The sequence below is a fragment of the Pseudoalteromonas sp. OF7H-1 genome, from assembly GCF_022347825.1.
GTDB lineage: Bacteria > Pseudomonadota > Gammaproteobacteria > Enterobacterales > Alteromonadaceae > Pseudoalteromonas > Pseudoalteromonas maricaloris.
Window position 1 is genome coordinate 57,672 of record NZ_JAKRFX010000018.1, and the last position, 55,084, is coordinate 112,755.

Below are 55,084 nucleotides of genomic sequence, written 5' to 3' on the forward strand. Positions count from 1 at the left end.
ATGCCAACTAGCGCGCCATTAGAATTGACAACGGCACCACCTGAATTACCAACATTAATCGCGGCATCCATTTGCAGCAAATTATTGAACTGGCTTTCTGTGAGAGTCTGTTTGCCTGTAGCACTGATAATGCCTTGCGTAATGGTTTGTCCAATGTTCAATGGGTTACCAATTGCGAGCACCACATCCCCAACACGTGGTGAGTAGTCATGATCGATAGGAATGACAGGCAAATTCTCAGCTGGAATTTTTAATAAAGCTAAGTCCGTAATCGTGTCAAAGCCTATCAGTTGCGTATCGCTATACTGGCGGCCATCAGGAAGAAGCACAATGATTTGGTCGGCATTGTTCACCACATGATAGTTTGTCAGTATGTAGCCATCTCGGCTCATGATTACGCCAGAGCCAAGTTCTCTAACCGTGCTTTGGCGCTGATATCTTGGCTGATTGCTAAAGCCCTCGGAAAAAATCGTCACGACCGCTGGAGCTGTTTTTTCTACAGCATCAGCAAAACTCATATGATGGGCCTGAATATGTGGGGCCTCAAGTTTTGGCAAGTTATCCCTTAGCTCAGGATTAAACCAAATGATGATAAAAGCGATCCCAAGTCCGGCAAGCAGCGGTGGAAAAATGAATTTAATTAATTTGAACACAAGAGCTTATATTTATCGTTATCTAATACTGCTAATAATGACACAAAAAAAAACACAGCGACAAGTTTCGCTGTGTTTCATTTTTAATATTTGTCTATTTCGTTACTGAATGAGGTAGAAAACCGTCTCGCGATCGCGTTTAATCCCAAGTACGATATTACCTTTAATACCATTAATTAGTTTAGACATATCTTTAACACTAGTGACACGTTGGCGATTCACTTGCATGATCACATCGCCTTCTTCAAGGCCAACGCGTGCAGCTGGTGAGCGAGGTTCTACTGAGGTAATGACGACACCTTCATTGCCATTGCGCTCGCCACTCTCTAGTACCGCGCCTCGTAGGTTTGGATGTACATCCTCTGCATTCGCCTGTTCTTCTTGCTTACCACCAAGCTCTACGTCGATAAATTTGGTTTTGCCATCACGGTAAACACCAAGTCGTACCTCACGACCTTCACCCATCGTAGCCACTTTACCGTGGAGTTCATTAAAGCTTTCAATGTCGTCGCCGTTGAGGCTGACAATGACATCATTGGCTTTCAGACCCGCTTTGTCCGCTGCAGAATCTTCCACTACGCGCATGACATAAGCACCACGCTTAACATCAAAGCCTTGTGCTTTAGCAAGACCAGCATCTAAGGTACGACCCAATATACCCAATGAACCGCGACGAACTTCTCCGTACTCAACAATTTGATCCACTAGGTTTTTCATCATGTTTGATGGAATAGCAAAGCCGATCCCTACATTACCGCCAGACGCGCCTAAAATAGCAGTGTTGATACCAATGAGTTCGCCGTTTAAGTTAACTAGCGCACCACCTGAGTTACCTTGGTTGATTGCCGCATCTGTTTGGATGAAGTCTTCATAGCCTTCGATATTTAAGCCGCTACGGCCTAGTGCACTGATTATTCCTGAGGTGACGGTATGACTTAATCCAAATGGGTTACCAATAGCAACGGAAAAATCACCCACTCTCAACTTGTCTGAATTAGCGAGTTTTATTTCTGTTAGGTCTTCGCCGTCGATTTGTAGCAATGCGATATCAGATTCGGCGTCGCTACCGATTAATTTGGCCTCAAATTCTCTGCCATCCTTTAAAGTGACAAGCATTTCGTCTGCATCATCAATAACGTGATTGTTTGTAACGACATAGCCTTTATCTGCATCGATGATGACACCTGAGCCGAGGCCACTAAAAGGGCGCTTTTGGCTACGAGGCTGCGGTTGTCCAAAGAAAAAGTCGAAAGGGTCGACACGGCGACGCACTTCTTTAGCACCTTTTACTTGGATACTAACAACGCCCGGGGCGACCTTTTCGAGCATAGGTGCTAGCGTTGGTAGTTGTTGGCCGTCTACGGCAACAGGAAGTTTGGCCATGCTTTGCTGCGGTAACAGCAATAAGCTAGAAGAAAGTAAAGCGGCCGATAACAAAGATAGTTTAAATTTCATAGTCGTGAAGTACTCCGCTATTAGCGTTAATATAAGTCATAAGGGGCTGATAATTAGCCCCTTATGAGTAATCAATAACTTCTTTTAAAGACTATGGGGTCAACAAAAAGTTTCATCAAGAGGCTTTAATTTGCTCACTTTCTTTTTTTTGACCAGAAAATAACCCAGTTTCACCTTCGGCATAGTCACTCGGTGGTGCCTCAAAACTTGGATCTTGCTTACGTCTTCTCTCTGGGCGCGCTTGAAGAGAAGCTTGTAGTTGTTCTGTGGTTTCTTTCGAGAAAAAAGGATCCGCAGGATGAGATGGGCGATCCTGTGTCAGTAGTTGGTTGGTTTCTTCCACATGGGTAAGCAGTTGTTGATAACTATCCTGCATTTTATTTACTAGCTTTTTGGTGCTAGCTAGGTGATCTGATACGTCTTGACGATATTGCTCAAGGTCGTGTTTAGCTTGTTGTGCTTGCACTTCCAGCTCGTCGTGTTTGAACTGCTTTTTCGTTACAAAGCCACCTAAAAAGAATGCAGCAATGGCAACAATGATCAGTAATCCAAGCCAAGTAACGGTAGTCATAGGTTTCTCCCTGTGTGCCTCAACGGCAAATAAAATTAAAACTCTGTTAGAGTTAAATATACGCTGTGAATACAGTCGTGTTAATATAACCTACAAACAAATCGTAAAAAAATATTTAAGTCGATGACGCCTTGGGAAAAATATCAGCAAGATCTACAACGTGATGATTTTCAATATGACAGCGCGCAAGAAAATGCCGTAAAGCATTTACAGCGACTGTATGACGACCTTATCAATCAGCCCCCGGTCAAACAAAACTTCTTCTCGCGCTTGTTTGGTAAAGCTGAGCCGCCAAAAGTGAAAGGGTTGTACTTTTGGGGTGGAGTAGGGCGTGGTAAAACTTATCTGGTTGATACCTTTTACGATGCCTTGCCGACGGAGCGTAAAATGCGAGTGCATTTTCACCGCTTTATGCATCGTGTTCACGCAGAGCTGAAAAAGCTTAATGAAGTGAAAAACCCTCTGGAAAGCATCGCTGATACCTTCAAATCTGAAACTGACATTATCTGCTTCGATGAATTTTTCGTGCAAGACATCACCGATGCCATGTTACTGGGTGGATTAATGCAGGCGCTGTTTGCGCGCGGTATCGTGTTAGTGGCCACATCGAATATTGTGCCTGATGATTTGTATAAAAATGGCTTGCAGCGTGCGCGATTCTTACCAGCCATTGAGTTGGTAAAAGCCAATACTGAGGTAGTCAATGTGGACTCGGGTATTGACTATCGCTTGCGCACGTTGGAGCAAGCGGAAATTTTTCACAGCCCACTTGATAAACAAGCGGATGAAAACTTATTCGACTACTTTAACAAACTCTCTCCGGAGCCAGGTAAAGCCGGACAGGCGATTGAGATTGAAGGTCGGATGATCCAAACTCGGATGGTGTCTGATTGTATTGTTATGTTTGATTTCCCAGCGCTATGTGAAACCGCTCGCTCGCAAGTGGATTACATGGAGATCAGTCGCTTATATAACACCGTGATTCTATCTAATGTGAAGCAAATGGGTCAGCAAAACGATGACGCGGCAAGGCGCTTTATTGCGCTCGTCGATGAGTTTTATGAGCGCAATGTGACGCTTATCATCTCGGCTGCAGCGCCTATTACTGAACTTTATACCGAAGGTACATTGAGTTTTGAGTTCAAACGCTGCATTAGCCGCTTGCAAGAAATGCAATCCCATGAATATTTAGCAAGAGAGCATTTAGCCTAACGGCAATTACTTTTTTGTTAAGAGGACTTGTTCGGTGTGGGTGTTTGTAAATATCCTATTTGAACGAGTCCTTGTCACGCACACGTCGTCATTTCGTTGGATTTTTTGCCTTTTCTATTTTTTTCGAAATTCTTCCGATTTTCTTGTAGAAAAAAGCACCAAGCGCTGGTTTTCACCCAGAAGGCTTGCTATAATCCGCGGCCTGCCACGTTGCGTTCTATTGCCCTCGTCGGCTTAGCCACTGACTTGAGCGGCATAAAAGTCTTAAACTCGAAGGGGTTAAAGCAAATACAAGTAGAGCGGTAGTCCAAGGACTGCCTGTGGTTTTAAAATTGAAAACTTTGGATTTTTATAATGAAAACGTTTGTTGCTAAACCAGAAACTGTAAAACGTGACTGGTACGTAGTTGACGCTGAAGGTAAAACTTTAGGTCGCATCGCTACTGAAATCGCTCGTCGCCTTCGCGGTAAGCACAAAGCTGAGTATACTCCACACGTTGACACTGGTGATTACATCATCGTAATCAACGCTGAGAAAGTTACTGTAACTGGTAACAAAACTCAGGATAAAATGTACTATGCTCACTCTGGTTACCCAGGTGGCCTTAAGTCTATCAACTTTGAGAAACTTCAAGCTAAAAAGCCTGAAATGATCATCGAGAAAGCGGTTAAAGGCATGTTACCTCGCGGTCCTCTAGGTCGTGAAATGTTCCGTAAACTTAAAGTTTACGCTGGTAACGAGCACAACCACGCTGCACAGCAGCCTCAGGTTCTAGACATTTAAGGAGCACTATCATGGCAAATCAATACTACGGTACAGGTCGTCGTAAAAGTTCAAGTGCTCGCGTATTCCTACGCCCAGGCACTGGCAACATCGTAATCAATAAGCGCTCTTTAGAAGAGTTCTTCGGTCGTGAAACTTCTCGCATGGTTGTTCGTCAGCCTCTAGAGCTAGTTGAAATGACAGAAAAGTTTGACCTATACATCACTGTTGCAGGTGGTGGTACAACTGGTCAAGCGGGTGCTATCCGTCACGGTATCACACGTGCACTAATGGAGTTTGACGAGTCTCTACGTCCAGCTCTACGTAAAGCTGGCTTTGTTACTCGCGATGCTCGTAAAGTTGAGCGTAAGAAAGTTGGTCTTAAGAAAGCACGTAAGAAGACACAGTTCTCTAAGCGTTAATTTATTACGTTTCAAGAATTCAAAAACCCAGCTTATGCTGGGTTTTTTGTTTTTAGCATCTCCTATGCACATCCATCTCTCGAGTTAACGAGGCATCTCGTTCGTTTTATCCTGCTTATTTGCTCAAAAATATCGCGTCGAGTTAAAAAAGTTCAATAAATATAATAATTAGTGCAATTCGAGCGGTAACTTGGCGGTTTTTTTTGCTACAATTGGCGAAGCAAGTAGAAAGACCTGAGATCCAGTCACGCGATTTGGTGCGTATCCTTAGTCGGGGGGTTGATCTTAGTCAGTATATTGTTGTGTCAGATGCGATATCATAAATACTCGGTTTCATGCTCGAAGTAATCATAGATGATTTTCTGCGGGTTTATTCGGGCATGGATCTGGAATAACCTTGTTTTAATCAAGGTATTTATTTATGATCGCGTCTATTTTGTAATTTCTTAAATTAACCTGCTGTAACTGATGTTCTCAATATAGCAAGTGTTGGGAATCAAGTGGAGATAAGTGGATGAGCAATGCGCCTGTAGACAACAGCCGACGTCGCTTTTTAACTATCGCTACCTCTGTTGTAGGTGGCGTTGGTGCGGTTGGAGCTGCTGTTCCTTTTATTGCGTCCTGGAATCCAAGTGAGCGAGCTAAATCTGCAGGTGCGCCTGTAGAAGTAGATATCAGCAAGCTTGAGTCTGGACAACTTATTCGTGTTGAGTGGCGAGGCAAACCAGTTTGGATTGTTAATCGTACACCAAAAATGCTAGAACAAATGAAGCAACACGAAGACAAACTTCGTGATCCTAACTCTGAAGAGCCACAGCAGTTGGCATCAGCGCAGAACGGTTACCGTTCTAAGCGACCTGAGCTTTTCGTCGCGGTTGGGATTTGTACTCACTTAGGGTGTTCACCATCTTTCCTTAACGGAAGCTTTGGTGAAAAAGTAGAAGGCACTGATAGTGGTTTCTTCTGTCCTTGTCACGGTTCGAAGTTTGATATGGCGGGGCGCGTATTCCAAAACGTACCTGCACCTCTAAACTTAGAGATCCCTCCGTATACCTTTATTGACGACACTACCATTTTGGTAGGTGAAGAAGAAGGGGTTGCATAATGTCTGTTAATGTAGATAAAGCAGCAAATACGGGCGTTGTGGGTAAAGTTGTTGATTGGATTGATGCTCGTATTCCGATGACTCGCGTCTGGAATATGCACATTGCTCAATACCCAGCGCCAAAAAACTTTAACTTCTGGTATTTGTTTGGTTCACTCGCCATTCTAGTACTGGTAAACCAGATTGTAACGGGTATCTGGCTAACCATGAACTTTGTGCCTTCTGCTGAAGGTGCATTTGCATCAGTAGAATACATCATGCGTGATGTTGAATATGGTTGGTTATTGCGATACCTACACTCTACCGGCGCATCCGCATTCTTTATCGTGGTCTATCTTCACATGTTCCGCGGTATGATCTACGGTTCTTATCAAAAGCCACGTGAATTACTGTGGTTGTTCGGTATGTTTATCTTCCTAGCACTAATGGCTGAAGCTTTCATGGGCTACTTATTACCATGGGGTCAGATGTCTTTCTGGGGTGCTCAGGTAATCATTTCATTATTCGGTGCAATCCCTGTAATTGGTGATGACTTAACGCTTTGGATCCGTGGTGACTACGTTATTTCTGGTGCGACGCTCAACCGCTTCTTTGCACTACACGTTATTGCACTACCATTAGTACTGGTTATCTTAGTATTCCTTCACATTGTTGCACTGCACGAAGTAGGCTCGAACAACCCTGACGGTGTTGAGATCAAGCGCAAGAAAGGCTCTGTAGCTGAGGAAGACAAACCTAAGTTTAAATTCCATGAATACTACACTGATAAAAAAGATATTGTGGATGCAATTCCATTCCACCCTTACTACACAGTAAAAGATGTCTTAGGTGTTGCTGGCTTCTTAATTTTCTTCTGTGCCATTGTGTTCTTTGCACCGGAAATGAATGGTTTCTTCCTTGAAGCACCAAACTTTGAAGCGGCAAACCCGCTTAAAACACCAGAGCACATTTTCCCAGTTTGGTACTTTACGCCATTCTATGCGATCCTTCGTGCTATCCCTGATAAGTTGATTGGTGTAATTGCAATGGGCGCTTCAATCGTAGCATTGGCACTACTGCCTTGGATTGACCGTGGTTCGGTTCGTTCAATTCGCTACCGTTGTGGTTTCCATAAGTTGAACATTGCTCAGTTTGTTGTCACATTCGTTATCCTTGGCTGGATTGGTGCAACACCGCAAACTGACTTTAAAACGCTATTGTCGCAAATCACGACAGTAACTTATTTTATGTTCTTCGTGTTGCTATTCTTCTACAGTAAAAACGAGAAGACGAAGCCACTACCAACGAGGTTGACGAAATGATGAAAAAGCTAGTAATCGGTTTATTCGCATTGTTGCCAACGTTATCGATGGCAGCGGGCCCATCAGTGCCTTTGATGGAAGCAAACAATGATTTAACTGATAAAGCATCTCTACAGCGTGGCGCTAAGTTATTTATGAACTACTGCCTTGGCTGTCACCAAATGCAATATCAGCGTTATGAGCGTACTTTCCGTGACATCGGTATTCCAACTGAAATTGGTCAAGAAACGCTTATTTTCGATGGTTCAAAAGTAGGTAGCCATATTAAAAACTCTATGGCTAAAGATGATGCAGCAAAATGGTTTGGTGCTGCGCCACCGGACTTAACACTTATCTCTCGTGTTAAGTCTCCGGACTACATCTATACTTACTTGAAGTCATTCTATAAAGATGAGTCTCGCCCATTTGGTGTGAACAACGTTGTTTTCCCATTGGTGGGTATGCCTCACGTACTACAAGAGTTACAAGGCTTGCCAACACCGATCACTGAAGAAGTGGAAGAACACGGTCACACAGTGACTAAAGTTGTCGGCACTGAAACAGATGGTACCGGTGAGATGAGTGTTGATGAATATGACCAAGCAGCACGTGACCTGACAAACTTCTTAGCTTATGTAGGTGAGCCTTCTCGCCTAGAGTCAGAAGCTATTGGTATTAAGGTTATTGGTTTCTTAGTTATCTTCTTCATCCTGGCATTCTTCTTGAAGAAAGAATACTGGAGAGATGTTCATTAATTTGAATATTCAAAGGTAATTTTTGCAATAGGGGCGTTCGCCCCTTTTGCTGTTTAAAGTGATTTAATTACTTTTAGTTTTTTAATGGAGGTAGGCATGGCCGTTGCTGCCAATAAGCGCCCTGTAATGACACTTTTTTCTGGGTCAAACTGTATGTACAGTCACCAGGTACGTATTGTACTTGCTGAGAAAGGTGTAAGTGTTGATATTCATCAGGCTGAAAAGGACAACTTACCAGAAGCTCTACACGAGATTAACCCGTATGGCACTGTTCCTACGCTAATCGATCGTGAGCTTGGCTTGTACCAAGCGAATATCATTATGGAGTATCTAGACGAGCGCTTCCCGCATCCTCCTCTGATGCCTGTGTATCCAGTAATGCGTGGTCGTAGTCGTTTAATGATGCATCGCATTGAAACTGACTGGTACTCACTTGCTGAAAAGATCACTGCGGGTGGTGATGAAGCGGCTCAAGCTCGTAAAGAGTTAACTGAAGCGCTGCTAGCTGTAGCACCTATCTTCAATGAAGCACCTTACTTCATGAGTGAAGAGTTCAGCCTAGTTGATTGTTATTTAGCTCCACTACTTTGGCGTTTACCACAGCTTGGTATTGAGCTGAATGGCGCTGGTAGCAAAGAGCTAAAAGAATATATGCTGCGTTTATTTGAGCGTGACTCATTCCAAGCATCGCTAACGGATGCAGAGCGTGAGATCAGATCGTAATGACGTCTAATCGTCCTTACTTACTACGCGCATTTTACGAGTGGATTGTCGATAACGAATGTACACCGCATTTAGTGGTGAACGCAGACTTTCCCTCGGTACAGGTTCCAACACAATTTGTGCAAGAAGGGCAAATTGTGTTGAACGTAAGCCCGTCTGCTGTGACGAATTTCTCAATGGACAATCAAGCACTGAGCTTTAATGCCCGGTTTGGTGGCCAGCCGATGCAGGTATATGTGCCTAATGGTGCGGTATTGGCTATCTATGCAAGAGAAAATGGTGAAGGCACGGTATTTACACCTGAAGAAGAAATCTTTGAAGATGAAGAGTTTGATTTGGTAGAAGAGACGGAAATCTCACAATCTCCAGAGACTAAGCCAGAACCTGAAAAGAAAAAAGGTTCTCACCTTCGAGTGATAAAATAAAAAAACCTGCGAATGCAGGTTTTTTTATGGCTATACGTTATTGTTTATATGTACTCAAAGGCTTTAATCACACGTTTTACACCATTAATATTTCTGGCGATTTCTACCGCTGAGTTTGCTTCTTGCTTAGAGACTAAGCCCATCAAGAACACTTCGGCATTCTCGGTAACTACCTTAATATTTGCGCCATTGACTTCGTCGGCCGCCAGCAGTTTGGTTTTAACTTTGGAGGTCAGCCAAGTATCATGTGTTTGCGTCGTGATGCCGATGTTTGAGCTTATTCTCAACTGATTATGTACTTGCTTAATCCCTGCGACGTTCTGTAGCGCACGCTCAGCTTCCGTTTTCATTTCTTGATTAGTGACCTGACCAATCATTAATACTACGCCATTAACACTCACCAGCGTGATATTGGCATGATCAGCAAGGCGCTTAATCTCTTTGATGGCAAGCGTGCCTTTGATCTCGATATTGTTATCGTCAATTTGTGCACCGATAGTGCGTCTATCATTTGCTGCAGACACCGCACCGGCTGTACCAGCAACTACCGCAGCAGCACACCCTTGTAGTAACAAGATGGCGGCAAGTAAAGAGGCTATTCTCATCATCATACTTCGTCCTGAGGGAATAAAATTGCGTCGATTAGCTCACTTAAACAGTGAGTATTGAATAGTTGTGACTCGATTATCCGGCTTGGGCGTTTACTTGGGATCCGGATTTCTACATCCTGTGGGCCCAACAGGCCGGTAATTTCACCACCATCATCACCAACTAATGCGATGACTTTCATATCTCTAGTAAGGGCAGCTTCCACTGCGCCAATAACCGCCTTTTCTTGCCCGTTTATGGCATACGCCACCAGCAAATCTCCTTGCTGCGCAAATGCGCGTATTTGCTTGGCAAAGCGCTCTCTGGCTTTGCCATTTTCTGGTGACGCCAAATTATATTGCTCATTCGTTAGTGCAATCGCCGGCAGACACGGGCGTTCGGTTTCGTAAAAGTTGCTTAAGATGGTTGCGAAGTGGTGCGCCAACATATGATTACTTGGCGCGCCGCAGCAGATGATTTTATTGCCATTGATCAGGCTCTGAGCCATGGTCATCGCTGCGGTTTCTAGCGCTTTAGGCAATACTTCGCCCGCGGCTATCTGCGCTTGAATTGACTCTGTAAATATAGATTTTATAGATTCTTGCATGCTAAAAAATATTTCTAATCCAGTTTATTTCAGGGGGATCGGCCCCTTGAATGGCAACAAAGTCGACTCTAAGTTGCGTGTTATGCAAATTTTGCTGTGCTAAATAATTATAAATACTACGCTTTAATCTTTGAAGCTTAGTTTTTGATAGTGCGTTAATTGCGCCACCAAAGTGGCTGCTATCGCGATACTTTACTTCAATAAACACTAAGGTTTGCGACTCTCGCATAATGAGATCTATCTCTCCGTATTTACAGAGATAGTTTCTGGTGACGGGGGTTAATCCTTGTTTTACCAAGAATTGCTCCGCAATCACCTCAAAATGCTCGCCCTTACTCCGTGTGTTGCTAAATAATCCCTTAAACATCCAGATATCCTATCTGATCAAAGAGTCTCCCGCAGGTTTCTCTTGTTGCATAAATAATGGTAGCGGAGGCTGTTCATCTAAGCTCACCAAACGAATTTGTTTATTATGATACTGTGCCCAACTGAGCTTTCGCACAACATCACTGCCACCGCGTATGCTGAGTTGGCCGGTTAAGCCATCAAAACTTTTACCCGAGAGCCAAGCCAGTTGGCGCAACTCGGGGACTAAATTCGTGGCGTCATATGCCATTGCAAACAGGCGCTGTTCTAAATCGGCCTGCTCAGGCCATAAAGATTGATAGGCATCTCGAAGCGGTGCTTTTTCAACAGCACCCGGTAGCATCCAAGGCTGCTCGGTAAAATAAAGCCCTTCTAAATCGCCCTTATCAGTAACATCAATTTGTTTACTATAACTGCGAGAGCTTGCATATAAAGGGATCCTATCGGCGAATGTACTGACATTGACGTCTAAATAAGGTTTGAGCAGTCTAGTTTCCATTGCATCACCTAAAATATAGATGGCATCAATGTCGCGTCTAGAGCGTGTTTCACTTTTGACCTCTTTGCGAAATAGACTTTTGATGACGCTAGTGCGTGCTTTGGATGCATCGACCTCTAAAATATCCGTGATGACATCCGCCATATTGGTACTATTGGTATAATAACCCACTTCTGGTGCGGTCTCACTGTAGCGTTTCCAACCTTGATCAAAATACTCAATTAAACGCTTACCAGAGGCGTTCGCTGGAGCCAGTAACATGGGTTTTTTATAGCCTTTAGCAAGAAAGTGCTTCATTGCTTGCTCGACTTCATGCTCAGGGTTAAGCGCAAAAAAGTACTGTTCACTGCTGCTAGGCGTAAGCGTTTCGCGAGCATTTAAAAATAAGGTGGGGTACGCCGCAAAACCTTTATCTGCGAGTAGTTTTTCAACGTTGGATTTTAATAATGGACCAATGACAAAATCGACATTTGCCTCAGCAAGTTGCGTTACTATTTCAGACTCGGATGCCATTTCATCAATGAAGAAGACCTCTTCAATCGTCCCTTCGTCAGTAGCAGCCAAGAAACCATTTTTAAGCGCTGTACCGAGTCGCTCGCTCGCACCTGATTGTGGTAACAACACCGCAAGTCTTTTAACTTGGTAAGGTTCAAGCGCAACCGCGCCTTGTAAATCTTTAGGCAGCAAAGCAACCGCAGGGTGATTAGTAAAACGACGACGCCAATTATTCATGGCTTGGTCGAGCTGGACGCTCGAACCCAAATAAATTTGTTGATATTTAGCCAGTGTTACCCAACCACGTTGTAAAACCGAGCCAGAATCAAAGCGCTCTAGGGCGTAACTTGATAGCTGCTGTAGCGCGAGCCAAATCTCTTCGTTTAGCCCCGCCACCGCTAAGTTATGTTCATTGGCAATATCGGCCGCTTTAAAGTATTCAACCAATGCTTTTTTTGGTAGTTGCTGAGAGGCATAAATACTACCTAGTAAATACTCATACCAAGCTTGGTGTTCAGGGGTGTTGAGTCGGCCCTCTAGCGTATTTAGTATGGCTAACGCATTGGCATACTGCGACAATTCTTTGCGAGCAAGTGCGATGTATAATTTGTTTTGAATATGATCAACACTGGCTTTTGCTTCCATCGCTAAACCAATTTGCTCTAACATTTGCCAGTCTTTTTCTAAGATAGCAGCGTCTCTGGCTGCATATAGCAATTGGATTTTGGCAACGCCTTCTTTAGTCTGCGCCTTTGCAAATAACGACGCGGCGTTGTCATCCGATTGGCTAACGGCTTTAGTTGTTTTAGTTTCTTGGGCGGATTTGGTGACATTTGTGCTTGTACTACAAGCGGATAACCCCGACAATATGGCAACTAAAAGCGCTATCTTTTTAAACTGCACAGGCAAACCTTCTTTTTCACGACTGAGTGGATATCTTACTGACTGATATTGGAGAGCTCAATGGCTAATCTTCACAACGAAAACAAAATCGGCACCCTACATATTGTAGCGACACCAATAGGTAATTTAGATGACATCAGTGAACGTGCACTGAAAGTGTTAAGTCAGGTCGATTTAATCGCTGCCGAAGATACGCGCCACACCGGTAAATTATTGAGTCACTTTAGCATTAAAGCAAAAACTTTTGCACTGCATGATCACAACGAGAAGCAAAAAGCGCAGCAAATCTTAGATTGGTTAAACGAAGGTAAAGACATCGCGCTAGTATCTGATGCGGGTACGCCGCTTATCAGCGATCCGGGCTATGCTGTGGTAAACCTGTGCCGTGAAGCAGGTGCGACTGTGACTCCCGTTCCTGGCGCGTGTGCCGCCATTGCTGCGGTGAGTTGTTCAGGCTTACCGACAGATAAGTTCCAATTCGTGGGATTTTCACCAGCAAAAAGCCAAGCGCGTCAGCAATTTTTTAAAGATGCAGTCGCCTCTGGCATCACCAGTATCTTGTACGAAAGTACCCACCGCATTATGGCAAGTCTAGAAGATATGAAAATCGCGCTGGGCGAAACACAACACATTGTTTTTGCTAAAGAACTGACCAAAACCTATGAAACCTTTTTCAGTGGCACGGTTACCGAGCTCATTGAGTTTTTAACCGCAACGCCTGAAAAGCAAAAAGGTGAACTGGTGCTGATGCTACCCGGTGAACAAAGAGATGAGCAAGCATTAACGCCAGAAGCGAAAAAGCTGATTGAGTTACTAGAGCCAGAAATGCCATTGAAAAAGGCCTGCGGCGTGGCAGCTGAATATTTAGGGCTAAAAAAGAACGCCTTGTATAAGGCTATCATTGCTGAGCGAGAAGCGTAATACACGCAATTTATCGCGTGCGTTATTGCATTAAAGTGCGTATAATCGCCCGCCTGAGTCAGCCGGATAATCGCTGCCTGTGACGAAAATGATCAGGGGGAGGAAAGTCCGGGCTCCAATGGGCAGGGTGCCAGCTAACGGCTGGGGGGCGTGAGCCTACGACAAGTGCAGCAGAGAGAAGACCGCCTAAGTCCTTCGGGACCGGTAAGGGTGAAAGGGTGCGGTAAGAGCGCACCGGACCACTGGTAACAGTTGGTTGCAAGGTAAACTCCACCCGGAGCAAGACCAAATAGGGTTCCTTATGGTGTGGCCCGCATCGGAACCGGGTAGGTTGCTTGAGCCTAGGAGCGATCCTAGGCCTAGACGAATGATTATCGATCTCCTTCGGGAGTGAACAGAACCCGGCTTATAGGCTGACTCACACCTCAAGCGTAAACATCCCTACATTAGATGTTTACGCTTGAGACTCCCACTTTATCACCTCACGATTACCTTGTTAAAAACGCCATTTATTTGTATATCTCACCACTTTTCGTTAATTTATTTACCAGTGTTTTCTCGTTGAATTTATTTAAGTGACTGATAAAAAATAACTTTTATGGTTGGTACAATACTTGGAAAGATAGAGCCATCTCTCAAACGAAAATGAGTAATGGAACTATCATGTACAAGAACAACAAAGTCTTATTATCAACCATTTTATGGTTTGGCACGCTACTGTGGTCGGCATTATTTTCATCCTTGGTGAAGGCTGAGTCGGTAGACAAGCTGATCAAAACCCTCATGAAAGAAAGGCATATTCCCGGATTACAGTTAGCCGTGGTTAAAGACGATAAAATCATTAAGCAAGGAAGTTATGGTTTTGCAGACTTACAGCATCAAGTGCCTGTGACTGAGCAGACGTTATTCCCGATTAATTCGATGACAAAGGCGTTTACCGGTGTTGCGATTGTACAGTTAGCTGAGCAAGGTTATCTAAACATTGACGATGAAATTGGTAAACACTTACCTGATTTACCTAAAGCTTGGCTGCAACTCAAAATTAATCAATTAATGGGTCACACCACAGGTCTGCCGCCGATCCTGGCATCAAATTATGCCCTAGAAACCATTGTACCGAATGATGCGGAAGCCTCATGGCAAGCTGTGCAAAAGCAGCCTCTTCAATTTACACCTAACTCGCGTTTTAGTTATAACCAAACCGGCTATGTGATTTTGGGTAAAGTCATTGATAAATATGCACCTGAAGGGTTTCCTGCTTTTATAACTAAGATGCAGTTAGCACGTGCTAACATGCCGCAAACCGCGCAGGCAGGTTTTGATTATCTTGAACTTATGGTGCCAAATCAGGCTCGCCAATATATTCATTTAGGTGAGGGGAATTACAAAAACTTTTACGGCGAATTCCCTTATATGTTGAGAACCGCCGCGGGAATGAGTTCAACCGCAACGGAACTAGCTAACTATGTTGTATCACTACAACAAGGCGAGCTGGTTAAAGAGTTAGATATGCTATGGACGCCAGTTAAGCTGAACAACGGGCGTACAGAAGCCTTTAACACCAAGGAAAATGGCTATGCAATGGGCTGGCAAGTGATTCAGCGTAAATATCACCCAGCGATCAGCGCAAGCGGAGGAAACGCGACTACGGTGATCACCTACCCTGAAGACAAGGTTTCTGTGATTGTACTTACTAACCTGTTGGGTGGATTACCCATTGAGTTTGTTGATAATATTGCCGCTTACTATATTCCCAACTTTAACGACGCTAGTAAGCAAAAGGCCTACCAGCCGATGGCGTACTTAAAGCAGCTTACAGATAAACAAGGCTTTGCCGACTTTGCGGCTATGTTTGCAAAAGCGCAGCAAGATACCGGTGTAATGTATGATTTAGAGATCTTGGTGGAGTGGGGCAATAAGCTTGTTGAAGATGGTCAAGTTAATAATGGTATCGAAATCTTTAAATTTGCACTGACACAAAATAACGAGCAGCCATATTACCACAACAGCATCGCGCAAGCGTATGAGTTAAATAAGCAGTATGCACAAGCACTGGCGCACTATCGGCAGTTACTTGCGATAAACCCAAACAGTCAGTTCGCAAAAAATAAAGTAGCGGAAGTGAAGGAGTATCTTTAACTCACCATAAGACTGTGACGGCAACCTAAACAAATCGAAAGCTGCAAGTTCAATTACTTGCGGCTTTTTAGTATTTAACCTGAGGTTTGGATAAGAAATGAGCTAACTCATTGTTTTTAAAATTACATTAAATTATTTCCTTGTCTAGCCAGAGAGTTTTGGAGATAACTCCGCTCTCGCGTCCTGCTACCGCCCAGCTACCTACATCCTTGTAGGCAAGGCGAATTTATGCACCAATAGCTGGGCTATTGGAAGTGAATTCAACGCAGTTAGCGCAAAAACTGGCTGCTAGAAAGTCATAAATTATCCGAAGCTCAGGTTATTTACTATTGGCAATAAATTGCTGTCTATACTTAACGAAGTATTAGAAGCTGCGGTATACTACGCAATCACCTATTTGAGCTATGTACTGCTATAGATAGTTAGTACTGCTTGTTGATAGCAAATCTAATTGAGAAAGTCATACCATGAGCCGACAACCTACTCCACTCATTGAGCCACAAACACCGAACCACTGCGTTGATGCCTTTCGCCGCTTTAGCGTTGCACCCATGCTGGATTGGACGGATCGCCATTGCAGAACCTTTCACCGTAAGCTGACTAAACATGCGGTGCTTTATACTGAGATGATCACTACAGGTGCGATTATTTTTGGTAAAGGGGATTATTTGGCATTTGGTGCGCATGAGTTACCAGTGGCGTTGCAGTTGGGTGGCTCTGATCCTAAGGCGCTGGCAGAGTGCGCTAAGCGTGCTGAGCAATATGGCTACAGTGAGGTAAACCTAAATGTGGGTTGCCCGTCAGATCGCGTGCAAAATGGTCGCTTTGGGGCGTGTTTAATGGCTGAGCCTCAGCTCGTTGCTGATTGTGTGGCGGCGATGAAGGCAGAAGTGAATATTCCGGTAACGGTAAAAACGCGCATTGGTATTGATGAACAAGATTCCTATGAGTTTCTTACGGCGTTGATTGAAGCCTCGCAGGCGGTGGGCTGTGATGACTTTATCATTCATGCCCGTAAAGCATGGTTGCAAGGCTTAAGCCCGAAAGAAAACCGTGAGATCCCACCATTAGATTATCCTCGCGTATATCAATTAAAGAAAGACTATCCAGATCTGCATATCAGTATTAATGGTGGTGTTAAAACTCTTGAGGAATGTCAGCATCATTTGGCTCACCTTGACGGCGTAATGGTTGGCCGTGAGGCTTATAGCAACCCGTTTATGTTGTCGCAGGTTGATGAGCTGCTATATGGCGAAGCTGCATTTACGCAAACTCGCCATCAAGTCGTAAGAAGCATGTATGACTACTTTGAAAGTGAAATGTCGAATGGTGCAAACTTTTGGCATATTGCGCGTCACATGTTGGGTATTTTTCAAAATCAGCCCGGAGCGAGAGGATTCCGTCGTCACTTATCAGAAAATGGTCACAAAAAAGAGGCTGGCATAGAGGTGATGGAAAAGGCGCTGTCTTTTGTACCTGAAGCGTAAAATATATTGCTCCAATCCTGTGTGTGAAAAAGACGATTTTATCGTCTTTTTCACTATTTAATGTATCTCAATAAATTTATTTTTCTTTTCAAAAAACCTTAACTCAATGATTTAATTTTGTTTTTATTTTTGGCACGGCTCTTGGAATAGTCTAACTATATTATAAAAGGAGCCGAACAATGACCATCATCAACAGAATTGAAGATCTTATCAAAGCAGAACTTAACGCGTTACTAGACAAAGCCGAAGACCCACAAAAAATGGCAACTCAGTTAGTGCGTGATTTAGAAGAAGCGCTATCTGATTGTCGTGCAACGGCAGCAGAGCTTATTTGCCAACAAAAAGTAGCGCAGCGCCAAGTTGAGCAAGCAAATAAAGCTGCGACAACGTGGCAAAGTAAAGCCGAACATGCCCTTGAAAAAGATCGTGAAGATCTTGCCCGCTCAGCCCTTGAGCAAAAGCAGCGAGAAACCGAAAAAGCGCAAGAAGCACAGCAAAAAATTGATGATCTAACGCCTGCTCTTGAAAAACTCAGCGCAGATGCGGACAAGTTGCAAAGCAAAATTCAGCAATTAAAGGCAAAAGAAAAGGCCATGTTGCGCCGCTTGGAAGCTGGTAAGGCAAGGTTAACCATCAAACAAACGCTGAATAGTGACGATATGCACTCTGCAACGCGCAAGTTCGACGAGTTAGAACGTAAGGTGGCGCGCCTTGAAGCTGAAGTCGAATCCTATGACTTAGGGCAGCCCGATGTATGGCAGCGCTTTGAAGATGAGCAAAAGCAACAACAAATCGACGATGAATTAGCCCAACTGAAGCAAAAAATGGCGAGCTAGGCTCGCCCAAAGCAACGAACTGAGCAATCAAAGCGAAAGGGGATAAAGATGAAAAATAGATATAAATCAACACTGTCTCAAATGAATAGTTCAAAGAAAATTGGTGGCGTATGTGCGCAACTCGCACAACGTTTTGATATGCCAATTTGGTTAACGCGTTTACTAACGGTATTGCTGTTTTTTAAGTTTCCAATGTTGGTGTTATTGGCGTATGGCATCGCTTGGTTTGCAATGCCAAAAGCGCAATACGAAAACTAAGTACGGCGACGAGGTAGGCACTATGAAAGTCGTGGCCGGTATATTATTAGCGCTGGTATTTTTATTGGCGCTTTCTTGGGTGTCGCTGCCACTAATATGGTTAGACATCAGCGATCTGCAACTCGATATGGGATTTGACCTAGGTTGGTTTGGCTTTGAAATACTCACGTTGCTATTTGCAATTGTAGCGCTGGTGGTGCTAGGAGCACTCTTGAGCGCGGGTGTTTTAGGGTTGCTCCTTATTGTGTTCATTGGGCTAGTAATGACATTGCTATTTAATTCGCTGATAGTGCTATTTCCACTCATCTGTATTATTGCAATAGTGTGGTTAGTGGTAGACAAATCTGCTCAAGCAAAAGTTTGAGCAGTGGGTTTTTGTTGGCGGTAGGAGATAAAAAACACGCTAAATTGGGATCTGTGATATAGTTATTTGCAGTTATAAATCCAAGGAAAGCCAACATGAAATCAAGTGTAATCAAAACCTTAATTTTTGCTTTATCAACTTTTATCGGCTTTAACGCTTCAGCTCATCAAGGGCATGAGCATGGTGAACATCATCATGGTTCGGAGCAACTTTCTGTTCACAACGCAACCGTGCGTGCATTTTTACCGGCAGCACCTTCAACTGCAGGTTATCTCGTTATTGAAAACCCAACGCAGCAAAATAAAGTGCTGGTTAAGGCAGCGCTTGAAGGCGTTAAGCGTGTTGAAATTCACGAGCATGTTCATAAAGAAGACATGATGAAAATGCAACGTGTCGACGAGCTCGCGATCCCTGCGGGTAAATCAGTAACATTTCAGCCTGGTGGTTATCACTTAATGGTGTTTGAACCAGTAGAAACATTAAAAGTCGGTGAGAAGCGTAAGCTTACGCTATATTTTGCTGATGGCGATAGGATCTTCACCATGGCGGAAGTCGTCGCACTTGCAGACATGTTTGGTGGCAAAGAAAAATCAAACGCCGGACATCACTCTCATCACTAAAAACAGTGAGGTATTAAATGGGAAATCATACGGGAAAAATCATCTCTGGCATTATCGCTGTCATACTTCTGGGTTATGTTATAGCCGTATATTGGAGTGTGGAACCAGAGCAGTTTGACGTCGTCGCGGCTGCAAAAGCGGATGCGCAGAAAAATGGCAATACATTAGTCACTGGATATGTAACGACACATACCTTGATTAAAGTGACGGATACGCTTTTAAATAAGCCAGGTGGTTACTTGTCGAATGACATGATGCCACCAAGCGTAATGATGGATAACATGCCTGCTTGGGAATACGGCGTGCTTGAGATGACACGAGATCTTACACTTTCGATGCGTAAAGATTTTAGTCGTTCACAATCTCAATCGACTGAACACCCAAGTTTAAAGCTAGCCCAACCACAGTTTAATATCAGTTCAACAGCGTGGATGTGGCCAAGTGCTGAAGGTGAATATCAAAAAGGCAATGACTTACTGCGTCAGTATTTGACTCAAATCTCTGATAATAGTAACCGCGACAGTCAGTTTTATGCGCGTGCTGATAACTTGAGAGCTTGGCTAAAAGAGGCCGAAAAGCGCATGGGCAGCCTAAGCCAAAGATTAAGTGCAAGCGTAGGTCAAGACAGATTAAATACCGATTTAGCTGGGGATTCGGCAGCTGATCAAGCAACCATGACGCCAAGCCATAATATAGTGAAAACCTCTTGGTGGCAGATTGATGATGTATTTTATGAAGCCAGAGGTGCCACGTGGGCGTTACTGCACTATATGAAAGCAGTAGAGCATGACTTTAGACCTGTGCTTGAAAAGAAAAATGCACTTGTCAGCCTACAGCAGATCATCAGAGAGCTAGAGGCGACTCAAGAGACAGTGTGGAGCCCTATGGTATTAAATGGCAGTGGCTTTGGCTTGGTAGCGAACCATTCTCTGGTTATGGCAAATTATATTTCGCGAGCCAATGCGGCTCTCATCGAACTTAGTGAACTTTTAGCGCAAGGATAACATCATGAAAAAACACTTTTTAGCAGCGGCATTATCTCTCGCTTGCTTAGCACCTGCTGCACACGCAGACACGGTACTCGGGCTTTATGTCGGTGCAGAAGGGTGGGATACCGAAACCGAAGGTAGCTTTGCTGAAAAAGGCAATATGCAAACCTTTAACTTTGACGATGAAACTTTTACGAGTTTCTATGCTGCACTTGAGCACCCAGTACCGCTAGTACCAAATATCAAGTTACGCTATACCGAGCTTGAGTTAAATGGTCAAACGACGTTAACAGAGTCTTTTGACTTTGGTGGCCAAGTTTATACGGTAGGTACTGACGCGACAACAAACGCAGATCTAAACCACATCGACTACACATTGTATTACGAAGTGCTAGACAATGACTTGTTGACGTTAGACTTTGGTGTGAACTTTAAGCAGTTTGACGGTTCTATCATGGTAACTGGTACTGCAAATGGTCAAACACGCACAGAAGAAGTTGAATTCTCAGGCTTTGTTCCTCTAGGTTATTTGCGCGGTGAAGTGGGTTTACCACTTACAGGGCTAAGTGTTTTTGCCGAAGGCAGCATGCTTGCAATTGATGATAGCAAAATCCAAGATTATCAAATTGGTATCGCTTATGAGTTTATCGACAATATGGCTGTTGATGTTGCGGTAAAAGTGGGTTACCGCTCTATGGTACTTGAGCTAGATGATATCGATGATATCTACACTGACTTAGATGTCTCTGGTCCATTTGCAGGGATCCAACTACATTTCTAAGATAGTCTAGTTTACTCCTTTAGCGGCTTGGTACGAGTGTTCGACCAAGCCGTTTTGGTTTGTGTTGAGTAAATAGAACAACTTCCTTATCTATCTTCCCACTCGAGAGAAAATTCGCTTTCAAAGGCCTTTTCTACAAGTTGCTTGTATTGTTTATTGATTGGGCTTTGGAGTAATTTTTTTAGCTCGTCTCCGGTTTGCGTCAGCTTGTAATAGCTCAGTACCAAGTCATTGGATTTGGCTGTTAAAGTCATTTTTTTACGTAAATACACCAGCTGCATTGCCTGTCCTTTTTGTAGCGATGCGGACTCAATTTCTTGCCGATAAAGGATATTAATATCCATCAGTGTAAGTATATTTGGGAAGTTCAGCCCAGCTTGGCTTAAGTTGATGGATTCGGTGCTGCCTTTACGCAGCAAATCAAAAATAGACGGCTTTTTATAGTATCCATGAAGAATAAGGTAGCTGTCTTCTTTTTCTAAGTAGCCACACAATGGTGCACATCTTTGTAACGCGGTTGCTTCACGTTGGGTCATCATCTTTAGGGTTTGCAAACTTTTAATTGAAAAAGTGCCAGGCGTAATACTTTCACCCACTAATATCTTTGCCCACAACTTTTGCATAGAGTGATTGGCAATGTCTTCTGCAAGGGTGATGAAGTGCTCCAACCAATCGGGATCGGGGCGACCTCGGGCGGTAACCTCGGGGCATAAAGTCAGTGCCATGCCCATAATGGCCTCAAGGTTTTGCTGGCGCTGGATTTTGATTAATTGTTGGCGCTTTAGAGCACGTTTTAGCGTGCCGTGCTCAGTTCGCACCGTGTATTGGTTATCTTTATTTTTATCAGACTGATAACGGTCATTTTGAGTGACAAGCGGTGTGATCCGTTTCACCATAGGGTAGCCGAGCTTTTCTTCAATCGAAAGCGCTAAAGCTGACTTTACTTGTGCATTTTTGACTGCCATATCAAGCTCGTAGTTTATACAGTGTGTGCATATGATTGACCGCAGAATTGGTTACTTGCGGTAAATACTGCTGCATAAAAAGTGCGATAAAACTGCCAATAAACGGCGTATTAGCTCTTCCTTCAATCGTGATGGTCAGTTTTTTATCGGCCTGAACGGTCAACAAATTAAGGCTGATTTTGGCTAAATGTTCATCGTCCAAATGTAATGACAGCTCTAAACTCTGTTCGTTGATTTTGGTGATGGTCATTTCAGCTTCTCCCCAAGGATGCACTAACACAGCTGAGCCGCCCACTCGTTGCTTTTTTGGCAAAATACGAAAGTGGATGTCTTCGGTTGCTTGCCAATTAAATAATGCTGGCCAATGGGATAATACCAATGGAGAGAGTGTTGTGTTATTTGCAGAAATATCGGTGCTTTTTACCACTTTATAATGGTGTGGCATCGCTAAACCAGCAATCACAATGACAAGTGCCAAAATCATCAGCATTCTAATAGGAGTAGATAAACGTTTGATACAGAATCCTCTTTGGTAAAAAGTATGCTAAATCATCTATTTTGTTCTATGCTCGACTATAATATTTCATGTATGTTAATCAAACAGAACTGTAATAGTAAAAATGTACCATATTTTGTAAGATGGTAAACACTGGAGTGAATCAGTGCCTATAATTAAAGAGTAGTGCGGATTTAAAGGGTAAAACATGGCACCTGAGCAAGAAGATTATTTGTTTGCAGAGCACGAAGAAGTTACTCAAGAAGAAGAAACGACAAGTGCTTTTTGGGATGTCTTAGTCGTTGATGATGATCCAGAGATCCATTCTGTTACTAAACTTGCGCTGTCTAATTTAGAGTTTTGGGGCAAAAAGCTCAGGTTTTTTCACGCCTATTCTGGCAAAGAAGCCATTGAGATTTTAAAAGAACAAAATAATATCAGTATCCTTTTACTCGATGTGGTGATGGAAACCGACGATGCTGGTCTTAATGTCGTCCGTCGAGTGCGCGAAGAAATAAAAAATATGGCAGTACGTATTATTATGCGTACAGGACAACCGGGTTATGCACCGGAAGAGAAGATCATTCGTGAGTTCGACATTAACGATTATAAAATGAAGACAGAACTCACCCGCAGCAAACTGGTTACTTCTTTACTTACCGCTATCCGTTCTTATCAACAAATTTGTGAGCTCGAAGCGCAAAGCCATGCACTAGAGCAGATCCTTTCAGCTTCTCGTGCCATACTTGGTCATACCGATATGGGTTCCTTTGCAGCGGCGGTCGTTGCCCAATTGGCAAATATTTTAGATGCGTCAGGCGAAGGCTTAGTGAGTGGCTACCTAGATGATGATATGCATTTAAGGGTGTTTGGCGGTAGTGAGCAGTACCGTGAATTCTTTGGTCATGGTATAGAGCAGCTTGATAATGGTCGTGTCATCATGCAAGTACAAAACTGTATTGATACCGAATCCCACCAATCTACCGCGCATGACATTACCTTCTTACTTGAAAGCAAAAACAAAAAAGCAGCCATTTATTTAGAGCTAGAGGCTGAGCCATCGGAAGCGCAATTGAAGTTTGCTGAGATATTCCTGACTAACGTTGGTGTTGGTCTTGATAATATTAAGCTATTCAACGAATTACGTGAGGTTGCTTACAAAGATAATCTCACCAAACTACCTAATCGCGCTAATTTTATCGAGAAAATAGAGTCGTACTTTAACCAGCAACAGTCGCTCGTTTTTATTCTTGTTGATATTGCTCAATTTTCTGACATCAATAACGGGTTAGGCCAAGAAGTTGGGAACTTGCTGTTATTAGGAGTTGCTGAGCGAATTAGTATTGAGTTTCCTGAGGCCCAGTTAATTTCACGAATTGGTGCGGATGTGTTTGGCTTTTTAATGCCAGAGTCGCAGTTTGATGAAGAGTCTTTTATTGATAACTTGTGCGTGCCCTACCATGTCGGGGAGCATTTGTTGACTATGCACTTTCATATTGGAGTGTGCCGTCAAGAAGACTTCCAACCGCAAGGAATAGAGACCTTAAAACTTGCGTATATTGCGCTTAACCAAGCAAAACAGTCGAGTATTCCACTGGATTGGTATACCCCAGATTTAGAAGAAAAAATGGCTTGGAAGCTGGGGTTAATAAGACAGCTCAGGCAAGATTTTGAGATGAAAAAACTCGAGGTCTGGTATCAGCCTCAGTTTTCTATTGCTGATCGCAAGGTGATTGGCTGTGAGGCTTTGTTGCGTTGGCCTTCAGGAAACGGGAATTATATTTCCCCTGCGATTTTTGTTCCGCTTGCGGAAAATGCAGGGCTTATTGTCGAAATTGGCCAATGGGTATTAGAACAAGCCTGTCAGTTGCAGGCAACGTTGCAGCAACAGGGATTCGGTGAGCTTAGCATTGCTGTTAACGTCTCTGTGCCGCAGTTTAAGGTGCCAAACTATGCACAGCAGGTTAAGGACACTATCTTGTCGTTTAATGTGGAGCCTAAGCATATTGAGCTTGAAGTGACAGAAAGTGTAGTCATGGATGAGGTAAACTCGGTGATCAATACACTCCAAGAGTTACAAGAATTTGGTGTTGAGGTGGCCATTGATGACTTTGGTACAGGATTTTCTTCTTTGAGCTATTTGCAAAAACTTCCTTTAGCACGGCTTAAAATCGACCGTGCTTTTGTCAAAGATATTCCTCATGATGACAGCGGTGCAATTGCCGATCTTGTCATCTCTTTAGGTCAGCATCTTGGCCTAAAAACAATTGCGGAAGGTGTTGAGACAGAAGAACAAATGACGGTGCTACAAAAGCTTGGCTGCGATGAGGTACAGGGATTTTTATTAGCAAAGCCAATGCCTGAGCGAGACTTGCTTGAATTTTTAGAGTCAAATTAGACAATTGTGTTGTTAAAATCGGTGCAATTGCTTTTCTTTGTAATGTTGATTAGACTAAAGTTTGAACACTCCGTTCTTAAATGTACTTAGGTACTTTGTATTATCAATAATAAAGGATTTGCTATGAAAATCGCAGGAGTTTGTGTTGTCCTATTGGTGCTTCTGACGGGTTGTAATTCAACGACCGAGTCGGCAAAAAACAATAATGAGAGCACGATAGCTAAGAATCAAGATGATTTATACTGTAAGCAAGATATCATCACTGGTAGTAAGTTTACAAAACGAAGATGTCGTACTAAAGACCAGATCGAGCATGATCGACGTGCGGCGAAAGACATGCTTAACCGACAGCAGAGTACTGTTGGCGTTCAGGGCGGTCAGTAAATTTCGCTTTGTTAGGCTAGCACGAGCAGTCTAATTATTTGTTCTAATTGAGGAAACAGTTGCGAGTTGCGCTGAAAACTCCTCTTTTAGAGCAATTACCTTTCTTTCTCTCTCAAGTTTAAATTACGCTTTATCTTTCCTGACTATCTCCACTTATTTAACCTGAGGTTTGGATAAGGAATGAGCTAACTCATTGTTTTTAATAACACATTAAATTATCCTCTTATCTAGCCAGACAGTTTTAGGGATAACAAGGCGAATTTATGCACCAATAGCTGGCTATTGGAAGTGAATTCAACGCAGTTAGCGCTAAAACTGGCTGCTAGAAAGGCATTAATTATCCGAAGCCCAGGTTATTTAATTGTGATTACGGTGGTATGAACGTTAGCGGTGATAGATATTATTGTGTGCATGGTATCTCATGTTTTAATACCAAATAGTCTTAATACCCACTCGATGTGAGAGGGGAGACCTGACGCTAGCTGCGTTAAAACTTCTTTTTTAGAACAACTAGGTGCATTGCTGCTAGCTGGGTGCGGAGCAAGCGACAAGACTTTCTAACCTCAAAAATAGCTCACCTAATTAAAAAAGCTTTGATGTCAGATGAGTAGTTAACAGATATTTGCCTTCAAGGCATCATGATTAAGCAGTGGTGTGAGAGTGACGTTAAACTAAAAAAGCCCCCGCAGCTTTAAACCTGCGGGGGCTCATAGTTACGACTAAATCTTGCGGGCTTTAGACTACAGTCTAAATGTGAAACCTGCGAAGATATAGCGACCCAAAGAATCATAGAAACCAGGGTAAGTGTTACCATTTGCTGGGCCTGCAGGACCATTTGGTACTAGTGGAGCTGTATTATCAAAGATATTATTTACACCACCGCGGAATTGCAGGTTATCAGAAGCATTCCATGTTACTGCAATATCAACGTAATCACGTGCAGTCATTGGAACTGGTCCATCGATTACTTGGCCGTCGTCATTTCGTGCGAATTCCTTCACTTCACTTACATAACGATAGGTTGCTGTAATGTTTGCATCCCAAGGTGTTACCCAAGTTGTTGAGAAGTTTGACTTAAAGTCAGGAACTGGATATTCACATACCGCTCTATCCCAACGACCAGCACAATCGTCAATATCACCACCTGGTAAGTTTTGCGTTGCAAACTTATCTAGCCATGTACCGATTAGCTTGAAGCGTAAAAGACCCATATCATCAGGCAGGTTATAACGGTATGATGCATCAAAATCGATACCGCTTGTTTCTACGCTACCAATGTTGGTATCAATCGCAGTGATCGCATCCTGGCCTAGCCACAATGAGCCTGTTGGACCACGGTTAATCAGTCCACAGAACTCGTCGTTACCATTAATCGCACACTGATTGAAGATTGTTGCTTCAGGGATTTCTTGAATTGCGTCTTCAACAGTAATGTCGAAGTAGTCAATCGCAATGTCTAAACCTTCAATGGCTTCAGGAGATAATAGAATACCAAACGAGATAGTATCTGATTTCTCAGGCTCTAGGTCTGGGTTACCACCAGTGATACTATTGTATTGACCTGCTGGGTTGATTAGTGCGTTAGAACCATATTTAGATGGATCAAGACCTGTTCTGGCACACTGCTCAACAGTTAAAGTTGGATTCGCTCCACCACATGGATCTTCCCAGTTAAACAAACCTAAACCAGCAGATCTGAATAGGTCACGTACGTTACCTGCACGCACTGCGCGTTGGAAGCTTGTTCTCAAACCAAGTTGATCATTAACGCGGATATCAAACGCACCTTTATAGGTGTTAGTTGTTTTATCCGTTGAATAATCAGAGTAGCGGTAAGCTAACTCTAAAGTAATATAATCAGCAAATTCAGAGTCTTCGACTAAAGGTACGTTGAATTCAGTAAAGAATTCATTGACGTCAAATTCACCACTTACGCCAAGAACTGGACCACCTTGACCTGCACCGTCACCCGACTGGAAGCCTTGATCCGGATTGAAGTCTAGCGACTCTTTTCTGTGCTCAAGACCAAATACCACGCCCACACCAGTGGAAGTCCCAGGTACTACAACACCGTACTCAGTAAGGTCACCAGTAACATAACCACTAATTTGTTTTGTTCTCGTGTCACCACGAGCAAATAGGGGCATAGTTAGATAGTCAATTTGCTCTTGAGTGATGTTCGCTGGATCGAAAATATTCCAAGGAATACAGGTTGGATCGCTACCATCTACAACTGACTTACATACCACGTTACCGTCATCATCTGTTGTTGCTTGTAATGAACGAATGATTCTGGTTGTAGACATGTCGTTTTGGTAAGTCTGAGCATATGATACGTTACCAAAGTTCATATACGCATCATAACTCCAGTTGTCATCGATTTCACCGCGAACACCTAGTACAAAACGAGTTGAGGTATGGCGAATATCGTCTTGACGAGGGCCACCTTCAACATTACGTTTACCGATGAAAGCACCCTTAACAACACCATCTGTTGCAACACCATCAGGTCCGCAAAGCGTATTTCTTTGTGAAGCTGAAAGTAGTGGGTTATCACAGCTAATATCAACTTGATTCAGGAATGAACCAGAAGGTGCGATCTGAGCCACTGTGCGGTTGTCCATGTAGTTAAACTCAGCATAAAACGTATGGCTGTCGTTAAAATCATAGTGACCTAGTAAACCAAATGTTTTACGTTTGTCTGGACGTTGGAAATAGTTTAGTGGGCCGTAGTTGTACACTGTGCCAGCTGTAGGAACTAGATCGGTACCAGATACTTTGTAGTCATAGGTATCGAAATCGGTAATACGGCCATCTGGAATTGTTCCTGAACCACCACAAATACGTGTACCTGTCGCGTTTATATTCATAGCACAAGCACTGTAGTCACGGTTATCCTGTGTCACCTCTTCGATATCACGCCAAGTCGCGTAACCTGTGATGTTAGCACGGCCATCTGCAGAGTTTGCACCAAAAGTCAGAGAGATATCATGGGTGTCGCCATCCCATTGACTTCCGTCAGGTACCGGGAAGCCTCTATCTTTTAGTGCTCGTTGCATGTCTTTGTGGTCGTTATCATGTTGATAAACACTACCTTGATACTCAACTTGGAAGCCTTCAAAGTCGTCTTTCATGATAAAGTTTACAACACCAGCAACAGCGTCTGAGCCGTATGTTGCTGACGAACCACCAGTTAACACATCGACACGATCAACTAAAGCTGCTGGGATTTGGTTAAGGTCAGCACCGATACCACCAGCAACAGGAGAACCAGAAGGCAAGCGACGTCCATTAACGAGTACCAATGTACGTTCTGTGCCTAAGTTACGAAGGTTTACTGTTGCGGTACCTGTAGCTCCATTTGCTTGGCCTGAAGTTTGGTCAGCAAAGATTGCAGGCATATCGTTGAGTAGATCTTCTACCCTAGTAATACCTGCAACTTTAATGTCTTCGGCCGTAACACTTGTTACAGGGCTCGCACCAGTCATGGCAGCTCGCTTGATACGCGTACCAGTAACCTCAATTCGTTCTACGCTATTAGTAGCGTTGGCATCTGTTTCTTCAGCGTGGGCGATACCTGATACGCCTGCAGTCAGCGTTGAACAAGCCAGTAGAGATAGCCTGATCGTTGCTGATAGGTTAGAAAGTTTCATCTTATTTCCTTATTTATTTATTTATTAGCAGAGTAGGAAAATGTTCCTGCAACATAGAACTTACAACGCATCTACTGAAAGTTCAATGGTTCGTTTGTAAAACCGTCAAATGTAATGGAGATATGAGCTTTTTTATAACGAAATTATACGGATGAAAGTTGAAACAAAACATTTCTAGATAAAAGTAAAACAAAGGAATGAGTAAATTGTTGCCAAAAAAAGGACACCGCGATGGTGTCCTTGACGATGAATACCTGTGGAGTTGCTTACTCTTCAGTGATAAATGCTTCACCGGATTGAATCCACTCTGCTGGTGGCAATCCTTTCAGGTGATAATCAAAGTATTCTTTCATACGAATTGAATAATCTAGCTGATTTGGCAGCTTTTTCAGATGGTGCGGTTCACCTTCGTATTGTAAGAAAATAGCGTCTTTATCATGTCTTCTTAAGGCTAAATAGTATTGAATACCTTCTTGCCAAGGCACTGCGCCGTCGTTATCGCCAAACATGATCAAAATCGGCGTGTTTACTTTATCAGCGTAAAACACTGGAGAGTTTTCTATATATAATTCAGGCGCTTCTGTTAGCGGTTTACCGATACGGCTTTGGCCTGTTTCGTATTGGAACTGTCTTGCAAGACCTGATTCTAAACGGATCCCACTGAATGCTGAAGTCATATTGGATACTGGCGCGCCAGACACAACCGCTTTAAACATATCTGTCTGTGTGATCATAAATGCACTTTGGTAACCAGCCCAAGAGTGGCCTTGTAAGCCAATTTTATCCGGATCCGCAACACCTGTATCAATCAGCGCTTGTGCTGCATTGATCATGGTTTGTGTTGAAGAGCGCCCTGGGTGGCCGATTTCAAAACGAATATCAGGCAAGAATATCGCATAACCGTTTGAGGTATACATTGGCAGGTTTGGTCTGTGATTTAACTCCATTTTCGGGAAGTCATACATGCGCTGGCTCATATAGCGGTAGAAGTAAATCACCACTGGCACTTTATCACCGGCTTTATAATCAGCAGGTTTGATTAACACGCCTTGAAGATCTTCGCCATCGTAGCCTTTGTACTTCACAAGTTCAGGTTTTTGGCCCCAAGCAAATGTCTGCTGCTGTGGATTTAAATCTGTGAGTTTTGTCGGGTTATTAAAGCCGCTATCTGAGACCCAATAATCAGGAAATTCTTGATAAGACTGTCTTGTGAAAATATAAGTGTCCGCCTCTTTGGCTTTTCTCACAACACCATATTTAGCTTCGCCAGACAAAACAGTTTGCAACTTGTTATCTTGTAGGGAAAGCGTTGCAATATGCGTTTGTTTATTTTCGAGGTTGTGCGCACTTAACAGTAAGGTATCGTCTGGGTTAAAGCCTAGTTTGTCCTTATCTTTATACTCAATGCGGTATTGTGTTTGGGTCTTATAGCCGTCAGTTAGTCGAGTTGCTTTTGCCGTTTTGGTATCAAATGCCCAAATATCATATTTACTGTAGGCGTAGAGCGTCGAACCATCGAGCTGCCAACCAGCAAATCCAAACCCTTTATTTGGTTCTGGCTTATCATGTTTATCATCCGCGAATAGTGCGTTTTTAACCGCTTTGCTGACTGGGGTAAGCTGTTGTGTGGATAGCGATTTCAACCAGACTTGTTCACCGTCGAAATAGGCCGCATGTTTACCATCAGGCGCGACAGTAGGGCGGTTTGAACTTTCTTTAACGATGAGTTGTTTATCACCACTGCTGATATCAACGCTGTAGTAGTCGCGATAAAAGCCTTTGTACATAATCTGCTTTAGGTAGGGAGTATCGTCGCTGCCCAGCACAAAATTTGCGTTTGTGTGCAGTGAAATAGCAGGCACTTGAAGGTTTTCAAGCTGTACTACACGCTCGCCATTAATATGATAAACCGCTTGATAATGTTGATCTCGACGGCTTTCATTCCATGTTTTTATTTCTCGAGTTTTGATTTCAGGATCGGCATTGTGCCAAACCTTTAAGCCTTTTTGCTGGCGAATGGTATCGTAATCAAAAAGTGAGCTTTCATCTGTGTATTTAAGCACTTTGGCTTTTTCTTCAAGCTGTGGACGATTTTCAAAAAACAGTCTTGAGCCATCTTCAGACCATTTGATTGATGCTGTCTTGCCTGAAAACCAACCGCTTGGGTTGTGGATGTCGGTTATTTTATTGCTTGTTGGAGACCATAATTTGAGTTGGTAGTCGCGGCGGCGCTTGTCATCGTTGACATAATTACCTAAATAAAAGGCGACATGTTGAGAATTGGGTTGCCAAGCAATGTCTCCTAAAGTCACACCGGGCTCATCAATAAGACTTGTGATTTGATTGCTTGCTAAGTCAATAACGGCCACACGGTTTTTACTGCCGTCTTCACTGCGCTGATTGACAAGTATCGCGTTACTATTTGGTGCTACTTTGTATGCTGCGATGTCGTCATAGCGAGTGCTCTCATTGTTAGAAAGATTCAGCACTACAAGCGTTAAGGTTTCGTCGCCTTTATCTGCACTGATTTTGAGTTCATCAGTTTGCTCGTCTGTATTCGCTTTTGCGTCTGATTTGTTGTCGCCTTTTTTTGCATCCTCACGGTACACCAGCCATAGGCCATCATCTGAAAGTTGATAATCTTTAACCGAGCTAAAGGTTTGCTGGGCCTTAGTTGTGGTATTCACCAACACTAAGTTGTTTTTTAGTGTTTTTTTCTTCTTTTTATCTGCCGTTTCTTTTTCAAGTAGGGTAGGGCGCTGGGTAAAGCTAACCCATTGACCGCCTTTATTGATAACTGGATTCGTGCCACGGGGAACCGATGCAATCAGTGCTTTATTATTGAGAGAATACACTTGGCCTTCGCTGTCACCACGGTAAGGCTTTGCACTTAGGCCGAGGAATGTGCCTTGTTCGGAGATCACCGTACCCTGAGGGTAACGAAAATCAAAAACATCTATAAATTCAAGACTGGGTTTAGCTGCTAAGCTGCTTACACTAAAAAGTGCTGCGCTTAAGAGAGAGAGTTTTAGAGTCATATTTAGAGCATTTTAGTATGTATTTATGATGTTTTTATCACTTTTAACGGTGAAACTAAAATGCTCTGCGGTGTGCGGATGTATTTAAGCGGCTAGCCGCAGGTGCTTAAAGCCAGATTTTCTCAAGCTCAACCCACTGTTTATCGAATTGCGCGGTTGGTTTTGCTTTAAAGTCACTTCTGACAAACTGATTCATCTTACCCTCAACAAAAGCTAAGAATAGGTTAGCTAGTACACTTTCTTCGCTCGTGAATGCCTTACCTTCTCGTAGTTTACGCTCTCTTAATACTTGTTTGAATTGTGTCTCAAGCTTTTCAAATAAGCTTTGTACTCGTTCACGTAAGCGTTCTTGCTCACCTTGTAGTGCATCACCCGTTAAAATACGTGTGATCCCAGGGTTTTTCTCTGCAAAGGCTAGGAGTAGAGTAAGAATGTTGTAGATCCGGTTACGGGTTTCTTTTTCGTTTTCTAGGATTAAATTAATGCGTGACAGTAACGTATCTTCGATGAACTCAATAAGCCCCTCAAACATTCTCGCTTTACTTGGAAAGTGGCGATAAAGCGCAGCTTCTGAAACCCCGACTTCAGCAGCGAGTTTAGCTGTGGTAATACGCTGTCCCGGGCTGGTTTCCAGCATTTGTGCGAGTGATTGAAGAATTTGCTCTTTGCGATTACTACGTTTTGTCGCTGGCATGAAATTTCCCTTATTTTTCTAATTGTTATATTGTTTTTGCCGGGTTTATTAAGCACAGAGAGTGATGCGCAGAAGTGCAAACCCCGACTCGTTTACACGTTATCGGGGTATCATGTTAATGTTTTATTCAGTTTCTTTCCAGTCTTTTACATGAAGGTTATTTTATCTTTTCGGCAATAGCTTGCATGACAGTAAGTGCTAACTCTTTTTTGCTAGAGTGAGGGAGTTCAAGTCGGTCTTTTTTCCAATATAGGGTCAATGTGTTGTTATCAGAATTAAAACCACCTGTGCTATCCGACACATCATTCGCACAGATCATATCCAACCCTTTATTGACCAATTTTCCTTGCGCATATTCGGCGACATTCTGCGTCTCAGCGGCAAAGCCAACGGTATAAGGACGAGACTGTTTTAGTGCTGCGACAGTAGCGATAATATCGGGGTTTTTGACCAGTGTTAGTGTGATTTCATCGCCTTGCTTTTTAATCTTTTGCTCGGCAACAGTGGCTGCACGGTAATCAGCGACCGCCGCGCAGCCGATAAAAATATCCGATTGTACGGCATATTCGAGTGCAGCTTGTTGCATCTGCTCAGCACTTTCTACATCAATTCGAGTAATTCCAGTGGGGGTATTCAGTGAAACTGGGCCTGCGATCAGATTTACGCTTGCACCTAGAGCCTTTGCCGCCTCAGCAAGACTAAAGCCCATTTTTCCTGAACTGTGGTTAGTAATAAAACGCACAGGATCTAATGCTTCACGCGTCGGTCCTGCAGTAATAGTTACCGTTTTTCCTGCTAATACTTGCTCAGTAGGGCGAAGTGCAGCTAAACACAGTTGCACCAACTCATGGGGTTCAAGCATGCGTCCTGCGCCTACATCTCCGCAGGCTTGCTCGCCTTTACCGGGTCCCCAGATTTGGACATGGCGTGAAGCTAAGGTATTGAGATTTGCTTGAGTCGATAGGTGCGCATACATCTGTTGATTCATAGCTGGCGCTACGGCAACAGGCGCGGGCGTTGCGAGCAGTAATGTGGTCAGTAAATCATCCGCAATACCCGCCGCCATTTTGGCGAGAATATTCGAGGTCGCAGGAGCAACCAGCACTAGGTCTGCCCATTTTGCAAATTCGATATGCCCCATTGACGCTTCTGCTTGTGGGTCAAGCAAAGAGTCAGAAACGATTTCACCAGAGACCGCCTGCATTGTCAGTGGCGTGATAAAGTGCTTAGCAGACTCAGTCATCACCACTTTGACATCTATTTGCTGTTCTTTTAGGCGGCGAACGAGTTCTGCGCATTTGTAAGCAGCGATACCACCGCTGATCCCAAGTAAGAGGCGTTTATTTCTTTGCATGTTTGTTTTATACGATCACAGTATCAATAAACTAAAGATATCACAGTCTGTGTTTGCTTTTGAATAATCGTGATCACCCGCTAAGCTTAATTTAGTCAAGGAGACATACAAATATAAGGAATAGTAGGATGCAAATATCAGCCTTACCCAAATCTGCACGACCAAGAGAAAAGTTAATTGAGCAAGGCCCTGAAGCATTATCTAATGCCGAGTTATTGGCTATCTTTTTACGCACTGGGATCAAAGGATTAAATGCCATAGAGCTTGCCGAATCCTTGTTGCAAGAACAGCAAACTTTACAGCGTTTATTCAATGCCTCGTTAGAAGAGTTTTCAGCGTTAAAAGGCTTAGGCGTTGCCAAATACACGCAGTTACAGGCCGTTTTAGAGCTAAGCCGGCGTTATCTAAAAGAAGAGTGCTTAAGAGAAACGGTATTTCAAAACCCGACAGCGGTACGTGACTATTTGAGTGCTCAACTACGGGGGCTTGGGCATGAAGTGTTTATGGTGCTGTATCTAGACAACCAAAATCGCCTGATAAAAGATGAAGTGTTGTTTCACGGTACAATTAACGCGGCTTCGGTTTATCCAAGGGAAGTAGTAAAGGCGGCACTAAAATACCACTGTGCAGCCGTGATTTTTGCCCATAACCATCCATCGGGCGTGGCAGAGCCCAGCGAAGCGGATAAACTCATCACGAAAAAATTGCAGCAAGGCTTGGCACTGGTTGATATTAATGTACTTGACCATTTAATCGTCGCCGGAAGTCATTGTATTTCGTTTGCCGAGCGAGGACTGATTTAAGCTGAGTTGCTGTTTTATCAGGTGGGTTTCGCTTTCTCAAGTTGTCCTTTTGAACTGAGCAAAATGGAATGGAGCTTGATCACTCAGCTTTTACTCGAAGTGTGAGGTAGCTGGTGGAGTGTTGCTGCCCAAATATACGTATAAGCACGAAAATTAAACAGTGAAAATTACGATGTAGAAAGGGCCAAAAAAGAAATTTGCTCGTTAAATCAGCATATTTGTATAAATTTTATAAATTAGTTCAATTTAAATGCAGTTTTTACTTTCCTAGTGGGCTTCGGATCATTATAATTGGCCGCTATCAAATTTACCCATGAGCTGATTTCAGTAGGATCAGATCCTTGATCTCTGCCTGTAGATACTGTATAAAGAGCGCCCTTTGATTTTACCTAGGGCACGCAGTTAAAAGGCCTTTAAGGGAAAATTAAGCTCGAGCGAAGTTATTGGAGATACATAGACATGTCTAAAGTCTGTCAAGTTACAGGTAAGCGCCCAGTGGTTGGTAACCACCGTTCGCACGCGCGCAACGCTACTAAGCGTCGCTTCCTACCTAACCTACAAACACACCGTTTTTGGGTTGAAAGCGAAAAGCGTTTCGTTTCTCTACGCACTACTACTAAAGGTATGCGTATTATCGATAAAAAAGGCATCGACGCGGTATTAGTAGATATCCGTGCTCGCGGCGAAAAAGTTTAAGGAGCTGAATCATGCGTGATAAGATCCGTTTAGTTTCAACTGCTGGTACTGGTTATTTCTACACTACCGACAAGAACAAGCGTAACATGCCTGAAAAAATGGAGATCAAAAAGTTCGACCCTAAGGTTCGTAAACACGTGATCTTCAAAGAAGCGAAAATCAAGTAATTCGTTTCAAGAATCAATAAAAACCCAGCTTCGGCTGGGTTTTTTGTTTTTGTACTTTAATTTTTCACGGTTAATTGCCAAAGCTCACCACTTGATTGCTTCAGCTCACTGAAAACCACATCGCCATTTTGCAATATATCAAACTGTCCAATAAATCGTTGTGGCGGGGTGAAATACAGCTTTTCTTGTTTAGTCTTCAGGTCAAATCGCCAGATACTTTTGTCTTTTTCATAGTAAAGCGCATTATCTCTGAGTCGCCAATTCAGCCAGTTTCTCACTGGTACATCCGTCACAACTGCAGACTCTTGCCCGTCTTCCAGTTGCCAAATTCCGGGCTGTGTAAACTTGGTAAAATACAACACATTATTAAGCTTGTAGCCGCTGTAGCCACCTTGTGTTGTAAGTTGCTGATGTTGGTTTGTTATTAGATTTAGAGACCATAACTGCCAACTACCAGAGCGTTCACTGCTGTAAATGATTTCATTGTTATCTTGGCTGTAATTGGCAACGTAAGGCTTAAGCTCAGAACCTATAAGTTGTGTTGTTTTTTGGCTGTTGATAGCAAACTGGTAAATGGCGTCTTGATATTCAAAAAGTATTTTAGAAGCGTCATTGTTGAGTTGATAACGTTGAAAATTAAATACGTGAGGCAAGTCAACTTGAGTGTGTTGTTGTGTTTCAGTGTCCATAGACCATAAAGCGGAATGCGCGCCATGATCTGAAATATACCAAACTCGCGGCATTTGATTTGCGCGAGGTAAGCGATTCAATGCCTGATTATCAACGAGTGGTGAAAAGGTTTGCTCCGATACGTCGAAAAGGTGAATTAGGCTAGTTAACTTATATTGGTTAAAGAGCAGGGTCTCGTTGCTATCTTGTAATACTAGGCTTTCGATTGGAGCTGTTAGCTTGTGAAGCAGTTCTACTTTGCTCGATTTTATATCGGCGCGATAAATGCTGCTGCCTGCGCTAAAGTAAATCGATTGCCCGCTAGCAGACCAAGTTAGTGCCGTGAGATTATAAGGTAACTTAACGGTGCTTTTTACTGACATGCTTGGGTAATCGTATACCGTCAGTTCGTGTTTATCTTCTCCAAGGTAGCGTGCGGCGGCGAGCTGGTCTCTAGTTGTGGATAAACTAAATAGGTGGTCGCCTCTGAGGTTTCCTGAGATTGGAGGAAGCGTTAGCTGGATATGTTGTTTTGTATTCAAGTCGAAACGGTAAAGGCCGTATCCACTATGTATATTTGTACGTTTTCGATAAATGATTTCGTGCGGATTTGCGCCCCATATTAGTTTAATGTTTTCGATAGGCTGGCAAGAGAATAGCGTCGTGTGCTGTGCCTGCGTGATATCAAACTGTTTTACGGTACAGCCATTATCATCGTCGATATAGGCAATGTGTTTGGCGTCTGAGCTTAAGGCTTGTGCGCTGATGTTGCCTGAAAACAGCTTTCTATGTTGCTCGCTGTGATTGAGCCATAACTCCGCCTGCTGAGTGTTCGTAGGATGCAGGTAACTAAAGCTTTTATATTGAGTCGCGCTACTTAACTGCAGTTCAATACCGCTCTGGCTCGTTAATTTTTGTGGCGCGAGAGGTTTGTTATTTTGCGCAGGCTGCATGAGCTGATAGGCAACAAATGCACATACGCTGGTAATAAGTAGTGAAGCACCTAAAAGTGGCACGATCCGGGAGCTGGTCTTATTTATTGTTGCCGGAGTATGACTTGTGACTGCGGGAATCAGTCGGTATCCAAGGGTAGGGATAGTCTCTATATACTCAGTTTTACCATCTAATTTATTCATATACTGGCGCAACGTCGACACGGCTTTATTGATTGCGCTTTCTGTGACTACGCGACCTTGCCACACTTCTGCAATGAGCTTATCGCGCGAAACAACATTACCATTTGCTGCAATTAAGGTTTGTAGCAATAAGTAAGGCTTAGGCTCAAGTCTGATGGAGTCTGTGCTACTCGTCAGCGTTCGATTAACCGTATCAAACCGAATGGCTGCAATCTCATAGCGCATTTATTATCCCTTTGATTATATTGTTTATATTTATTGGTAAGGAATTCCTCACAACGATTTCATGTAAATTCGTCGCGCCCTTTTTCAAAGTATTTAGAGTACATGAAAACAATAAAATAGGAATGGCCAACATGACAAGTCGAATGTTTTTAAAACAGGCGTTAGGTTTAACACTCGCAGCTTTAGTCGCGGGTTGTGGCAGCAGTAGCGACAGCAAAAAGGCGTTAAGCAATGACGATGGAGTGTTAAAACCCGTAAACGGTTTTGAGGTTCATCAACTCAATGAGCGTTACTATTATATGAAGCCGATTGAAAAGCCACATAAAGCGTACAAGCTGATGTTGGCTTTTCATGGTTCTGGAGGGACTGCTTACGGTATGGCAAGTTTAACCAAGCTACATGAGCAAAACGATGATTATATCGTCGTTTATCCCAAATCAAAAAATGAAGAGTGGAATGAAGGCTGTGGTTGTAACAAGGCACATCGTTTAGGTGTAGATGACTTAGGCTTTGTTGATCAGATGATTGCAGAAATAAAAGCTAAATATGATGTCATTGACGGTGAAATTTACGCGACCGGCTTTTCTCAAGGCGGGTTATTTGTACAAAACCTATTATGTAACCGTTCGGAGACGTTTAATGCGATAGTAACGGTTGCCGCACCTATGTCCTACCAATTAGGTGATAGCTGTAATTTTTCGACACCTACAAACTACCGAATTATGCACGGTAAAGCAGACTCAGTATTGCCTTATAATGGCAAAAGTCACGCAAATTTTGGGCTACTCTCGTCACCTCAAGCGATTAAAATTATTGCTAATCTAAACTATGAGGCTGCTTTATCTGTTGATGAAGAAATAGCGGAAGGCGTGACGTTAACTCACTATCCTAATCGCAATATTCAAACGCAGCTAATTAGTGTAGGCGGGGCTCATCATAGCTGGAATTTACCACCTGTCCAAACCACCGAATCGATAATGACATTTTTTGAATCGACAAGTCGTTATGCACTGCCCCAAGGTTCTGATCTTATCGCAGTAAACAACGATTATTACCATGTTCGACAATTAAAACAGCACGCTGATAAACCAACTGTGGTCATGCTCTCGGGCGCGAATATGCATTTTCATAGTGACAGTGCTTGGTTCGCGTTACTACAGCCTTACTTGGCAGAGAGTTTTAATGTTTACGTCATTGATAGGCTAGGGCAGGGATTAAGTAGTGTTGATGACGCGCCTTCCATGAATAAATTTGCACACGACCTCCCTGTACTATTTGAAAAGCTCAATCTCAGTGATGTGCATTTGTTGAGTTACGCAAATAGTAACTCGGTGCCGCTAATTGCGATGCAAAAATCACAGGAATTTAAGCAAAAGATAGCCAGCATGTTGTGGTTAGACCCAGATATTTTACTGCCACATTCTATTGCTCAGTATCAAGGTTATCCAGTTGATGTTTATCGTCAATACGGACAAGACTTGATTGATCATGTTGCTGCAGGTAATTGGCAAGAAAAAATGGATGGAAAAATAGCTGAAGAACAGGCGCATATTGAAACACTGCTTGAAGGAAGCGAGTTTGCAGACTACATGGATTGGCAATATTTCAATCATATAATGCAAACCCGCCATAGTGTTGCAGCTCAACTTACTCGAGTACACGAGATGATGAACTACCATGACGACTTGGAGTTAGTAAGAAACTGGCAGCCAGACAGCAGTATTCCGATTTCAGTGATAGACAGCGAGTTTGAAAAACTTGATATAGCCAATGCTGACTCTGACGAAGCGAAAGCCAATCTAATCAAATGGGAAGCAGAGGGGAGAAAATGGTCGCAAGATGTTGCTGAAGCCAGTGGTGGGCAATACTTACCAATAGCCTCAACTGAGCATCTGATCCCATTTACCCATCCTGAGCTTATTAAGCAGGCATTGACTGAGCTTGCGAACCAATGACGTCTATCCAATTTGCTCGATGAACGCTTGAAGCGTTGAGTTAACATATAGAAAACGCGAGGTAGAAATCGACTCGCGTTTTTTATTTTTAAAACCTAATGAATTAAATAATAAGGTTACCGCATGGTAAGAAAGTACTGCCGCACGTACAATCTGGAAGATTTCTATAAAGCCTTTAGTTGTAAGTCGTCCTGTGTATTTCAGAAAAATAAGAAATTTTCGTCGCTTTTCTTTAAATTAGGCCACTTGCGATACCATTTTCCAGTTTTTAGCCATGTATAAGTCACTGTTTCACAATACTATATACCTCAATGAGACGCATGCTTGTACACTCGCCTACATATTAAAGTGTGCTTTTAGTTCGGTTTTGGAGGGAAGTTAGAGAATTGCAACGCTCCACTTACTTGATTTCATTTTGTAGGTTCGTCATTTCCTCTGTTGGACGGAGAAACGAACAGAACCGCTGTGGAAAAACGAGTCACTCGAAATTCAATAATCGTAAGTAAGGTACAGTCAAAAGCTGCTTTGATTGTCTCTATCGCCTTTTTCGTGTTTATGCTCTTTTAATTTAGGATGTTTTTTCTTTTAGAACTTGCCTTGATACCCATATTATTTACCTGCGTTAAGCAGAACGTAACCAAAACTAGAGTGGTTCTAAAAGTGTAGATATGCAAAAGTTACATTTAATTTATTGCATCGAAGGTGACTACAATCCGATAGAACCTAACAGGGGTAGAATCTCTCACTCAAGTATTTTGAATAAACAGTATTAAATACAGTTGATAGAAAGATTCCTCATCACCCTTACAGGCACTACTTACATTGTTTAAAAATTGTTTTTGGCTAAAACTTATCATCATTAATATCTGTAACGGCAGAGTTTTTCTGAAGCGCAAGGTGCAATACTACCGTTTTAAAATGAGAATTAAGTCTCAATCCTTTGTATTGCAATTTTCAATCGATCGTTCTCACAAACCAGCACGCCTTTATCACATTCTATTTGGGCCAGTTTACTCATCCTGTCAGACGCTTGTGATGTGGTACGCTGAAACCCCAACAGACCTAAAGCAGCAGATGCAGCATCTGTAATACTTATCGCATGGGCATCTTGTACTGTTAGCAATAGTGCATTTGTAAGTTCAGCGTCACATACATTTTCAAGTTTACGTGTTGTAGCGTCAACATTGTCCCAATTTCTCAATTTTACTGTGTTTCGGCCTTTTGGCCATAACACACCGTCTAGGCTTACATTAATTAGACCTTGAGATGTAGCACTTTGAATAGCTTGGTTGACTATGCGTTTGATCTTGGCTCCTACTCTTGAAAGCCCTGCTGCATTTGCTAATCGAGTTGCAACTACTGTGGTATAAATTGGGTATTCTGTTTCAACGATACGTTCAACAGCATGCACTAATACACTCAATGGGATTGCACTGAAATCATCGACATGTGGAATATTTAATTTGGACACATCTGCTTTCCTGTAAGGTGTAGTGCAGGCTTCAAACTCTGGTTGCTCTTTTTCAATCCTGAGGATAGGAGCGGCAACAGGCTCATGTGAGACAACTTTGGGCTTTTCCAGCTGAATACTATTCGCTTGTGTTGTTAAAGAACGCATCAGGTCATCATGTTGGGCTATCGCATTATCAATTAGTCCTTTCAGCCGATTTAGCTCAGCGTCAGGGTTTCTAAACCAGTCGGTCGACCAAATTCTTTCAAATGTCCAGCCTAATCCCTCCAATACACTTTGTCTTAGCCTTTCGCGATCGCGTGCAGAAGCTGCTTCGTAATAACCAGCTCCGTCATATTCCAAGGCTAATACGAATTTAGAGGGGTCTTGCGGGTGCTTTATCGCCAAATCAATATAGTAACCTTGGCTACCAACTTTGGTTTCAACTTTATAGCCAAGACGCTGGATAGCCTGATGTAGTAGAGTACCAAAGGCAAAACTCTGTTTCTGTTCTTGTACATGAGATTTACTTAACTGGCCCGAATCAGCGAACTGTAAAAAGATTTGCAGTGAGTTAATACCAAGCGGGCTATCTGCTCCAACTTTTAACTCTTCACCTTTAAAGTTTGCAAACACCTCCATGGCTAGACGAGCTCGTGAAATAAGAACATTTAGCCGCCGTTCGCCACCTGGTTTGTTTAGCAGGCCAAAATTTTGACTAAGCTGGCCCGTTTTGGTTTTACCGTAACAAATACTTATGTAAATAACGTCACGTTCATCACCTTGAACGTTCTCAAGGTTTTTGACGAAAAATTCGTCACCACCAGCATGGCGAGCAAAAAACTCGTCCGTTTCGGGGTTTAATCTGCGCTCTTTCTCCAACTCAAGCAATATGGCATCCCGTTGTGACAGGCTGAAAGCGACAACGCCTAAGGACAAATGAGGTTTAGTCAAGGCATGGTTAAGAACGGCTGCCACGACAGCTTGAACTTCGCCGGCGTTGGTGCGAGAACTTCCTTTGTCATAATGAGTGTTAGGCAAATAGTGAAACTTCAGCCCTGTTGCATCGGGATGAAAGCCTGGGCTGGGAAAAGCAAGTAATTTGTTTTTGTAAAATTGGTCGTTTGACACTGCAATTAGTGAGTCATGGCGCGAGCGATAATGCCAGCGAAGCATCTTACTCGCAGCTCCTCTAGCTTCGATTAACGCCAAAATGCTTTCCATCTCAGCTGTGACACTGTTTTCTAGTTCATCTTCTTCCAGTTCTACTGCTTTACCAAATAAGCTATTTGGAGGCATTTGCTTACTGTCACCTACTACTATTACTTGTCTCCCACGTAGCATTGCACCTAAAGCATCTGGAGCTGGTATTTGACTTGCTTCATCAAATATTACCAGATCAAAGTCCAAAGCACCTTGCTTTAAGTAAGTTGCAATAGACATTGGGCTCATCATGAAAATGGGCTTCACTTGCTGAATAATGTTGCCGGCCTCAGCAAGAAGTTTTCGAATGGGAATGTGACGCTTTTTCTTGCCAAGCTCGCGCAGTACCAATTCCATCTCGCCTTTTGCTGATTTCTTAGGTAAACGTTCATATAGACGATTTACCAATAGTTCTTGTGCAAAGAAAAGGCTTTCACCATCGATACGCTTAAACTCTTTCAAGCTTCGCTCATGTTTAGTGCGATCAAATCTTCTTATCGCTTCTGAATTATCATAAGCATAATTGACCAATCCTTTATAGTAGCTAAGTTCGAAGCTAGTCATTAATTGTTTTGGAGTGTCGCTCCACGAAAAAGCTAGTTCAGTAAGCGTTTTTATGTTGTATGGTTCAAAAGCCTGTACTATCTGATTGTAGCGCGCGAAATCATATAGAAGAGCAGAGTTTTGCCAGTCAGTTAATAAGGTATTCAACCGCGAAAATGACATTGATTGCAAGTTGCTATTTTGCTTACCGTTGTCTATTTGTAGTAACTCATTTAGTGTTTGCAGGAGCTTTGAAATGTCGTTGCACAGCGTCTTAATGGAGTCCGCTTGAGTAACAAGTATCTTCTTATCAATTCCCTTATCAATCAATTTTGCCAATGAAATTGGTAATTCATTGGCTGTAATTTTTGAATAAAACTCTCTGATCCAATTGTTTACTTTAGAAAGTTCCTCTAATTCCGAACACTCACTTTGCCAGATAACGCCGAAGACATTAGACAGTATCTCCTGATAACTTTCGAGTTCCTTTATTGTGCCTTGGTATTCGAGTCCAGCATCTACTGCATTGAGCCACTCATCTGAAGATGCGGGAAGTACACCACGCCAAACTCCGGCTAATTTTGCCTTTGATTGGCGGTATGTTGGCGATAAGAAACGCCACCATTTATCTGTTCTGCCAACCAAGCCTTGACGGATACTAAGTAAATCAGAACTTAGCGCTTGCGGGATAAAGTGTTGTTCGCACTTGGTTTTCAGATGTAGTAAGTTACTAAAGCACGATAGTCCATTATCGATTCGTTTTCTATCTGACACCCATACTGGGTTATTAACTTTAATATTCTTTAGATCTGGTACTTCAGCTAACCATGCTGCTGTTGAAATTAACGGATTTACATCACGCAAGCATGCAGGCTTTTCAAGTTGAAGAGTATCACTCAGAGAATTAGCTTCGTTATAAAGTTTACTGAGTAAAGAGCTGGTTTCTATTAAAGTTGTGTTTAGATCTTGTTGAGTAGATGGAGAAAAATCAGTGCGGCATGACATAGAAAAAGAATGTTCAGATGGAACTCCAACAATCTCTAGTTGCTGAACTAGCTCTGCTACAAGCTTTTTCGCATTGTTATATTGCTCGGAAGTCCATTGCTCGAAAATACTAAATGGTAATACAGGTAAACTGTTGTCAGGATCTTTTGCGTTTACTTGAAGCAAACCTCCAAGGGATTCTATGTAATTGAGGCTACTTCTAAGAATTGGCGATCGTATCGCATTCACATATACATCCAACGCCATTTTTGACTCAGACAACTCCAAAAAGTCTTGCTCACGGCTTTTTGTTTGTGGCTTTCCTTGATCAAGAGAGTCTCTGATCGAACTTAATACGGTTTTCTTTGTGCTTTTATGGCTGTGTAACTCTAGTACAGCTAAGCCAAGGTGAGTTTCATCCAGCCTTTTCTTTACTACTTCTAGTGCAGCCATTTTTTGCGCGACAAAGAGAACTTTCTTTCCCAACGCAACGGCTTCAGCGATGATATTGGTGATGGTTTGCGATTTACCTGTGCCAGGTGGACCTTGAATAATCAAATCAGCGCCAGATTTCATAGCCAAGATCGCTTCAATTTGACTTGAATCAGCATCCTTTACAAGATGGAGTTTTTCTGGGTGATTCAGATCTTCTGGGTTTATTTCAATCGACTGTTCAAAACCATCTCTGAACAAGCGACTAATTAACGATAATTGTGATGGTCTTTTGCCTTCAGGCCAGCCAGATGGGTCAAGATCCATGTACATTTGAAACTTGCCAAAGGAAAATAGCCCTAACCCAATCTTATCCTGATGCACCCGCCAAGAGGACTGGGCTGCAATTGCATCCGAAACAGCTTTAAAGTAATCACTGATTGTTAAATCATCAGAGTATGTTGGAAGCATTAACTTGAACTCGGTTCTAAGCTTTGCAGCTAAAGTCAGGTTTGAGCCTAGCTCTTCACCTGTATATCGTAACTTAAAACTGTCTCTTGCGGACGAGCGAATTAATTCAACAGGAACCAGAATCAAAGGAGCATATCTGGAAACAGAAGCGTTTGTTGGTTCACTCCATTGCACAAATCCAAGCGCGAGATATAAAACTTCAACGCCTTGCTCCTGTAGCATTGTATGCGCTTCAGTTTCAAGCTTTAACAATGCTTTATCAAGTTTTGAAGGGATCAATCCAGTTTGCAGATATTTATCAATAAAGCGAGATTCCCCCTTCTTCTGTTCTAAGTACAGATCAAGCGGAGGCAGATCAGTTTCATCATCTGCAGAATAAAAGGTTCCTTCGTCATCATTCTCGGTAATTTTTTGTTGATACACTTCAGGGAGGGGTAAAAAACCAAGTGAGATTTCTTTCTCAACTAATATTTCAAAAATGTTTGCCGATTTTTCATCTACAATATCGAGAGACTTACTGCCACTTCGGTAATTTAACTGAGGATTCGCTCTAAGACCCATATCGAGTAATTCAAGACGCGCGCGCTCCAACTGCTGCTCAACAACCATAAAATTCCCCTTTGGTTTATTAGGCGATCTACATATTTAATTTTTTGTCAAAAAACAACATAACACGGTTTTTCCTAAAATCAATATTGCTACTAGTTGAGGGATGACGGCTGATTATGAATATACCGGAATATTTAACCTAACCTAGAACAGTGTAGCTACTTATAGCCCGATCTTTTAGGTCGGGTTTTTGTGCCTAAAGCTTTTTAAAGAATAGTGACATTTTGCTTTGCTGACAAAATCGACACCGTTGCAGTTAGGACTAAACATGACAATGAATGCAATAGAGCCGTTTTGGCAGAAATTAGGCATGCCTAATTTCTAATATCATGAAAAGTAATAAGATTAAAACCCTTGAAAAGTTACCCTACCTTTTCAAAGAAATCACCTAAGAGTTTGTGGGATTATCTAAATTAGTTCTGAACAAAAAGCTGTAGGAGCTTTCTTGGTTTTTCTTTTGAGTTACATCTGATACAGCTCAATTATGAGAAGTGTTAAACAGCTTATATGTGGTATCAGAGATAGGAGAAAAATTTATTTTTTGGGAGCCCGTCCAGCCAATGGTAATCAGCTATCATAGCCAATAGCCATATGGATAGGCAAACAAACTCCGCCATCGATGGCGGGTTGAAAGAAGTACTTTGCGGTGTCGGTGCACCCAAGGAAGTAGTTATGCATACTAAACGGAGATAACCACCTTTGAAGAGTGATAACAGGTTTCAATTAAATTGCACATTAAAAGAGGGGTTGAAAGTGGAAGGTCCTGCAAAAACCCCATTAGTACATTATGCCGGAATCGCAGCTATTATATGTGCGGTATCACTGCTTGCATATGTGTTATTTCCGAACGGGCTCTCCTGATGCTTAACTGGTTACATCAGTGACGTACATAAAATCCAGCGACGTAGTTGCTACGCGTATTGCTGTTAGCTTTGCAAAAGAGTGGAGCATGAGCGAGTGCCTAATATTGCGCGAAGCTTTTACCTGTGTTAGGTGACGCTGCTTCACATTTTATCAAACCTACGGATAAGTGCTTGCGTTGAGGTGCGTGGGAAATAAAAAACGCGAGCTTGTCTGCCGCTCGCGTTTTATTTTTAAAAGATAATTTGATAGCTAAATCAGTCTATTACCTCATGGTCACAAATTCCTCGGAGCCGGTTGGGTGTATCGCGACTACCGAGTCAAAGTCTGCTTTGGTTGCGCCCATCTTCATTGCGACGGCGAAGCCTTGGATCATCTCATCTACGGCAAAGCCGATGCCGTGTAGGCCTACTACGGTTTCTTCTGGGCCTGCGCATACAAGCTTCATGCGACATGGTTGGCGGTGCTGAGTGACCGCGGTGTACATTGCAGCAAAGGTAGAGGTATAGACCTTGATGTTGTCTTTACCGTACTTTTCTTCCGCTTCCGGCTCTGTTAGACCAATGGTGCCAATTGGTGGGTGGCTAAATACGACGGTAGGGACTAAGTCGTAATCCATTTTTGCGTTTGGCAATTCCGGATTGAATAGGCGCTCGGCTAGCATTCGACCTGCTTTCACGGCAACAGGAGTAAGCTCTATGCCACCATCCATAATATCACCGAGCGCGTAGATACCTTTGGCTGTGGTGTTTTGCCACTCGTCTACTTTAATATGGCCGCTAGGCGTGGTTTCTACATCTGTCGCAGCGAGGTTGATAAGATCTGTCATAGGTTCACGGCCAATTGCCCAGATCAGTTTGTCTACGGTGTAAGACTCACCATTTTCAAGATGTAAGGTAACTGAACCATCCTCTTCTTTGGTCACTGATTGTGGTACTGCGTGAGTGTGCAGCGTTGGACCTTCTTTTTCCATTACCTCAGTTAAGGTTTCAACCAAGATAGGATCAAAATTACGAAGTGGAGCGTGCTTACGAACAAATAGGTGGGTTTCTGTACCCAGGCTGTGCAATACGCCCGCAAGCTCTACCGCGATATAACCCGCGCCCACAACCGCTACGCGGCGAGGCTGCTCTTTAAGCTCAAAGAAACCGTTTGAATCGATACCATGCTCAGCGCCTGGAATATTAGGGATCGTTGGGCGACCACCTACGGTAATATTGATATGATCGGCAGTGTAGTGCTCGCCGTTGACCTCAATGGTGTTGTTATCAACAAACTTAGCAAAGCCATTGATCACGGTGACGCCATTTTTTGCTAGGTAGCCGTTGTAACCTTGGTGAATACGGCCAATGTAGGCTTCGCGGCTCTCAACGAGTTTACCCCAATCGAAGTTCTTTAGTTCAACATCAAAACCATAATCGGGTGCGTATAGTTTAATGGCTTCAGCAACTTGAGCGCCGTGCCACATGGCTTTTTTTGGAACGCAGCCCACGTTTACACAAGTACCGCCTAAGTGCTTTGCTTCTATTAATGCCACCTTGGCACCTCGCATCGCCGCTCGGTTTGCAGATGCGATCCCGCCGCTACCGCCACCGATTGCGATATAGTCAAAATGTTGAGCCATAAAAATTCCTCGCCAATTATTTGTTTTGCTTAAACCCTACTACTTTATATTAAGTAAATAGCAAAAGTGCACAACCGAAGACCGATATTAAGCAAAAATCTGTTCAGATACTTGTAAATGCGGTCATTCACCCTTATTTCAACCTCAATATTAGATTAGAAAATAAAGAGCGTGCCCATGAGTAACCCATTAATCGGGCTAGAAGGATTGCCTCCTTTTTCGAAAATTAAGCCTGAACATATTGTTGAAGCATTAAAATCTGCCATCGCGCACTGTCGTGAAACTATCGACACTGTTTTAGCGCAGTCGAATTATACCTGGGACAACTTTGTACTACCGCTAGAAGAAGCGGACGATAAACTTAGCCGCATGTGGTCGCCGGTATCGCATATGCACTCAGTGGTCAATTCAGAGGCGCTGCGCAAAGCGTATGATGAGTGTTTGCCATTAATCTCAGAATATTCGACTTACTGTGGCCAACATCAAGGACTATATGAAGCTTATAAAGCAGTAAAAGAGTCAGCTGAGTTTGGTAACTTAACGATTGCTCAGCAAACGTCGGTGGATAATGCACTGCGTGATTTTCAACTTTCTGGTATTGCGCTGGAAGCTGCGAAGCAAAAACGCTATGGCGAAATTGTGGCACGACTGTCGGAGCTGGCATCAAAGTTTGGCAACAACGTAATGGATGCCACTCAGGCATGGCAAAAACATATTACTGATGAGTCTGATTTAACTGGGCTACCTGAGTCTGCCTTGGCACTTGCCGCTCATACTGCCGAATCCAAAGGATTAGAAGGCTGGGTATTTACGCTAGATATTCCTTCTTACCTTCCTGTGATGACTTACGCAGATAGCCAAACGCTCCGTGAAGAGGCTTATCGTGCGTTTGTAACCCGTGCTTCGGATCAAGGGCCTAATGCTGGCGAGTTTGATAACTCAGCGATTATGCATGAAGCGCTTACGCTTAGACACGAACTGGCTCAGTTACTTGGCTTTTCTAGTTTTGCAGAAAAATCACTGGCAACCAAAATGGCTGAGACGCCAGAGCAAGTATTTAAGTTTTTAAACGACCTTGCTGCTAAGTCAAAACCACAAGCCGAGCAAGAAGTGGCTGAACTACGAGACTTTGCGAATAAAGAGCACGGTGTAGGTGAGCTAAAACCTTGGGATTACGCATATTATGGCGAAAAGTTAAAACAAGCTAAGTATGCGATTTCTGACGAAGCGCTGCGCCCGTACTTCCCTGAGCATAAGGTACTTGCCGGTTTATTTGAAACCGTAAATCGCCTGTTTGGGATCCGTGTGAGTGAAGTCAAAGACATTGACACTTATCATCCAGACGTACGCTTTTTTGCTATTCACGATGATAAAGGTGAGTTGCGTGGTCATTTCTATCTCGACCTATATGCCCGTGAACATAAGCGTGGTGGTGCTTGGATGGATGACTGCATGGGCCGAAAAGTACGCGCAAATGGTGAGTTGCAGACTCCTGTCGCTTATTTAGTGTGTAACTTCAATAAAGCCGTTGGCAATAAACCTGCGCTATTTACCCATAATGAAGTAACCACTTTATTCCATGAGTTTGGTCACGGTATTCATCACATGCTTACGCAAGTGGATGCAGCGCCGGTTGCTGGTATTAATGGTGTGGCATGGGATGCGGTTGAGCTGCCAAGTCAGTTTTTAGAGAACTGGTGCTATGAAGAAGAAGCGCTGAACTTTATTTCAGGGCACTATGAAACAGGTGAGCCGTTACCAAAAGAAATGTTAGACAAATTACTCGCGGCAAAGAACTTCCAATCAGCTATGCAAATGCTACGTCAGTTGGAGTTTTCATTGTTTGATTTTCATATTCACGCTGACTTTGAGCCAAACACAGATTGCCAAATTCAAGCGACGCTCAATGCGGTGCGTGAGCGCACAGCGGTTGTTAAAGCTCCCGAATTTAATCGCTTCCAGCATAGCTTTAGCCATATTTTTGCTGGTGGCTATAGTGCAGGCTATTACTCTTATAAGTGGGCAGAAGTGTTGTCTGCGGATGCGTTTTCTAAGTTTGAAGAAGAAGGGATATTTAACCCGCAAACCGGGCGTGAATTTATGCATCACATTCTTGAAAAGGGTGGTTCAGAAGCGCCGATGGTACTGTTTACTCGCTTCCGTGGTCGAGAACCAAAAGTAGATGCGCTATTACGCCACAGCGGGATCGCCGCCTAGTACTTTTTCCATTCTATAACGCCTTCTTCTGAAGGCGTTTTTTTTGTCTTAGAAAGTGTGACTTTTTGTTAGCAAATTCAATATCTCTGACTATTCTATAAAGATATGAATTAATAGGGAAAGCCACATGACGAAACTGGTTCTTGCCATTGATGATGACAAACTCGTCCATCACATTGTTGATGAGGCGCTATCGCGTACGTGCAAAATATTACATGCGAAAAATGGTGAGGAAGGCTTACGGTTAGCTAAAAAATATCGTCCGGATATTATTTTGCTTGATGTCGAGATGCCTGGACTGTCGGGCTTTGCGGTATGTGAGCAACTTAAAAAGCAAGACGACACCATTGAGATCCCAGTTATGTTTTTGTCTTCTCGTGCCGATATTTCAGAGCGGATGCGGGGCTACAACGCCGGCGCTGCAGACTACATAGTCAAACCCTTTAACGCCGAAGAATTGCTAGCGCGTATTAATGTTCTTGATGACTATAGAAAAACCTCGTCGCAGCTCAAACAAGACGTACAGCGCGCCCAAACCACAGCTGAAATAGCCATGACCGACTCTGGTGATATGGGTCGTATAATGCGCTATGTTGGGCAATCGTATCACGCGCATGACCTCAATACTTTGAGCGCTCATTTTTTAGAGTTTTTTATGCCGATGGAGCTCGATGTTGCGGTGGCTTTTTGGTACCACCAAGACGCGATGTTTTATTCCAGTGAAGGTGCTATTCAACCGATAGAGCAAGAGCTATTTGAGAAACACAAAGATGGCAGTCGCTTTGTTGATTTTGGTCGCAGAACTATCATTAACTATCCTAAAGTCTCTTTACTGATTAAAAACATGCCAGTGGACGATGTTGCGGTTTATGGTCGCTATAAAGATTTGTTTCCGCACATACTGGAAGCCACTGATGCCAAAATCAGAGACATGGAAGTCAGTGAAGATGCGCTCAATAAAGTGGAACATATCGGGCAGGTATTTGCTGAGCTGAGCGATCATTTAAGCGGCGTTGGCGATCATTACAGTGGCAAAGTTGCTGAGTTTCAGACGGTGCTGGAAAGCGATAAGCTTGCAGTCTTAGAGCCAAGTGAAAGAGAACGGTTGCAAGAACTCTATGAGCACTTCACTTATTTAAGCGATGAGCTAACCATAATTAAATATAAGTTAGGAGAAGTGACTGAGGTACGCCAGCAGCTTATAGAGAGTTTAAACAAAATAGCGAAACCTTGGGGTGAGGATGAAGTGGCGTCGCAAGCAGATATTGAACTGTTTTAAGCCACTGGATAATCAAAGACACTAGAAAGGGAAAGGGGTATACTGCCACGGTTGGTAACCCTTGGGAGCTTAGCTTGTACATTCACACCCCTTTTGAAGAAAACAGATCCTACCTAGATACGCTAACTAAGCTGTTTAATTTATCCGCGCTTACTATTAACGAGGCGGAGTTTCAATTGGTTTATGATGAGCTAGGCTTACAATTATTCAAAAAAGATGAGCCAAAACTCGGTGCTATCCGAGTTGACTTTGTGACTGGCGCAGTTGCTCATCGACGCAAATTTGGTGGTGGTAAAGGGCAAGCAATTGCAAAAGCAGTGGGCTTAAATAAAGGTGCTGTGCCTACGGTATTGGATGCAACTGCGGGACTTGGACGCGATGCCTTTGTGCTTGCGTCTATGGGTTGCAAAGTTGTGCTACACGAGCGTAACCCGGTAGTCGCAGCGCTGCTATATGACGGCTTGCAACGCGCCTATCAAGATGCTGAAATTGGCGAATGGGTGCAGTCAACTATGCGACTGGAGTTTGGTTCCAGCCATGACTTGCTAGAGCAAGCGGGTTGGCGTCCAGACGTAGTGTATCTTGATCCTATGTTTCCACATCGTGAAAAATCGGCGCAAGTGAAAAAAGAAATGCGTGTATTCCAAGACTTAGTTGGCAATGATTTGGATGCGGACGCACTGTTACCTTTTGCTTTGCAGTTAGCCACTAAAAGGGTGGTGGTAAAACGTCCAGACTACGCTGGCTTCTTAAATGATAAAACGCCAAGTATGCAAATAAAAACCAAGAAAAACCGCTTTGACGTTTATGTTAATGCCGCAATGAAATAGCACACACTACCTGATTTAATTTTGTGCAGTAGATATCTAGATGGATATACGCAAAAAGTATGGTTTTGTACTATTGTACAGAAAAGGTAACCAGATTTAATTAATTTGTCATAAATCCTTAATACTCTTGCGGAGCATTTTGATAAAGGGGTTGTGATTCTATGCGCGTGTCTACATTTACTCGGCTATTGGCAATATTATTGACCACTGCGAGTATTCTACTTGGGGCGAGTCTGTTTTGGGCGAGCCAAGTATTAACTGAGCTTGATGTGCAAGACGCCGCTTACAATCAAGTTAAAAATGCGGTGATCATCGAGCTTGAGGGTACAGTAGAAGATTACTTGAGTGCGGGCGACAGTCAGTATTTAAGTAAGGCTGATGAACAAATCAAAGCATTACAGCAAAGTGTAGAGCAGTTGCCACCAGCGCTTGCTGAGCAACTTAAAACTAAACTCACACAACTACAACAAGATATTGCAGGCAAATACCGTGCACTTGGCAAGCTTTCTGGTAATGAACTTGCGTTGTTGGATAATGCGCTCAGACAAATGTCAGGTTCAGCATCGAGTCTCGTTAAGTACGCAATTAAAGCACAAGATAGTGCTGCCAAAGAATCCTACTTTAATCTCGCTTCAGACTATTTTAGCGAAGTATCAAACTTGAGCTTATATACCTACCAATTAGTCATGGCTTACGAACAGCAGACCGAGCAGAGTTTGATGTCGAGCTTAAGCCGTTTGCAGGATATTGCTGCGCGAATAGACCGACTCGAAAACTTAGGGGTAATGAGTGAGGTAGACGAAGACGAGCTATTTTTAGGTGCCGAAGCCGAAGACCTCGCGCTAGAAATAAAAGCGGAGCTTGTGAGCTGGCCTAAACGTTATGCCCGCGACTTGGAAAATACCTTACAGCAGTCCAAACAACGTCAAGCTGGCATGCTGGCACTGCGAGGTGATATTAAAGCAATCTCAGAGAATATCCTGCAAGCAGAAACCAACTTAAAAACTGAGCAGGCTGACGTAAAAACCAATGTATTTATGCTGTTTGGTGTGGCAATTGGGTTACTCGTGCTGCTTGCAGGTGGTGTCTATTTTGTACAGTTCAATCAAGTATTAACTCCGCTAAGACAACTTCGCGATGGCTTCGCTCAGCTTATCGAAAGCAATGAATTACGTAATATTGAAAGTAAAAACCAAGACACTGAAATTGGCGAAATTGCGAGTTACTTTAATCAGTTAATTGATAGGCAGCGAGCAGAAGCGGACGAACGCTCAGAAATGCTGAGTGTGATCAATACCTTTATGGAAGAGATGAACACTAACTTGGTGCAGATCTCTGCACAAGCTGGAGACACGTTTGAGCAGGTGGAGCAAAACCAAGCACAGCTTGACTCGCTTAGAGCGCTTGGGGCGGATGCCAATCAAATCAACGCGCAAGTTGCCGACAATGCCAATAACACCTTTGAAGCAATGACACAAAGCGTGTCCTATGCGGATGCTATGTTGAGCGCTTCATCTACCACGCAAAAGCGAGTAGAGCAGGGATTAGAGAGCTTAAATGAATTACTTAATGGTGTTTCGGATGTGAGTAAAGTGATTGATATGATCAGCTCCATCGCAGAACAAACGAACCTACTCGCGCTCAACGCGGCGATTGAGTCGGCGCGCGCAGGTGAACATGGCCGCGGGTTTGCGGTCGTTGCGGACGAAGTACGAAAGCTTGCACAGCAAACACAAGCCTCACTGACTGATATTCACCAGCAATTAAATGTTTTGAGTGATAATTCAAACAAAGTATCGACACAAATCTCGGCTTTGGCAGATGAGGCACAGCAGCAAACAAGCCATGCACAAGAGTTGAAACGCAATTCAGAAGGTGTGGCAGAGAGCGCACAAAGCGCCAACCAAGTTGCCGCCCATGCAATGGATCTTGCCAATCAGCAATCAGATCTACTAGATACCTTTGGCCACGCCATGGACAGCATGAAAGGTCAGGTTAATAGCTCACATGAGCAAGTTCAGCAAATTCAACAAAGCCTTAAAGAGAAAATGCGAGAGATCAGGGGCACTTTAGGTTTGCAGTAATCAGGATTGTGCCGTAGATCGAGATTTATCTCGACAGCATAAGCTGAAACGTCGGAGCCGCTTCACGCGGCGAGCAACTAAAAGCTCGCGAGGTAAACTCGTTCCTACCAGCGAGTATTGTAGGTCGAGATTTATCTCGACTACTGCAAGCTAAAACGTAGCAGCCGCTTCACGCGGCGAGCAGTTAAAAGCTCGCGAGGTAAACTCGTTCATACCAGCGAGTGCTGTAGGTCGAGATTTATCTCGACAGCATAAGCCAAAACGCAGGAGCCGCTTCACGCGGTGAGCAGTTAAAAGCTCGCGAGGTAAACTCGTTCCTACCAGCGAGTGCTGTAGGTCGAGATTTATCTCGACAGCATAAGCCAAAACGCAGGAGCCGCTTCACGCGGTGAGCAGTTAAAAGATCGCGAGGTAAACTCCTTCCCTCCAGCGAGTGCCGTAGGTCGAGATTTATCTCGACAGCATAAGCTGAAAACATCGGAGCCGCTTCACGCGGCGAGCAGTTAAAAGAGCATGAGGTAAACTCGCTTATATGGACTCCTCCAATTGTACAAGCCATTTTTAGCATTATTGGTGTGATTGCGTGCTTATATCCGGGCTCTTGATGAGGTGCTACCTCGGCCTCTTTGATGTATTCGCGCCCTTGTG

The 55,084-nt window shown here is 43.2% G+C and carries 44 protein-coding genes and 1 other RNA gene (1 of these 45 running past the window's edge); 28 read left to right on the plus strand and 17 right to left on the minus strand.

Annotation, left to right across the window (positions count from 1 at the left end):
• From MHN30_RS19165 to MHN30_RS19175, 3 genes are all read right to left on the minus strand, one after another.
• Positions 1 to 653 carry the 5' portion of a trypsin-like peptidase domain-containing protein gene (locus MHN30_RS19165; RefSeq protein WP_039492907.1) on the minus strand. It extends 427 nt beyond the left edge of the window, so the window shows 653 of its 1,080 coding nt (coding positions 1-653); the start codon lies at positions 651 to 653; its stop codon lies beyond the left edge, outside the window.
• Positions 654 to 755: 102 nt separating this feature from the next.
• Positions 756 to 2,108, minus strand: coding sequence for a DegQ family serine endoprotease (locus MHN30_RS19170; RefSeq protein ID WP_010376687.1), 1,353 nt, complete (start codon positions 2,106 to 2,108; stop codon positions 756 to 758).
• A 115-nt stretch (positions 2,109 to 2,223) separates the two neighbouring features.
• Positions 2,224 to 2,679 (minus strand): YhcB family protein, encoded by a 456-nt coding sequence (locus MHN30_RS19175; RefSeq protein ID WP_010376689.1) that lies wholly within the window; start codon positions 2,677 to 2,679, stop codon positions 2,224 to 2,226.
• A gap of 123 nt (positions 2,680 to 2,802) precedes the next feature.
• Between MHN30_RS19175 and zapE the strand changes: the two genes are divergently transcribed.
• From zapE to MHN30_RS19215, 8 genes are all read left to right on the plus strand, one after another.
• Positions 2,803 to 3,891: a cell division protein ZapE gene (gene zapE, locus MHN30_RS19180; protein ID WP_130165057.1), complete on the plus strand. Its 1,089-nt coding sequence runs from the start codon at positions 2,803 to 2,805 to the stop codon at positions 3,889 to 3,891.
• Between the two features lie 354 nt (positions 3,892 to 4,245).
• A complete protein-coding gene (gene rplM / locus MHN30_RS19185) occupies positions 4,246 to 4,674 on the plus strand; it encodes a 50S ribosomal protein L13 (RefSeq protein ID WP_010376694.1) in 429 nt (142 codons plus the stop codon).
• A gap of 8 nt (positions 4,675 to 4,682) precedes the next feature.
• A complete protein-coding gene (gene rpsI / locus MHN30_RS19190; RefSeq protein ID WP_161796706.1) occupies positions 4,683 to 5,075 on the plus strand; it encodes a 30S ribosomal protein S9 in 393 nt (130 codons plus the stop codon).
• Positions 5,076 to 5,589: 514 nt separating this feature from the next.
• Entirely contained in the window at positions 5,590 to 6,180 is a 591-nt protein-coding gene (gene petA / locus MHN30_RS19195; protein ID WP_039492902.1) for a ubiquinol-cytochrome c reductase iron-sulfur subunit, read from the plus strand.
• A complete protein-coding gene (locus tag MHN30_RS19200; protein ID WP_045987630.1) occupies positions 6,180 to 7,481 on the plus strand; it encodes a cytochrome b N-terminal domain-containing protein in 1,302 nt (433 codons plus the stop codon). The genes petA and MHN30_RS19200 overlap by 1 nt, the downstream gene beginning before the upstream one ends.
• Positions 7,478 to 8,215, plus strand: coding sequence for a cytochrome c1 (locus MHN30_RS19205; protein ID WP_029215832.1), 738 nt, complete (start codon positions 7,478 to 7,480; stop codon positions 8,213 to 8,215). Before MHN30_RS19200 ends, MHN30_RS19205 begins: the two co-directional genes overlap by 4 nt.
• A gap of 96 nt (positions 8,216 to 8,311) precedes the next feature.
• Positions 8,312 to 8,938 (plus strand): stringent starvation protein SspA, encoded by a 627-nt coding sequence (gene sspA / locus MHN30_RS19210; protein WP_017219052.1) that lies wholly within the window; start codon positions 8,312 to 8,314, stop codon positions 8,936 to 8,938.
• Entirely contained in the window at positions 8,938 to 9,363 is a 426-nt protein-coding gene (locus MHN30_RS19215) for a ClpXP protease specificity-enhancing factor (protein WP_130165056.1), read from the plus strand. The genes sspA and MHN30_RS19215 overlap by 1 nt, the downstream gene beginning before the upstream one ends.
• A gap of 44 nt (positions 9,364 to 9,407) precedes the next feature.
• On the opposite strand, the gene dolP is transcribed toward MHN30_RS19215, so the two are convergent.
• From dolP to MHN30_RS19235, 4 genes are read right to left on the minus strand one after another with little or no spacing between them, the layout of a single operon-like run.
• Positions 9,408 to 9,974 (minus strand): division/outer membrane stress-associated lipid-binding lipoprotein, encoded by a 567-nt coding sequence (gene dolP, locus MHN30_RS19220; RefSeq protein WP_239360767.1) that lies wholly within the window; start codon positions 9,972 to 9,974, stop codon positions 9,408 to 9,410.
• Positions 9,971 to 10,558, minus strand: a complete 588-nt coding sequence (locus tag MHN30_RS19225) for an SIS domain-containing protein (RefSeq protein WP_010376705.1) — start codon at positions 10,556 to 10,558, stop codon at positions 9,971 to 9,973. The genes dolP and MHN30_RS19225 overlap by 4 nt, the downstream gene beginning before the upstream one ends.
• A 1-nt stretch (position 10,559) precedes the next feature.
• Positions 10,560 to 10,925 carry a YraN family protein gene (locus tag MHN30_RS19230; RefSeq protein WP_069020035.1) on the minus strand — a complete coding sequence of 122 codons (366 nt, stop codon included), beginning with the start codon at positions 10,923 to 10,925 and terminating at the stop codon, positions 10,560 to 10,562.
• A 9-nt stretch (positions 10,926 to 10,934) separates the two neighbouring features.
• Positions 10,935 to 12,821: a penicillin-binding protein activator gene (locus MHN30_RS19235; protein WP_239360768.1), complete on the minus strand. Its 1,887-nt coding sequence runs from the start codon at positions 12,819 to 12,821 to the stop codon at positions 10,935 to 10,937.
• 60 nt (positions 12,822 to 12,881) lie between these two features.
• Between MHN30_RS19235 and rsmI the strand changes: the two genes are divergently transcribed.
• From rsmI to MHN30_RS19285, 10 genes are all read left to right on the plus strand, one after another.
• Positions 12,882 to 13,742 carry a 16S rRNA (cytidine(1402)-2'-O)-methyltransferase gene (gene rsmI / locus MHN30_RS19240; RefSeq protein WP_239360769.1) on the plus strand — a complete coding sequence of 287 codons (861 nt, stop codon included), beginning with the start codon at positions 12,882 to 12,884 and terminating at the stop codon, positions 13,740 to 13,742.
• Positions 13,743 to 13,796: 54 nt separating this feature from the next.
• Positions 13,797 to 14,167: RNase P RNA component class A (gene rnpB, locus MHN30_RS19245), an RNA gene on the plus strand.
• Between the two features lie 238 nt (positions 14,168 to 14,405).
• Positions 14,406 to 15,881, plus strand: a complete 1,476-nt coding sequence (locus tag MHN30_RS19250) for a serine hydrolase (RefSeq protein WP_239360770.1) — start codon at positions 14,406 to 14,408, stop codon at positions 15,879 to 15,881.
• Between the two features lie 467 nt (positions 15,882 to 16,348).
• Positions 16,349 to 17,368 (plus strand): tRNA dihydrouridine(20/20a) synthase DusA, encoded by a 1,020-nt coding sequence (gene dusA, locus MHN30_RS19255; protein ID WP_239360771.1) that lies wholly within the window; start codon positions 16,349 to 16,351, stop codon positions 17,366 to 17,368.
• 179 nt (positions 17,369 to 17,547) lie between these two features.
• Positions 17,548 to 18,204, plus strand: a complete 657-nt coding sequence (locus MHN30_RS19260) for a PspA/IM30 family protein (protein WP_045987626.1) — start codon at positions 17,548 to 17,550, stop codon at positions 18,202 to 18,204.
• Between the two features lie 48 nt (positions 18,205 to 18,252).
• Positions 18,253 to 18,462 carry a PspC domain-containing protein gene (locus MHN30_RS19265; protein ID WP_239360772.1) on the plus strand — a complete coding sequence of 70 codons (210 nt, stop codon included), beginning with the start codon at positions 18,253 to 18,255 and terminating at the stop codon, positions 18,460 to 18,462.
• A gap of 22 nt (positions 18,463 to 18,484) precedes the next feature.
• Complete coding sequence (locus MHN30_RS19270; protein WP_045987624.1) at positions 18,485 to 18,826, plus strand: hypothetical protein; 342 nt, start codon at positions 18,485 to 18,487, stop codon at positions 18,824 to 18,826.
• A gap of 95 nt (positions 18,827 to 18,921) precedes the next feature.
• A complete protein-coding gene (locus MHN30_RS19275) occupies positions 18,922 to 19,446 on the plus strand; it encodes a copper chaperone PCu(A)C (protein WP_069020022.1) in 525 nt (174 codons plus the stop codon).
• Positions 19,447 to 19,463: 17 nt separating this feature from the next.
• A complete protein-coding gene (locus MHN30_RS19280) occupies positions 19,464 to 20,450 on the plus strand; it encodes a DUF2333 family protein (RefSeq protein WP_239360774.1) in 987 nt (328 codons plus the stop codon).
• Between the two features lie 4 nt (positions 20,451 to 20,454).
• Positions 20,455 to 21,216, plus strand: a complete 762-nt coding sequence (locus tag MHN30_RS19285; RefSeq protein ID WP_010376724.1) for a TIGR04219 family outer membrane beta-barrel protein — start codon at positions 20,455 to 20,457, stop codon at positions 21,214 to 21,216.
• 86 nt (positions 21,217 to 21,302) lie between these two features.
• Here MHN30_RS19285 and MHN30_RS19290 read toward each other — a convergent pair whose 3' ends face one another.
• Together MHN30_RS19290 and MHN30_RS19295 are read right to left on the minus strand one after the other, a co-directional pair.
• Positions 21,303 to 22,181 carry a TIGR03899 family protein gene (locus MHN30_RS19290; protein ID WP_239360777.1) on the minus strand — a complete coding sequence of 293 codons (879 nt, stop codon included), beginning with the start codon at positions 22,179 to 22,181 and terminating at the stop codon, positions 21,303 to 21,305.
• Between the two features lies 1 nt (position 22,182).
• Entirely contained in the window at positions 22,183 to 22,665 is a 483-nt protein-coding gene (locus MHN30_RS19295; RefSeq protein WP_239360780.1) for a hypothetical protein, read from the minus strand.
• A gap of 220 nt (positions 22,666 to 22,885) precedes the next feature.
• Here MHN30_RS19295 and MHN30_RS19300 point away from each other — a divergent pair, with 220 nt between their 5' ends.
• Both MHN30_RS19300 and MHN30_RS19305 read left to right on the plus strand, forming a co-directional pair.
• Positions 22,886 to 25,075, plus strand: coding sequence for an EAL domain-containing protein (locus MHN30_RS19300; RefSeq protein WP_130127081.1), 2,190 nt, complete (start codon positions 22,886 to 22,888; stop codon positions 25,073 to 25,075).
• A gap of 123 nt (positions 25,076 to 25,198) precedes the next feature.
• Complete coding sequence (locus MHN30_RS19305) at positions 25,199 to 25,459, plus strand: hypothetical protein (protein ID WP_010376734.1); 261 nt, start codon at positions 25,199 to 25,201, stop codon at positions 25,457 to 25,459.
• 740 nt (positions 25,460 to 26,199) lie between these two features.
• Here the strand turns inward: MHN30_RS19305 and MHN30_RS19310 are convergent.
• The 4 genes from MHN30_RS19310 to coaBC all read right to left on the minus strand — a co-directional run bounded on the left by MHN30_RS19310 (position 26,200) and on the right by coaBC (position 34,198).
• Positions 26,200 to 29,112, minus strand: a complete 2,913-nt coding sequence (locus MHN30_RS19310; RefSeq protein ID WP_130165048.1) for a TonB-dependent receptor — start codon at positions 29,110 to 29,112, stop codon at positions 26,200 to 26,202.
• Positions 29,113 to 29,378: 266 nt separating this feature from the next.
• Positions 29,379 to 32,150, minus strand: a complete 2,772-nt coding sequence (locus MHN30_RS19315) for a prolyl oligopeptidase family serine peptidase (RefSeq protein WP_239360783.1) — start codon at positions 32,148 to 32,150, stop codon at positions 29,379 to 29,381.
• A 106-nt stretch (positions 32,151 to 32,256) separates the two neighbouring features.
• Positions 32,257 to 32,844 (minus strand): nucleoid occlusion factor SlmA, encoded by a 588-nt coding sequence (slmA, locus tag MHN30_RS19320; RefSeq protein WP_010376740.1) that lies wholly within the window; start codon positions 32,842 to 32,844, stop codon positions 32,257 to 32,259.
• Positions 32,845 to 33,001: 157 nt separating this feature from the next.
• Positions 33,002 to 34,198, minus strand: a complete 1,197-nt coding sequence (gene coaBC, locus MHN30_RS19325) for a bifunctional phosphopantothenoylcysteine decarboxylase/phosphopantothenate--cysteine ligase CoaBC (protein ID WP_010605892.1) — start codon at positions 34,196 to 34,198, stop codon at positions 33,002 to 33,004.
• Between the two features lie 128 nt (positions 34,199 to 34,326).
• Here coaBC and radC point away from each other — a divergent pair, with 128 nt between their 5' ends.
• The 3 genes from radC to rpmG all read left to right on the plus strand — a co-directional run bounded on the left by radC (position 34,327) and on the right by rpmG (position 35,864).
• Positions 34,327 to 35,001: a DNA repair protein RadC gene (gene radC, locus MHN30_RS19330; protein ID WP_010605891.1), complete on the plus strand. Its 675-nt coding sequence runs from the start codon at positions 34,327 to 34,329 to the stop codon at positions 34,999 to 35,001.
• Between the two features lie 459 nt (positions 35,002 to 35,460).
• Entirely contained in the window at positions 35,461 to 35,697 is a 237-nt protein-coding gene (rpmB, locus tag MHN30_RS19335) for a 50S ribosomal protein L28 (protein WP_010376746.1), read from the plus strand.
• Between the two features lie 11 nt (positions 35,698 to 35,708).
• Positions 35,709 to 35,864, plus strand: coding sequence for a 50S ribosomal protein L33 (gene rpmG / locus MHN30_RS19340; protein WP_010364212.1), 156 nt, complete (start codon positions 35,709 to 35,711; stop codon positions 35,862 to 35,864).
• 56 nt (positions 35,865 to 35,920) lie between these two features.
• On the opposite strand, the gene MHN30_RS19345 is transcribed toward rpmG, so the two are convergent.
• Complete coding sequence (locus MHN30_RS19345) at positions 35,921 to 37,894, minus strand: winged helix-turn-helix domain-containing protein (RefSeq protein ID WP_239360786.1); 1,974 nt, start codon at positions 37,892 to 37,894, stop codon at positions 35,921 to 35,923.
• Positions 37,895 to 38,025: 131 nt separating this feature from the next.
• Between MHN30_RS19345 and MHN30_RS19350 the strand changes: the two genes are divergently transcribed.
• Positions 38,026 to 39,849, plus strand: coding sequence for an alpha/beta hydrolase (locus tag MHN30_RS19350; protein WP_239360789.1), 1,824 nt, complete (start codon positions 38,026 to 38,028; stop codon positions 39,847 to 39,849).
• Between the two features lie 925 nt (positions 39,850 to 40,774).
• Here the strand turns inward: MHN30_RS19350 and MHN30_RS19355 are convergent.
• Together MHN30_RS19355 and gorA are read right to left on the minus strand one after the other, a co-directional pair.
• Positions 40,775 to 45,541, minus strand: coding sequence for a DUF3320 domain-containing protein (locus MHN30_RS19355; protein ID WP_239360792.1), 4,767 nt, complete (start codon positions 45,539 to 45,541; stop codon positions 40,775 to 40,777).
• A 1,126-nt stretch (positions 45,542 to 46,667) separates the two neighbouring features.
• Positions 46,668 to 48,026 carry a glutathione-disulfide reductase gene (gene gorA, locus MHN30_RS19360; protein WP_010376766.1) on the minus strand — a complete coding sequence of 453 codons (1,359 nt, stop codon included), beginning with the start codon at positions 48,024 to 48,026 and terminating at the stop codon, positions 46,668 to 46,670.
• A gap of 177 nt (positions 48,027 to 48,203) precedes the next feature.
• Here gorA and prlC point away from each other — a divergent pair, with 177 nt between their 5' ends.
• The 4 genes from prlC (at position 48,204) to MHN30_RS19380 (ending at position 54,436) form a co-directional block, all read left to right on the plus strand.
• On the plus strand, positions 48,204 to 50,243 hold the full coding sequence (gene prlC, locus MHN30_RS19365) for an oligopeptidase A (RefSeq protein WP_239360794.1): 2,040 nt from the start codon (positions 48,204 to 48,206) through the stop codon (positions 50,241 to 50,243).
• Between the two features lie 127 nt (positions 50,244 to 50,370).
• Complete coding sequence (locus MHN30_RS19370) at positions 50,371 to 51,522, plus strand: response regulator (protein ID WP_239360795.1); 1,152 nt, start codon at positions 50,371 to 50,373, stop codon at positions 51,520 to 51,522.
• Positions 51,523 to 51,653: 131 nt separating this feature from the next.
• Positions 51,654 to 52,352: a class I SAM-dependent methyltransferase gene (locus MHN30_RS19375; RefSeq protein WP_239360799.1), complete on the plus strand. Its 699-nt coding sequence runs from the start codon at positions 51,654 to 51,656 to the stop codon at positions 52,350 to 52,352.
• A 161-nt stretch (positions 52,353 to 52,513) separates the two neighbouring features.
• Positions 52,514 to 54,436, plus strand: a complete 1,923-nt coding sequence (locus MHN30_RS19380; RefSeq protein WP_239360796.1) for a methyl-accepting chemotaxis protein — start codon at positions 52,514 to 52,516, stop codon at positions 54,434 to 54,436.
• 238 nt (positions 54,437 to 54,674) lie between these two features.
• On the opposite strand, the gene MHN30_RS19385 is transcribed toward MHN30_RS19380, so the two are convergent.
• Positions 54,675 to 55,084, minus strand: a 410-nt coding sequence (locus MHN30_RS19385; RefSeq protein WP_239360797.1) for a hypothetical protein, incomplete at its 5' end; no start/stop codon positions are given.

Coding starts and splice junctions, on each gene's coding strand:
- MHN30_RS19170 (WP_010376687.1), bottom strand. CDS start 2,108: ATGAAATTTAAACTATCTTTGTTATCGGCCGCTTTACTTTCTTCTAGC.
- MHN30_RS19310 (WP_130165048.1), bottom strand. CDS start 29,112: ATGAAACTTTCTAACCTATCAGCAACGATCAGGCTATCTCTACTGGCT.
- rsmI (WP_239360769.1), top strand. CDS start 12,882: ATGGCTAATCTTCACAACGAAAACAAAATCGGCACCCTACATATTGTA.
- zapE (WP_130165057.1), top strand. CDS start 2,803: ATGACGCCTTGGGAAAAATATCAGCAAGATCTACAACGTGATGATTTT.
- MHN30_RS19200 (WP_045987630.1), top strand. CDS start 6,180: ATGTCTGTTAATGTAGATAAAGCAGCAAATACGGGCGTTGTGGGTAAA.
- petA (WP_039492902.1), top strand. CDS start 5,590: ATGAGCAATGCGCCTGTAGACAACAGCCGACGTCGCTTTTTAACTATC.
- radC (WP_010605891.1), top strand. CDS start 34,327: ATGCAAATATCAGCCTTACCCAAATCTGCACGACCAAGAGAAAAGTTA.
- MHN30_RS19355 (WP_239360792.1), bottom strand. CDS start 45,541: ATGGTTGTTGAGCAGCAGTTGGAGCGCGCGCGTCTTGAATTACTCGAT.
- MHN30_RS19285 (WP_010376724.1), top strand. CDS start 20,455: ATGAAAAAACACTTTTTAGCAGCGGCATTATCTCTCGCTTGCTTAGCA.
- MHN30_RS19260 (WP_045987626.1), top strand. CDS start 17,548: ATGACCATCATCAACAGAATTGAAGATCTTATCAAAGCAGAACTTAAC.
- MHN30_RS19280 (WP_239360774.1), top strand. CDS start 19,464: ATGGGAAATCATACGGGAAAAATCATCTCTGGCATTATCGCTGTCATA.
- MHN30_RS19275 (WP_069020022.1), top strand. CDS start 18,922: ATGAAATCAAGTGTAATCAAAACCTTAATTTTTGCTTTATCAACTTTT.
- MHN30_RS19350 (WP_239360789.1), top strand. CDS start 38,026: ATGACAAGTCGAATGTTTTTAAAACAGGCGTTAGGTTTAACACTCGCA.
- prlC (WP_239360794.1), top strand. CDS start 48,204: ATGAGTAACCCATTAATCGGGCTAGAAGGATTGCCTCCTTTTTCGAAA.
- MHN30_RS19205 (WP_029215832.1), top strand. CDS start 7,478: ATGATGAAAAAGCTAGTAATCGGTTTATTCGCATTGTTGCCAACGTTA.
- MHN30_RS19175 (WP_010376689.1), bottom strand. CDS start 2,679: ATGACTACCGTTACTTGGCTTGGATTACTGATCATTGTTGCCATTGCT.
- dolP (WP_239360767.1), bottom strand. CDS start 9,974: ATGATGATGAGAATAGCCTCTTTACTTGCCGCCATCTTGTTACTACAA.
- MHN30_RS19215 (WP_130165056.1), top strand. CDS start 8,938: ATGACGTCTAATCGTCCTTACTTACTACGCGCATTTTACGAGTGGATT.
- MHN30_RS19270 (WP_045987624.1), top strand. CDS start 18,485: ATGAAAGTCGTGGCCGGTATATTATTAGCGCTGGTATTTTTATTGGCG.
- MHN30_RS19230 (WP_069020035.1), bottom strand. CDS start 10,925: ATGTTTAAGGGATTATTTAGCAACACACGGAGTAAGGGCGAGCATTTT.
- rpmB (WP_010376746.1), top strand. CDS start 35,461: ATGTCTAAAGTCTGTCAAGTTACAGGTAAGCGCCCAGTGGTTGGTAAC.
- MHN30_RS19225 (WP_010376705.1), bottom strand. CDS start 10,558: ATGCAAGAATCTATAAAATCTATATTTACAGAGTCAATTCAAGCGCAG.
- dusA (WP_239360771.1), top strand. CDS start 16,349: ATGAGCCGACAACCTACTCCACTCATTGAGCCACAAACACCGAACCAC.
- coaBC (WP_010605892.1), bottom strand. CDS start 34,198: ATGCAAAGAAATAAACGCCTCTTACTTGGGATCAGCGGTGGTATCGCT.
- rplM (WP_010376694.1), top strand. CDS start 4,246: ATGAAAACGTTTGTTGCTAAACCAGAAACTGTAAAACGTGACTGGTAC.
- gorA (WP_010376766.1), bottom strand. CDS start 48,026: ATGGCTCAACATTTTGACTATATCGCAATCGGTGGCGGTAGCGGCGGG.
- MHN30_RS19295 (WP_239360780.1), bottom strand. CDS start 22,665: ATGATTTTGGCACTTGTCATTGTGATTGCTGGTTTAGCGATGCCACAC.
- MHN30_RS19305 (WP_010376734.1), top strand. CDS start 25,199: ATGAAAATCGCAGGAGTTTGTGTTGTCCTATTGGTGCTTCTGACGGGT.
- MHN30_RS19290 (WP_239360777.1), bottom strand. CDS start 22,181: ATGGCAGTCAAAAATGCACAAGTAAAGTCAGCTTTAGCGCTTTCGATT.
- MHN30_RS19370 (WP_239360795.1), top strand. CDS start 50,371: ATGACGAAACTGGTTCTTGCCATTGATGATGACAAACTCGTCCATCAC.
- slmA (WP_010376740.1), bottom strand. CDS start 32,844: ATGCCAGCGACAAAACGTAGTAATCGCAAAGAGCAAATTCTTCAATCA.
- rpmG (WP_010364212.1), top strand. CDS start 35,709: ATGCGTGATAAGATCCGTTTAGTTTCAACTGCTGGTACTGGTTATTTC.
- MHN30_RS19345 (WP_239360786.1), bottom strand. CDS start 37,894: ATGCGCTATGAGATTGCAGCCATTCGGTTTGATACGGTTAATCGAACG.
- MHN30_RS19250 (WP_239360770.1), top strand. CDS start 14,406: ATGTACAAGAACAACAAAGTCTTATTATCAACCATTTTATGGTTTGGC.
- sspA (WP_017219052.1), top strand. CDS start 8,312: ATGGCCGTTGCTGCCAATAAGCGCCCTGTAATGACACTTTTTTCTGGG.
- MHN30_RS19380 (WP_239360796.1), top strand. CDS start 52,514: ATGCGCGTGTCTACATTTACTCGGCTATTGGCAATATTATTGACCACT.
- MHN30_RS19315 (WP_239360783.1), bottom strand. CDS start 32,150: ATGACTCTAAAACTCTCTCTCTTAAGCGCAGCACTTTTTAGTGTAAGC.
- MHN30_RS19265 (WP_239360772.1), top strand. CDS start 18,253: ATGAAAAATAGATATAAATCAACACTGTCTCAAATGAATAGTTCAAAG.
- MHN30_RS19300 (WP_130127081.1), top strand. CDS start 22,886: ATGGCACCTGAGCAAGAAGATTATTTGTTTGCAGAGCACGAAGAAGTT.